Below are 56,919 nucleotides of genomic sequence, written 5' to 3' on the forward strand. Positions count from 1 at the left end.
CGCCCAGGGGTGCCTCACGGCCACTGAGACACCCCCCACCACCAGCCCACGACTCGCGGCTGGCGCCCAGGGGTGCCTCACGGCCACTGAGACACCCCCGACCTCCCGGCTGGCGCCCGTAGAAGAGGTGGGTGGCTCGGGGCGTACACAAAAGGAGCGCAACCAGAAGGTTGCGCTCCTTTTCGCCTGGCCGAGGGCCGTCTCGCCCCCGGGCCGCGGCCGGTGTCATTCGCTGTCGGCGAGGATGGCGTACAGCTTGCGCTTCGTGTCGTTCAGGACCTCGAGCGCCTTGTCCCGCTGCTCCGGCGTGCCGGAGAAACCGACCTGCTTGAGCGCGCTGAAGATGCCTACCGCGGCGTCGCGGAAATCCTGCACCTGGTCCTTGGTGTCCTCGCCGAAGCGGTTCCACGGCGGGTTCTCCGCGGCGGTCTCGGCCTCGGGGCGGCCGTCCGCGGTGAGGCGGTAGCTCTTGCGGCCGCCGTCGGCGGTCGCCTCGATCAGGCCCTCGTCCTCCAGCAGCTGGAGGGTCGGGTAGATCGAGCCGGGGCTCGGGCGCCAGATGCCGTTGGTGCGGGCGTCCAGCTCCTGGATCATCTCGTAGCCGTGCATCGGGCGCTCCACCAGCAGCGCCAGGACGGCAGGCCGAACGTTGGGCCGGCCGCGGCCACCGCGACGGCCACCGCCGCCGCGCCCGCCGAACTCGCCCGGGCCGAAACCGCCGCCAGGGCCGCCGAAGCCACCGCCGGGGCCGCCAGGGCCGCCGAAGGGGAATCCGGGCGGGAAGCCGAACCCACGCATGCGATGTCCGCGATGTCCCTCATGTTGGAACCTCATGTCCTTCTCCGTTCTGTTGTCGATAGTTAGACGATATATCGGCAACGTGTCGGGCGCAAGGGTTTCTGAACTGATGGGGTTGCCGTGCGTGTCGGACGGCCCCGATCTGGCAATGTGGTAGCTGTGTTGACGGTGCCCATTCGCCAGCTCGGTGAGCCGGAGCGCGCGGCAGTCCAGCGGATCCTGGACGCCGACCCCTACGCGGGCGCGCAGATCGCCGAACGGGTCGCCGCCCACGGGCTGAACTGGTGGCGCTCGGACGGCCGGATCTACGGGTACGACCCCGGCCGCCGGGTCGAGTCGATCATCTGGTCCGGCGCGCACCTGGTCCCGGTGGGTGCCACGCCGCCGGCCGTCGCGGCGTTCGCCGACCTGCTCGGCTCCGAACCCCGGATCTGTTCGTCGATCATCGGGCGGGCCGAGGCGGTGCTCGACCTGTGGGACCGGCTGAGCGCGACCTGGGGTCCGGCCCGTGACGTGCGGCCGCATCAGCCGCTCCTGGTCACCGACCGGTCGCCGCTGGTGCCGGGTGATCCCGCGGTGCGCCTGGTCCGGCCGGGCGAGGTGGATCAGCTGTTCCCGGCCGCGGTGGCGATGTACACCGAGGAGGTCGGGGTGTCGCCGCTGCAGGACGACGGCGGGCGGGGCTACCGGCGGCGGATCTCCGAGCTGGTCAAGGGCAAGCGGGCGTACGCACGGTTCGTCGGCGACCAGGTGATCTTCAAGGCCGAGCTGGCGATCATCACGCGGCGGACCACGCAGGTGCAGGGCGTGTGGGTCCATCCGGAATACCGCGGGCGGGGCATCGCGACCGCGGCCATGACGGCGGTGGTGAACGACGCGCTGCGCCGGGTCGCTCCGACGGTGAGCCTCTACGTGAACGACTACAACACCGCGGCCCAGCGGGTCTACCAGCGCTGCGGCTTCGTCTCCGCGGGAGCGTTCGCGACAGTGCTCTTCTAAGTCCTCCAGCGGAGCGAGAAAGACGCCGCGAAAAGGAAGCAAGACGGGGCCAGACACCGCGAAACCAGAAGCACGGCCGAGACGACACCGCGAAGCAAGAGCAGAAGGCCCCGGGAATCCCGGGGCCTTCTCACAACAGAGCAAAAAGCCGACTCAGTGCACCGTGACAACCGGCCCCGGGAGCAGCTCGCGCAGCTCCTCCGGCAGCTCGGCGCCCATCTCGTCGGCGAGGCGCAGCGCCTCCTCGACCAGCGTCTCCACGATGATCCCCTCGGGCACGGTCTTGATGACCTTGCCCTTGACGAAGATCTGGCCCTTGCCGTTGCCGGACGCCACCCCGAGGTCGGCCTCCCGAGCCTCGCCCGGCCCGTTCACCACGCAGCCCATCACGGCCACCCGCAGCGGCACCGGGAACCCCTCGAGCGCTGCGGTGACCTGCTCGGCGAGGGTGTAGACGTCGACCTGGGCGCGGCCGCAGGACGGGCAGGAGACGATCTCCAGGCCGCGCTCGCGCAGGCCCAGCGACTCCAGGATCTGGTTGCCGACCTTGATCTCCTCGACCGGCGGGGCGGAGAGCGAGACCCGGATGGTGTCGCCGATGCCCTCGGCGAGCAGGGCACCGAACGCCACGGCCGACTTGATCGTGCCCTGGAACGACGGGCCGGCCTCGGTCACACCCAGGTGCAGCGGGTAGTCGCACTGCTCGGCGAGCTGCCGGTATGCCCGGATCATGACGACCGGGTCGTTGTGCTTGACCGAGATCTTGATGTCCCGGAAGCCGTGCTCCTCGAACAACGAGCACTCCCAGAGCGCCGACTCGACCAGCGCCTCGGCGGTGGCCTTGCCGTACTTCTCCAGCAGCCGCTTGTCCAGCGATCCGGCGTTGACGCCGATCCGGATCGGGATGCCGGCGTCGCCGGCCGCCTTCGCGATCTCCTTGACCTTGTCGTCGAACTGCCGGATGTTGCCCGGGTTGACCCGGACCGCCGCGCAGCCCGCGTCGATCGCGGCGAACACGTACTTCGGCTGGAAGTGGATGTCGGCGATCACCGGGATCTGTGACTTCCTGGCGATCGCGGGCAGCGCCTCGACGTCGTCCTGGGACGGCACCGCGACCCGGACGATCTGGCAGCCGGACGCGGTCAGCTCGGCGATCTGCTGCAGCGTCGCGTTGATGTCGGAGGTGAGCGTGGTGGTCATCGACTGGACGCTGACCGGGGCGCCGCCACCGACCAGGACGCCACCGACGTTGATCTGCCGGCTCTTCCGGCGCGGGGCCAGCGGCGGCGGGGGCAGGGCCGGCATTCCGAGACTGATCGCAGTCATCTCACTACTCACTTGAAGATCGTAATCGGGTTGATGATGTCGGCGGTCGCGGTCAACAGGGTGAACGCGCCGCCTATCAGGATGACCGCGTAGGTCAACGGCATCAGCTTGTAGTAGTCGACACGCCCGGGATCGGGACGGCGAAGTCGCTGGTAGAGCCAGGAGCGGACCTTCTCGTACCAGGCGATGGCGATGTGGCCACCGTCCAGCGGGAGCAGGGGCAGCAGGTTGAACAGGCCGATGAAGACGTTGAGCGAGATGAAGATCTGCCAGAAGATCTCCGGTACGCCCTTCTCGATCGCCTCGCCACCGAGCCGGCTCGCCCCGATCACACTGATCGGGGTGTCCGGGTCACGCTCGTCGCCGACGATCGAATTCCACAGGGCGGGGATCTTCTGCGGGATCCGGGCCATCGCCTTGAACGAGTTCTCGACGAGGTACCACCCGTACTCGCCGGACGCCTTGACGCCGCCGGCCGGGCTCGACTTGATCACGTACGGCTGGTCGGTGTCCCAGCTCAGGCCGGCGACCGAGACGGTGGAGGTCTTGCCCTTCGGGTCGTCGAGGGGCGCCCGCTCGTCGCTGATCAGCTTGACCGTGGTGGTGCGGGTCTGGCCGTCGCGCACGTACTCGAAAGGGGTGTCGCCGGGCTGGGACGCCCGGATCGTGGAGGTGAGCTCACCCCACGTGGAGACCGGGGTGGTGCCGACCTTGGTGATCCGGTCCAGGCTCTGCAGGCCGGCGGCGGCGGCCGGTGCCGGCACCGCGCCGTTCACGCCGGGCACGCAGTTCTGGCTCGCGGCGGTCTGTGTCGCCTTGTCCAGGGTGGTGAACACCGACTGCAGCTGGTAGCAGTCGCCGACCCCGATGATCGCCGGGGAGGCGGCCCGCTGCGCGTCGGTCTGCGGGATGTCGATGTTGGGCAGGCCGACCGAGATGGCCATCACCCACGCGCCGGCCAGGGCCAGCATGAAGTGGGTGATCGAGCCGGCGGACATCACGATCGTCCGCTTCCAGACCGGGAACCGCCACATCGCGCGGTGCTGGTCCTCCGGCGCCACGTCGTCGTCCTGCGGCGTCATCCCGACGATCTTGCAGAAGCCGCCGAGCGGGATGGCCTTGAGGCCGTACTCGGTCTCGCCGCGCTTGAACGAGAAGATCGTCGGCCCGAAGCCGACGAAATACTGGGTCACCTTCATGCCCAGGCGTTTGCCAGTGATCATGTGACCCAGCTCGTGCAGGCTCACCGAGATCAGGATGGTCAGCGCGAACGCCGCCGCACCAAGCCAGAACAGCATCAGGCTCCTTCAGCCACAGTCGCGATCGTCCGCTGCGCTTGGGCGCGCGCCCATGCCTCCGCGGCCAGCACGTCATCGACGGTACCCGGCTCCGCGAAATCCGGGGCCGCGCCGAGTACCCGCTCCAGGGTGTCGACGATGCCCAGAAAAGGTAGCCGACCGGCGACGAAAGCGGCCACACACTCTTCGTTCGCGGCGTTGAAGATCGCCGGACGGCAGCGCCCGGTCCGGCCGGCCTCCTTGGCCAGCTCGACCGCCGGGAACGCCTCGTTGTCCAGCGGGCGCAGCTCCCAGTTGTGCGCGAGGGTCCAGTCCACCCCGGCGGCCGCCGCCGGCACCCGGTCCGGCCAGGCCAGCGCGAGCGCGATCGGCAGCCGCATGTCCGGCGGGCTGGCCTGCGCCAGCGTCGACCCGTCGGTGAACTCGACGAGCGAGTGCAGCACCGACTGCGGGTGGACCATCACCTCGATGTCGTCGTACGACACCCCGAACAGCTCATGCGCCTCGATCACCTCGAGCGCCTTGTTCACCATCGTCGCCGAGTTGATCGTCACGACCGGGCCCATGTCCCAGGTCGGGTGCTTGAGCGCCTCCTCCGGGGTGACGTTCGTCAACTCCTGCCGCCGGCGGTCCCGGAACGCGCCCCCGCTGGCGGTCAGCACCAGCCGGCGCACCTCGTCGGCCCGTCCGCCGCGCAGGCACTGGGCCAGCGCGGAGTGCTCGGAGTCGACCGGGACGATCTGCCCTTCCTTGGCGATCCTCCGGACCAGCGGCCCGCCCGCGACGAGGGACTCCTTGTTGGCCAGGGCGAGGATCCGGCCGGACTCCAGCGCGGCCAGCGTCGGCGCCAGCCCGAGACTGCCGACCACCCCGTTGAGCACCACGTCACCGGGCCAGCGGGCCAGCTCGGTCATCGCGTCCGGACCGGCCACGATCTTGGGGAGTTTGAAGTCGCCGGACGACCAGCCACGCTTCTGCGCCTCGGCATAAAAAGCCAACTGCAGATCTTGTACGACCGAGGAGCGGGCGACCCCGACCACCTCGACGCCGAACTCCAGCGCCTGGGCGGCGAGCAGCCCGACGTTGCCGCCACCGGCACCGAGAGCGACCACCCGGAAGCGCTCCGGGTTGCGCCGCACGATGTCGAGGGCCTGGGTGCCGATGGATCCGGTGGAGCCGAGCAGGACGAGGTCTCGCATGCCGCCCATCTTCCTAGACGCCCGATCCACGGGTGAGCGCGGGACGCCGTCTGGGTACCAGGAGCGCGTGCCGATCAAGCTGTTCCGACTGTTGCGTGGGCGCGACCTCGCCCTGCACGCCGCCGCGGTGACCTTCTACAGCGGGATCGCGGTCGTCCCGGTCGCCCTGCTCGCCATCTGGCTGACCGGGCTGGTGGCCGGGGCCGACCGGGTCCGGCGGCTGACCGGCCGGACCATCGCGGCCCTGCCCGACCAGATCGGGGCGCCCCACGCGCTGTCCGTGCTGATCGAGGCGGGCCTGCACCTGACACCGCTGTTCGCGCTGGCCAGCCTGCTCCCGGCCACCCTGTACGGCGAGGGCCTGCGCCGGGCGTTCGTCTCGCTGCGCCGCCCCGGCGAGTCGCTGGTCGGCTGGCGCGGCCGGGTGCTCTGGCTGCCGCTGCTGGCCGCCGCGCCGGCGCTGCTGCTCTCGCTGTTCCTGGCCCTGCCCACCACCAGCGCCCTGTGGATCCGCGGCGGCTGGTGGTCGGTGCTGGGCGTGGTGCTGTCCTTCCTGGCCGCCTGGCTGGTGCTCACCCCGGTGGTGATCTGGGTGTTCCGCTACGTCGCGCCGGGCCGGCCGCCGTGGCTGCCGACCGTGCTGATCGGCTCGTTCACCGCCGCCAACCTGTCCGGCTTCCTGCACGGGTTCGTGCTGTTCTGCTCGCTGCCGCTGAACCTGGGCGCGCCGTTCGGCGGATTCGACATGATCGGCGGGGTGGTGGCGGTCGGCCTGTGGCTCTACCTGTTCCACACGATCGTCCTGGTCGGCTTCGCCGTGACGCACGCCGTCAAGCCGGACGCAACCGACGTTTCGCCCGACAGCAGGTGACCGGAACGCGAGGTAGCGTCGATCCACATGACCCCCCTTCCCGACCGCGCTGACGTGGTGATCATCGGAGCCGGTCACAACGGCCTGGTCTCCGCGATCATGCTGGCCCGCGCCGGGCTCGACGTCGTCGTGCTCGAGGCGGCCGGAGTGCTCGGCGGCGCGACCCGCACCGAGCACCCGTTCGCCGAGGTCCCCGGACTCGGCCAGTCCACCGGTTCGTACCTGCTCGGCCTGATGCCGCCGGAGCTGCTGCGCACGCTCGACGTCGACATCCCGATGCTGCGCCGCGATCCGCACTACTTCCTGCCGACGCCCGGCCCGGCCGGCTCGCCGTACCTGCTGTTCGGCCGGGACCGGCAGGCCACCCGGCAGCAGCTGGAGACGTTCTTCTCGGCCCGGGACGCGGCCGCCGACGAGGCCCTGGCCGTGGAGATCGGCGCGTTGCGCGCCGACCTGGCCCCGGCCTGGCTGGAGGAGCCGGCGTCGGTCGAGGCGATCGCCGACCGGCACATCCGCCCGCAGCTGCAGAGCACGTTCCTCGACCTGGTGCGCGGCTCGGTCACCGACTACCTGGCCCGGTTCGGCTTCAAGAGCGAGCTGCTGACCAGCATGTACGCGGTCACCGACGGCCTGTCCGGGCTGACCGCGGGCCCGGACGACCCGGGCACCGGGCACAACTTCCTGGTGCACAACATGTGCCGGCTGCCCGGCGCGGACGGCACCTGGCTGATCGCCGAGGGCGGGATGGGCACGGTCTCCCGGGTCTTCGCCGACGCGGCGCGGGCGGCCGGCGCGAAGCTGTTCACCGATGCCGAGGTGACCTCGGTGACGATCGACGGCGGCGCGGCCAGCGGGGTGGTGCTGGCCGACGGGCGGACGATCGGCGCCCGGGTGGTGCTCGGCAGCTGCGATCCGTACCGGCTGATGTCGCTGGTGCCGGACGGCACGCTACCCGCCGCGCTGACCTCGCGGATGGCCGCGGTGAAACGGCCCGGCAGCACCCTCAAGATCAACCTCGCGCTGCGGGACCTGCCCACGTTCAGCTGCCTGCCGGCCGGGGCACCGTCGCCGTTCGGGTCGACGATCCACCTGCTGCCCAGCGCCGGCGACTCGCCGATGGCCGCGCTGCGCGCCATGTGGGCCGACGTACAGGCCGGGAAGCTGCCCGACGAGCCGACCATCGAGTGGTATGTGCACACCACTGTCGACCCGTCGCTGCGGGACGCCGCGGGCCACCACTCGTCCGCGCTGTTCGTGCAGTCGGTGCCGTTCCAGCCGGCCGGCTCGTCCTGGGACGCGGAACTCCCGGCGTACGTGGACCGTCTGCTGGCGATCTGCGACCGCTACGCGCCGGGCACGTCCGACCTGGTCGCGGACGTGTTCGCGCTCACCCCGCCGGGCATCGAGGAGCACTTCGGGATCACCGGCGGGCACATCCACCACGTGGACAACACGGTCGCCTTCGACCAGCGGATGCCGTATTTCACCGGCGTCGACGGGCTCTACGCGGGCTCGGCCGGCACCCACCCGGCGGGCAGTGTGATCGGCGCCGCCGGCCACAACGTCGCGGTGCGCATCCTCAAAGACCTTTAAGACCCTTTTTGTGTACGACGGGGAGCCCCGATCCGGAGCTCCCCGCCGTACCAAAAAAGGTCTTAGGGGTTGTCGGTCTTGTTGGCGCGGATCTTGTGACCGACACCGGTCAGGCAGCGGCCGCTCGGCAGGTCGAACTTCCAGCCGTGCAGCTGGCAGGTCAGCACGTTGCCGTCGAGCACACCGAAGCGGGACAGGTCGGCCTTGAGGTGCGGGCATCGGCGCTGCACGGTCCAGTCGCCGAACTGGATGTCCTCGGCGTCGACCGACTTCTCGTGCTCGTCGTACCAGCCCTCCGCGTACTGCAGACGCTCCTCGGAGAGGCACTTGAAGAACGCGTAGACGAACTCGTTGTACTGACCGATCCGGGCCGCGGCGAAGCGGCAGGACAGGAACAGCGAGTTGACCCAGTCACCCTCGTCGATGAAGATCAGGTGCTCGATCAGCGCGCGCCCGGTCTTGAAGCGGTAGCGGACCTTCTCGTCGGCATACGCCCGGACCTGCTTGCCCGGGAAGTCCACGACGATCGACTCGACGACCTCGCCGTCCGGCCCGAACGAGTCGGTCAGGTCGAAGCGGACCGGGCCGCCGACCCCGTTCGCCATGTAGATCGACTCTTCGAGCAGCGGCTCGATCCGCTTCTTCATGGCGCCCAGCACGTCGATCTCCGGGTGCCGCCAGGACGCCTTCTCGGCGGCGATGACCGGCGCCTTGCGCTCCCGCATCTCCTCGAGGTGGGCGGCCTTGTTGGCGAAGAACTCGTCGACCGGCATCGGGTGCGTGGTGGTCTGCGTCGCGCCGCCGTCGGAGAGCGTCGTCACGCTGCCGGGCAGCTGCACGACGGCGTTGGTGCCGCCGACCTTCGCGTACTCGGTCAGGAACACCGACTGGTCCGGGAAGATGTTGCCCTCGTCACCGTGGATGTCGTTGAACTGCCACAGCGAGTCGTCGAGGAAACACGGCGGGCCGGCGATCGGGAAGACGAAGTCGGCCTTCAGGTCGTCGATGTAGCGCCAGGTGCGGTCGAACTGCCGCTCCCGCTTCTGCTTGCCGAACGCGGTCTTCGCGTTCTCCGGCAGCTCGTAGACCATCGGGTACCAGATCGCGCCGGAGAACTGCAGCAGGTGCGCGTGCACCCGGCCCAGCTCGTTGAAGCGGACCAGGTCGGTCGGACGGGCGTCGTTCTGGTTCAGCACCCGGATGCCGTCGTGCTCCACCCAGAGCGACGAGTCGCCGATCGGGCCGTCGGTCGGGCTGATCAGCGCCTGGATCATCACCTTGAGCCCGCCGTCGAGCTCGTGCACCTCGTCGGACTTCGTCCGGAAGAAGCTGGTGAAGCCCAGGTCGCGCAGCTCGTCCTCGAGCTGGCTGGTCGGGTACTCCGGCAGCAGGACGGTGGCCTTCTTGCTGATGAAGCGCTTCAGGTGCTCCGCGTCGAAGTGGTCCCGGTGCAGGTGGGAGACGTAGAGGTAGTCGACGTCACCGAGGGTCTCCCAGTCGAGCTGGGAGTTGTCCGGGAACGGGAACCAGGAGGCGAAGTACGCCGGGTTCACCCACGGATCGCACAGAATGCTGCCCGCGGCGGTGTCGATCCGCATGCTCGCATGACCGGTGCCGGTGATCCGCACTTTGTCGCTCCTTCGTTCGGCGCCGTTGTGACCGCCTCGAAAGTACAGCCGGGTTGCCGGGTTCCGCCCGGCGACCCCGTGACAGACTGAGTGCCGACGTACCGAGCATCGACGAGGAGGACCGACGTGTCCGCGGAAGAACACCACGAGGTCTACGCTCCGGACCAGCTGAAGCCGACGAACCGTCGTCGGGCCCAGCGTGGCGCGATCATCTCGGCCGTGGTCCTGCTGATGTTTTTCTGGGGCAACCAGTCCGGCAACACCGAGAAGGTGTGGCTCGTCGTGATCGCGGTCCTGCTCGTCGCCACCGTGATCGGCGACGTGGTGCTGCGCAAGGCCGGCCTGCGGCCCAACGACTGACCCGTTCTCCACAGCACGAAAAAGGGGCCCCGCTCAGCGGGACCCCTTTTTTGACACGTGTTACCGGTGGCGCAGCAGGATGTCCTTGACCTGGCGCAGCGCCGCGTCGACCTCGGCCTCGAAATACCCGTTCGGCACCAGGCCGAACTGCAGCATGTCCAGGTCGTTCTCGTTCACCGGCATCGGGCCACGCCCGGTCATCGCCTGCAGGATGCCCTCGAACAGCCGGTCGACCTGCATCGGGTCGTACCCGCTGCCGAACCGTCGCGGCTGGAACGTGCGACGCAACTGGTCCACCAGGTAGAGCTCGCCGCCCGGCTCGCCGATCGGCGGGCCCAGGTGCGACTGCTGCTGCGGCGGCGGGGGCTGCTGCTGGCCGTACCCGGCGGGCGGGCCGCTCATCGGAGCGCCCTGCGGCGGCCCGGGCGGCTGCATCGGGCCACCCATCGGGGGACCGGGCGGCATCTGCTGGCCGCCGTACCCCCGCGGGTCACGCTCGCGCTCCGGCATCCGGATCTCGGCGGTCATGTCGGTCCGGCCGTGCCGGCCCGGCTCGAAGCCGCCGAACGAGGTGGGCTCGTCGTACGCGCTCTGGTCGTACTGCGCGTTGCGCTGCGGCAACTGGGGCTGCTGCGGCTGCGGAGGCAGCTGCTGCTGCTGCTGACCGCCGTACGAGGTGGGCTCGTCGTACCGGCCGTACTGGTCGGGCGGGGGCATCTGGGGGCGCTGCGGCATCTGCGGCGGCATGCCCCGGTCGTCCCGGACCGGGGCGGGGATCCGCTCGGTCTGCGCCATACCGGGGTTGCTCATGCCGGGGTTGCCGAACTGCTGACCCTGACCGCCGAACTGCTGGCCCTGGCCCTGACCGGGGCCCGGACCGCCGAACTGCTGACCCTGGCCCGGACCGCCGAACTGCTGGCCCTGACCGGGACCGCCGCCCGGAACGCCCATGCCGGCGCCGGCCATCCCGTTGCGCGGCATGCCGCTGCCCGGGCCGCCGGAGAGCGCGGGCGGGCCGCTCGGCTGCCCGATCGGACCGGACCGGTCGAGGGAGCCACGGTCGATCGCACCGGACCGGTCGGCCGACAGGCCACCACGCATCGAGTCACGCATCGGGTCGACCGGACGGCCGCCCCGCTCCTCGAACTCGGCGAGCTGACGCTCGACCCGGTCGAGGTGCAGGTCCACCTGCCACTCGTCGTAGCCGCCGAAGCGCACCCGGAAGACGACGTCGTGCACTTCCTGAGCGGCGACCGGCGGACCGGCCTGCTCGCCGGCCAGGGTCGCCTCGACCCGGTCCAGGAAGGCGTCGACCTCGTCGACCTTGTAGCCCCGGCGCAGCGCACGCCGCCGGAAACGCTGTCCCTGACTCGTCACAACGTCTCCCACTCCGCTCGCTGGGACCTACGCCCAGTCACTGTGCCACCTCCGCGTCGGCTGCGACGCCGTCTGCGCCTGCCTGCGTCAACTCCCCCGCGGCCAGCTGGCCGCAGGCGCCGTCGATCTCCCGGCCGCGGGTGTCGCGCACCGTTGTCTCCACACCGGCCGCGAGCAGCCGCCGGACGAACTCCCGCTCGACCGGCTTCGGGCTGGCATCCCACTTGCTGCCCGGGGTCGGGTTCAGCGGGATGAGGTTCACATGGGCCAGCTTGCCGTGCAGTAGGCGGCCAAGCAGGTCGGCACGCCAGGGCTGATCGTTTACGTCCCTGATCAGGGCGTATTCGATGGAGACCCGACGGCCGGTCTGCGCCGCGTAGTCGAACGCGGCATCGAGCACCTCGGCCACCTTCCAACGCTGGTTGACGGGCACAAGCTCATCGCGCAGATCATCATCGGGGGCGTGCAGTGACAACGCAAGAGTCACTGAGAGCTGTTCGGCGATCAACCGGCGCATTGCGGGCACCAAACCCACCGTGGACACCGTGATGTGCCGTTGTGAAAGTCCGAGACCCTCCGGAGCAGGGGTTGTCAGGCGGCGGACCGCCTCGATCACCCGGGGATAGTTGGCCAGCGGCTCACCCATCCCCATGAAGACCACCCGGGACAACCGGGGCGGTGAACCGGTGACCACACCGGAGGCGGCCACCCCGGCCAGATAGACGCACTGGTCGACGATCTCGGCCACCGAGAGGTTGCGGGTCAGGCCCTGCTGGCCGGTCGCGCAGAACGGGCAGGCCATCCCGCAGCCGGCCTGGCTGGAGACACAGGCCGTCACCCGGTTCGAATACCCCATCAGCACGCTCTCGACCAGAGCGCCGTCGTGCAGCTTCCACAGCGTCTTACGGGTCGCGCCGTCGTCGCAGTCCTGCTCCCGGATCGGGGTCAGCAGGGTGGGCAGCAGATCGGCGGTGATCCGGTCACGCGAGGCGGCGGGGAGATCCGTCATCGCCGAGGCGTCGCGGACGAACCTGCCGAAGTAGTGGGTGGAGAGCTGCTTGGCCCGGAACGTCGGCTCGCCCAGGGCGGCGACGGCCGCCTTGCGCGCGTCGAGGTCGAGATCCGCCAGGTGGCGCGGGGGCATGCTGGGACGGCGGCGAGTGATGACCGCGTCGGGCTTGTCGGGACTGATCGGGATGACCGGAAGAATCGTCATGGCGTATCCAGTCTCCCACGCTCGCTGAGTACGTCGCCCATAGCTAGTTCGGCGCGATGATCGCGAAGAGCAGGTAGGCCGTGGGGACCGCGAAGAGGATGGAGTCCAACCGGTCCATCAGCCCACCATGGCCGGGCAGCAGGTTGCTCATGTCCTTCACGCGGAGGTCCCGCTTCAGCATCGACTCGAACAGGTCGCCGAGAACCGCGACCACCGAGATCACCGCGCCGAACAGGAGGCCGTAGTAGACCGGCACCTCCATCAGGAAGAACAGCAACGCGCCGCTGCCGATCGCGGCCGCCGTGACCGAGCCGGCGAAGCCCTCCCAGGACTTCTTCGGGCTGATCTTCGGGGCCATCGGGGTCTTGCCGAAGAAGACGCCGGCCGCGTAACCACCGGTGTCCGAGAGCACCACGGCGACGACGGTGGCGAGCACCCGCCACTGCCCGTCGTCCTCCGGCCGGACCAGCATCGCGGCGAAGCTGAGCAGGAACGGCACGTAGACGGCGATCAGCGTGATCGCGGTGAAGTCGCGGCGCACCGCCTGCACACCGTCGGCGAGACGCCAGAGGGCCGCGGCGCCGATCGTGGCGACCAGGCCGAGGGTGAGCGCGTCGGTGCCCTCGTACCAGGCCAGGCCGGTCATCACCACGGTGCCGGCGATCAGCGGGACCAGCGGCGGGCGGGCGCCGGTCACGGTCAGCGCGCGGGCGGTCTCCCAGACCCCGACGGCTGCCGCCACGACCACCACGCCCAGCAGGGCCGGCGGCCAGACCAGCAGCGACGCCAGGACGACCAGGCCCAGGCTGAGCCCGACCGCGATGGCGGCGGGCAGGTTGCGCCCGGCCCGGCTCTTGCCCTGCTCACCCTGGCCACGGCCGGCACGACGCCGGCCCTTGACCCGTTTGCCGGCCGGCGGCTCGAGCGGGCCGTCCGGCGCGGTCATCGGAGCGGGCCGCTCGTCCACGTGCCGGACCGGGTCCGGGTAGGCCTGCGCGGCGGGACTGCGCCGGTGCTCGGCATACGGATCCTCCGGGGTGGCGGGGGTGCGATGGGCGTACGACGCCGGCACGCTGGTGTCGTCGCCGGAGGCCTGCCCGGCACGCGGATCGAGGTAGGACATCAGACTTCGAGCAGCTCGGCTTCCTTGTGCTTGAGAAGCTCGTCGATCACCGCGACGTACCGGTGGGTGACGTCGTCGAGCTCCTTCTCGCCGCGACGGCCGTCATCTTCCCCGGCCTCGCCGTCCTTGACCAGCTTGTCGATCTGATCCTTGGCCTTGCGGCGCACGTTGCGGATCGCGACCCGGCTCTCCTCGGACTTGCCGCGCGCCACCTTGATCATCTCGCGACGACGTTCCTCGGTCATCTGCGGGAGGTGGATGCGCAGCTGGGTGCCCTCGTTGTTCGGGTTGACCCCGAGGTCCGAGTCGCGGATGGCCCGCTCGATCGGGCCGAGCTGGGTACCGTCGTACGGCTTGACGATGACCATGCGCGGCTCCGGAACACCGACCGAGGCCATCTGGGTCACCGGGGTGGGCGCGCCGTAGTAGTCCACCATGATCTTCGAGAACATCGCCGGAGTCGCCCGGCCGGTACGGATGGCGGCGAACTCCTCCTTGGCGTGCTCGACCGCGCTTTCCATCTTCTCTTCGGCCTCGAAGAGGGTTTCCTCGATCACCGGCTCTTCTCGCCTCCTTGCTGGCTTCGGTGGTGCGGGATGTGGGGACGTCCGCGGGTCAGCGAGCTCACGCGGTGATCAGGGTGCCGATCTTCTCGCCGGCACACGCGCGCACGATGGTGTCGTCACCGTCGGCGCCGAACACCAGCATCGGGAGCTTGTTCTCCTCGCAGAGGCTGAACGCGGCCTGGTCGGCCACCCGCAGCCCGCGCTGGAGGATCTCCTGGAAGGTGATGTTGTCCAGCTTGCGCGCGTCCGGGTCGACCCGCGGGTCGGCGGTGTACACCCCGTCGACGCCGTTCTTGCTCATCAGCACCATGTCCGCGTGGATCTCCAGCGCACGCTGAGCGGTCACCGTGTCGGTGGAGAAGTACGGCATGCCGGCCCCGGCGCCGAAGATCACGACGCGGCCCTTCTCCAGGTGCCGGATCGCCCGGAGCGGGATGTACGGCTCGGCGACCTGTGCCATGTGAATGGCCGTCTGCACCCGGGTCTCGATGCCCTCCTTCTCCAGGAAGTCCTGGAGAGCGAGGCAGTTCATCACCGTCCCGAGCATGCCCATGTAATCCGCGCGGTTCCGGTCCATGCCACGCTTCTGCAGCTCGGCGCCCCGGAAGAAGTTGCCGCCACCGACGACCACGGCCACCTGGATACCCCGCTGGTTGACCGTGGCGATCTGCCTGGCCAGCGCGGACACCACGTCGGGGTCGACGCCGACGGCGCCGCCACCGAAAACCTCGCCGGACAGCTTCAGCACCACCCGGCGCGGCCGCATGGTCGGCGGGTTCGGATCGTCCACCGCGGCGGACTGTTCGGTCACCATCGTCATGAGACCCGCCTTCCCTTCACTTTCTGCAGGAGACCTTATGCGACCGGGAGGCCGGACGCTCAATCGCGTGACCGACCTCCCGTGCCATAACTTGTGGTGCCTTACTCCTGGCCGACCTCGTACCGGACGAACCGGGTGATCTCGATACCGGCCTCGGAGGCGATCTGCTTGACCGTCTTCTTGTTGTCGACGACCGAAGCCTGCTCGAGCAGGACGTAGTCCTTGAAGAAGGAGTTCACCCGGCCGTCAACGATCTTCGTGATGGCCTGCTCGGGCTTGCCCTCCTCGCGAGCGGTCTGCTCGGCGATCCGGCGCTCCGACTCGACGACCTCGGCGGGGACGTCCTCGCGGGTCAGGTACTTCGGCCGCATCGCGGCGGCCTGCATGCCGATGCCACGGGCGTCCGCGTCGGCAGCCTCGTCGTTCTTGCCCGAGTACTCGACCAGAACGCCGACCTGCGGCGGCAGGTCCTGCGCCTTGCGGTGCAGGTAGATCGCCACGGTGCCGTCGAGGATCGTGAAGCGGTTCACCACGATCTTCTCACCGATCTTGGCGGCGTACTCCTGAACGGTGTCGGCGACGGTCTTGCCGTCCTCCAGCGTCGCAGCGAGCAGCGCGGCGGCGTCGGCGATCTTGTTGGCCGCGCCGAACTCGACGAAGCGCTGACCCAGCGCGACGAAGTCCGGGGTCTTGGCGACGAAGTCGGTCTCACAGTTCAGCTCGAGCAGAGCCCCACCGGAGTGGCTGACGATGCCGTTGGCCGCGGTCCGACCGGCACGCTTACCGACGTCCTTGGCACCCTTGATGCGCAGGAACTCGACGGCCTTGTCGAAGTCGCCCTCGGACTCCTCGAGCGCCTTCTTGCAGTCCATCATGCCGGCACCGGTGAGTTCGCGGAGCTTCTTCACGTCCGCGGCGGTGTAGTTAGCCATGACTCTTCTCTCGATGTCAGTCGGGATTCGGCCGCCGTCACCGGCAAGTGACGGCGGCCGGAAGCACGTCGGTTGACTTACTCGGCGGGGACGGCGGCCGGAGCAGCGGCGACCGGCTCAGCGGCCGGCTCGGCAGCAGCGGGCTCGGCGGCAACCGGCTCAGCAGCGGCGACGGCGGCGACAGCAGCGGCCGGCTCAGCGGCGGCGGGCTCGTCGGCCTTCTTCTCGGCACCCTCGTAGAGGTCCCGCTCCCACTCGGGCAGCGGCTCTCCGGCGGCGACGGCGCCGGCCTCGGGCTTGGCGTCCGCGTCACCGCGGTTGCGGCCGGAGCGCTGGATCAGACCGTCGGCGACCGCGGTCGCGATGACCCGGGTCAGCAGCTCGGCCGAGCGGATCGCGTCGTCGTTGCCCGGGATCGGGAAGTCGACCTCGTCCGGGTCACAGTTGGTGTCCAGCACCGCGATGACCGGGATGCCCAGCTTGCGGGCCTCGTCGACGGCGATGTGCTCCTTCTTGGTGTCCACGACCCAGATCGCCGACGGCGTCTTGGTCATGTCACGGAGGCCACCGAGCGTCTTGGTGAGCTTGGTCTTCTCGCGGAAGAGCTGGAGGGTCTCCTTCTTGGTGTAACCCGCGGCAGTGCCGGTCAGGTCACCCAGAGCCTCAAGCTCCTTCATGCGCTGCAGACGCTTGTACACCGTCTGGAAGTTGGTCAGCATGCCGCCGAGCCAGCGGTGGTTCACGTACGGCTGGCCGACCCGCGTCGCCTGCTCGGCGATGGCCTCCTGAGCCTGCTTCTTGGTGCCGACGAAGAGGATGTGACCACCCTCGGCGACGGTGCCCCGCACGAAGGCGTACGCCTTCTCGATGTACTCGAGAGTCTGGCGCAGGTCGATGATGTAGATACCGTTGCGCTCGGTGAAGATGAAGCGCTTCATCTTCGGGTTCCAGCGGCGGGTCTGGTGCCCGAAGTGGACACCGCTCTCCAGCAGCTGACGCATGGTCACTACGGCCATGGTGGTGCTCCCTGATCTACCCTGGTTGTCACGCCCACCGGCGATGGGCGTCCTGGCGCCCGGTCAGCAGCCACAGTCGGACCCGAAAGATCTTCAGGACCAGGGAGGGCCGTCGCCGTCGGTCTTCGCTGAAGAAACAGCATGCAGACCTTCGGAGGGCGCGCGAGGTCGACCGCGTGGGCGGTCGCCGTCGTCCAGCATACGCCAACCCGCCGGGCGCTCTTCTGCTGGCCTTTCGCAGGGTCGCGTCGTCCCTTATCAGAGGGCTGTGTCGGCTTTCGTCAGGGCGCCGGGGCCGCTGCTGCCGGGCCGGCCGCTCATCCCCGCCAGGCTCACGGCCAAGCCGGCCGCTCAGCCCTTGTCAGGCCACGGCCAGGCCGGCGGCGAGCAGCAGGAGCACGCCGGCCGGGAGGTAGATCAGCGGCGCGCGCAGCCAGACGTCCCGGGTCGCCGGGCCACTGCCGGCCGCCGCGTTGCCGGCCGAGAACAGGCCGAACCCGGTGAGCGCCAGGCCCAGCGCCAACAGCACGGCGGGCACGATGCCCCGAGCGGTGGCATCGGCGGCGAAAGTCACTGTCATCAGCAATCGCAACACCGGGACGAACAGGACGAGCACCGCGACCGCGACGATCACCGAGGAGAGCGGACGGCGGACCGACGCCTTGCCGGGCTGCGGTACCGGTTGCTGGATCGGCTGCGGGACCGGCTGCGGCGCCGGCGGCAGCGCGGGCGGCGGGATCGTCGGATACTCCGGGCCGCGGATCGGGATGCGACCTGATTCGTACGGGCCACGCGGCTCCGGACCGGCCGGACGCTGCTCGGGCAGCCGCACGGCGCCGGTGTCGTGCCGTCCCTCGCCGAGCGCGTGCGCGCCTGTCGACTCCGCCTCGGGGTATCCCGGCGGGCCGCTGTACCGGCTTCCGGAATACCAGCTCGGGCCGGACTCGTCGGCGTATCGATGCTCCACGAATTCGCACCGTAGGCGACCCGGGCCGCCGATGCCACCGGTGAGCACTTATCACACCTGATCGGTGACCGTACGGGAATCCACAGTCACGCTGTGTCCACAGGCGGGTCCACTCCGGGTGGCCGGCCCTGCCACCGTCCGGCCTCATGACGACACAGCGACAGGCGATCGGGGCGTACGGCGAACGACTCGCCGCCCGGCACCTGGAGAACCGCGGGCTTCGGGTGCTGGCCCGCAACTGGCGGTGCTCCGACGGCGAGGTCGACCTGATCCTGCGGGACGGCGACGACGTGGTGTTCTGCGAGGTCAAAACGCGGCGGACGGCGACGTTCGGGCCACCGGCCGCCGCTGTCGACCCGCGCAAGGTGCGCAAACTACGGCTGCTCGCCGTCCGCTGGCTGGACGAGTCCGGGACACACGCCCGGCAGATCCGGTTCGACGTGGTCGAGGTGCTCCCGCAGCGACGCGGCGCCAGCCGGGTCGTGCACATCCGGGCGGCGTTCTGATGAGCTACGCCCGCGTGCTCTGTGTCGGCCTGGTCGGCGTGGCCGGCCGCCTGGTCGAGGTGGAGGCCGATCTCTCCGTCGGCCTGCCCGCCGTGGTGCTGACCGGCCTGCCGGACACCGCGCTGCACGAGGCCCGCGACCGGGTCCGGGCCGCCGTGGTCAACAGCGGGCGGGAGTGGCCGAACCGCCGGATCACCGTCAACCTGCTGCCGGCCGCGCTGCCCAAGCAGGGCAGCAGCTTCGACCTGGCGATCGCGGCGGCGCTGCTGGCCGGTGCCGGCGATCTGCCGGCCACCCCGCTGGAGGGCGTGGTGCTGCTCGGCGAGCTCGGGCTCGACGGTGCGGTCCGCCCGGTCCGCGGCGTGCTCCCGATGGTGGCCGCCGCCGCGCAGGCCGGGATCACCCGGGTGATCGTCCCGCTGGCCAACGCCCGGGAGGCGACGGTGGTGCCCGGCGTCACGGTCCGCGCCGTCGACTCGCTGCGCCGGCTCGTCGACTTCGTCCACGGCGCCGGTCGCCTGCTCGACCCGCCGCCGGAGTCACCGCACGCGCCCCGCTCCGGCCCCGACCTCGCCGACGTCTCCGGCCAGCAGCTCGGCCGGTACGCCCTGGAGATCGCCGCCGCCGGCGGTCACCACCTGGCGCTGCTCGGCCCGCCGGGCGCGGGCAAGACGATGCTCGCCGAACGCCTGCCGTCGATCCTCCCCGAGCTCGGCGACGAGGCCGCACTCGAGGTGACCGCGCTGCAGTCGATCGCCGGCGTCCTCCCGCCGGACAGCGGCCTGATCCGGCGCCCGCCGTTCCAGGCGCCGCACCACAGCTCCAGCCTGGCCTCCTTGATCGGAGGAGGGAGCGGGCTGGCCCGGCCGGGTGCGCTCTCCCTGGCTCACCAGGGGGTCTTGTTTCTCGACGAGGCACCGGAGATAGGACGAGCCACCCTGCAGGCGCTGCGCCAGCCGCTGGAGAACGGCCGGGTGGTGCTCGGCCGTGCCCGCGGCACCACCGAGTACCCGGCCCGGGTCCAGCTGGTGCTGGCGGCGAACCCGTGCCCGTGCGCCTCGACCGCCGGCGACACGAGCTGCACCTGCAGCCCGCTGGTCCGGCGGCGCTACCTGGGCCGGCTGTCCGGCCCGCTGCTGGACCGGATCGACATCCGGATCGACCTGCTGCCGATGCGGGCCGCGCAGCTGATGGCCACGGCGGGCCCGGCCGAGTCGTCGGCCGTCGTCGCCGCCCGGGTGGCCCGGGCCCGGACGGCGGCCGCACAGCGGTGGGCGGCGGACGGGTGGCGGCTCAACGCCGAGGTGCCGGGTCCGCAGTTGCGGCGTCCGCCGTGGTTGCTGCCGGGCCAGGACACCGCCGTGCTCCGGGAGGCCCTGGACCGGGGAAGGCTGTCGGCGCGGGGCTTCGACCGCGTGATCCGGCTGGCCTGGACGATCGCAGACCTGGACGGCCGTGAGCGCCCGGGCCGCGACGACGTCGCCGAAGCCCTGCAACTACGAACCGGCCGAGCCGGCCCCACAGCCGGACCACCTCGCTCCACCGCTGCCGCCCCTGCCGCGGCCTCGCCGGTTCACGACCGCTCACCCCGACCCGCCACCGCCCCCGCCGCGGCCTCGCCGGTGCAAGACAGCTCACCCCGACCCGCCACCACCGCGGCCTCGCCGGATCAAGACAGCTCACCCCGACCCGCCACCACCGCAGCCTCGCCGGATCGGGACGGCTCGCCCCGGGCCGCCGCCGGGTCCGCCGAGGTCATCGTGCCTGCTGGCAGCGCGTCCGCGTCCGGTTCCGGTTCCGGTTCTCCGGACGGCTCCGCGGCCGCCGGATCGGCGGTGCCGCGATGAACGGGCCGGGCAGCGACGCCGACCGGGCCGCCCGGGTCGCCCTCACCTGGCTGGCCGAACCCGGCAACCGGGCGGTCTGGACGATGGTCCAGCGAGGCGGCGCGGAGGCCACCCTGGACCGCCTGATCGCCGGGGACATCCCGGACGGTCCACTGCGGTCCGCGGTAGCCGCCCGCTCCCGGGCCGACGACCCGCGCCGGGCGGCCGAGATCGCGCTACGGCTCGGCGACGAGGTCGGCGCCCGGCTGGTCGTCCCGGCCGACCCGGAGTGGCCGGCCCGGGTGAGCGCGCTGGCCACGCTGGAGACCGACACCGCCGGGCGGGTCAATCAGGACACCCGGCCGCCGCTCTGCTTCTGGGTCCTCGGGTCGCTGCCGCTCGGCGCGACGCTGGATCGATCGGTCGCGATCGTCGGGGCGAGGGCCGCTACCGGGTACGGCGTGCACGTGACCAGCACCCTGGCCTACGACCTGGCCGAACGGGGCTGGACGGTGGTATCCGGCGGGGCGTTCGGCATCGACGCGGCGGCACACCACGGTGCACTCGCCGCGGACGGACTGACCGTGTCGGTGCTGGCCTGCGGGGTGGACCGGCCGTACCCGGTGAGCAACGCGGCACTGTTCGCGCGGATCGCCGAGCGGGGGCTGCTGATCAGCGAGTGGCCGCCGGCCGCCGAGCCGTTCCGGCACCGGTTCCTGATCCGGAACCGGGTGATCGCGGCGGCCACCGCGGGCACCGTCGTGGTGGAGGCCGCAGCCCGCAGCGGCGCCACCCAGACGATGAGCCGGGTGCTGGCCCTGAACCGGCCCGCCATGGTGGTGCCCGGGCCGGTGACCTCGGCGATGTCGGTCGGCTGCCACGAGCTGTTGCGAGCCCACCCGGCCACCCGGCCGGTCTGTTCGGCCCACGACGTACTGCAGGAGGTCGGCCGGATCGGCGAATATCTGGAACCGCCGCCGCGCGGCCAGGAACGCGTCCGGGACCGCCTCGACGAGGAGTCCGCGCTGATCCTGGAGGCATTCCCCCGGCGCGGCCCGGCCACACCGGAGGAACTGGCGGCAACGGCAAGGCTCGATTTGCGTACGGTCCTACGCCGCCTGACCCTGCTGGAAGCCACCGGACTGGTCATCCGCACGGAGTCAGGAATAACGCTGGCCCCCCGAAAACCCTGACCCCCAGCCCCGCCCCGCGCAGCCCCACCCTCCCAAACTCCCCACACAAAGCCGCCTCAAGCATTGCGTGGGGACTTTGGGTGCGCATCGCGCCGAATCTCCACACGCAAGACCGCCTCAAGCGTTACGTGGGGAATTTAGGCGCGGAGCGCACCAAAACTCCACACACAAAGCCGCTCCAAGCGTTACGTGGGGACTTTGGGTGCGCATCGCGCCGAAACTCCACACGCAAGACCGCCTCAAGCGTTACGTGGGGAATTTGGGCGCGGAACGCACCGAAACTCCACACACAAAACCGCCTCAAGCGTTACGTGGGGACTTTGGGTGCGGAGCGCACCGTTACTTCACACGCGCGATAGGACTGACGCGCGGATGCCCCGGCTCGCTCGGATGCCGATGGCATTGGGTGCGTTCGGGGTGGCGGTGGGCAGCGCCGGGGCCGGGCCGGGCAACGGTGCCGCGTTGACGCTGCGGCACGGTGACCCGGTCCGGTCGGCACGCTTCCGCCGGACCGCTCGGCGCGGAGCCGGTCAGTCCTCGGATTCGTCCAGGTCACGGCGATGGACCTTCATCCATGCCTCGACGTCCTCGGTCAACCACACCTTGCCCTGCGCAAGGTCGGCGGCCGGCTTCGGAAAGTCCGCGCGGCTGGTGATCTGGTACGCCCGCTGGCGGCTCACTCCACCGAGGCGGATACGGATCTCGTGTGCGCCCATGAGGCGGATCGGCTTCACTCCCACATGATCGACCGTAGGCGCGGGACTATTAGGCATTCAGCAGGTTGTCAGGAGACATCTAGTCGTGAAGACAGTACTATCGCCGCATGTCCAGATGTCGCGCGACTACCTATCAGGTACCCGTTTCGCCAAGTCATCGTCGTGATTGGCGAACCCTGTGGCGCCGGTGCCGGTGCGGTTTACCGGCTCCCTGCGTCGATCGACTGGTTCCCCCGACGACGATGCCGTACCCGGCACGGGGTTCCCTCCCCTCCGGGGATCCGATGGCTGCACAACACGACAACCCCTCACCGGACCGGCAAAAGCCCCGTCTCCCCATCCCGCCCGACCATCGCGTCCCCCACCCGCGCGGTCGCGGCCGCCACGAAGCCGTCGACCCGCACGAGCCCCCGGCCGAATCACCCCACACCCCGGAGTGGCCGCAACCCGGAAGATCCACCACCCAGCCGGACTGGCCCGCCGCGACCGATCAACCCGCACCGCCCACTCCCGGCCAGCCGGCCCCGCCCATCCCCGCACCGCCCAGGCCAGCTGCTCCCGCACCGCCCAGGCCGCCCGTCCCCGCGCCACCGACTCCGCCGGTCCCAAGCCAGCGCGGACGGTCCGGTTCCGAGCAGCGGGTGCCGACCAGCCCCGAGTCACCTGCACCACCGATTCTGGAGCACCACCGACTGTCCGGTTCCGATCAGTCGGGAGAGACCATTCCCCCACCACCGGCTCCGAGACAGCACGGGCCGTCCGGCTATGAGCAGCCACGACCGACCGATCACGCACGACTGACACCACCGGCTCCCGCACCGAGACCACCGATTCCGGGACAGCGCGGACCTTCTGGCCATGAGCAGCTGGGGCCAGCTCATCACGCGGCGCCGGAGCCGCCCTTTCCCGGGCGACCGGAGCCGCCCGTTCCTGCGCCGCCGGGGTCTGGCTCAGGACGGGCCACGGTTCCGCGGCCGAGGAATCCGGACGACAACGTGGGGCGAGCCGGGAATCTGACGCCCGGGCAGCAGCTGCGGGCGGCCGGCAACGAACCGTTCACGCATCACGCGCATCGGCGCCGCGACCACCACTGAGACCGGATCGAACGGCGCGCCGCCGATGCCGGTGGCGCCCGGCTCGCGGGTGACCACCACGCCTTGAAAGGAAACGAGCTGTTGGGGAACACCGTCGCGCAGCGGGCCCGCCGGGCCGGGCCCGGGCGTGACGGCCCTGGTCGGATTTCGGGGGCACCGTTGACCACCACACAAGAGACCGAACACCTGCACGACCGGCCGGACTGGACCTGCCGCGTCTGCGGCACACCCTGGCCGTGCTCCACGGCCCGCGCCACGCTGATGCACGAATACCGCGCCTTCCCATCGTTGCTGCGGATCTACCTGTCCGCGCAGATGTACGAGGCCCTCGACGACTTGACCATCGAGGGCAAGACACCGCCGATGAACCTGTACGAGCGGTTCCTCTCCTGGGTCCAAACCCACCCACCGTCCCCATGAAAAGAACAGCGGCGTAGGCGGTCAGGGCCACAGCAAGAGGCAGCCGGAGCGCGAGGGGCCGAGGGGAGTGGGCCTGGGGCGCATGTGTGGGGAACGGGCGACGGCCGCGCCCAGCAGTCTTTCGACCGGCCTGGCAAAGCCGCCGCCCGCCCTGTCGCCCGGTCCGGCGGGGCCTTCTCGGGGCGACGGGTTTATTGTAGTTAGATTGGCCTGTAGGTACAACGTGACGGCACATTGTGGTTGCGTAAAATAGTTGCCATGATCGATCACTCGGCGGACCGTGCGGTCTTCCGGCAGCTTGCTGATTTGCTGCGGAACAGCATCGCCTCCGGTGAGCTGGGGCCGGGTGAGCCGCTGCCCAGTGAGCTGCGGTTGGCTCAGGATTATGGGATCAGCCGCACCACGGTGCGGCAGGCGATCGGGCAACTGCGGACCGAAGGTCTGGTCACGGTGGATCGGCCACGAGGGACTTTCGTACGGGTGCCGGAGGCGGTGCAGACCGTGACACTGGGCCGGGGCGAGCGGGTCGGCGCCCGGATGCCGACTGACGCCGAGCGACGCAAGCACCGGCTCGCCGAGGGTGTGCCGGTGCTGGTGGTGACCGCGGCGGACGGTGCCGAGACGGTGCACCCCGCAGACCGCGTGCAGCTCGCCCGCCCCTGACCCGCGACCGTCGCGGGCCGGGCGGGCCGGCTCCGGAAGCGACTTCGAGCGGCGCGCCATGGGTCCACGCTAGGGGCGGGGTACGACAGGAATCGCGGCACACTGGACGCCGTGGATGTCTATCGGCGGCGGCCGCAGCGGCGCAAGAGTGTGCGGGAGCAGCACGAGGCGCTTCCGCCCGGGCTGCGCGAGGCGGTGGACCGGTTCGGACATCACCTGGCCGTGGTGGAGGGGCGTTCCGAGCACACCGTCCGCGCCTATCTCGGTGACGTCGTCTCGCTCCTGACGCACGCCGCTGACCAGGGCGTTCCGTCCGTCGACGAGCTCGACATCGCGGTGCTGCGCGGGTGGCTCGCGGCGCGGCTCGAGGAGGGCTCCGCGCGGACGTCGCAGGCTCGCCGGGCCGCAGCGGTCCGCACCTTCACCGGATGGGCGCACCGGGTCGGCCTCTCCCCCGGCGATCCGGGCGCCGGGCTGGCCAGCCCGCGCGGCCACCGCGACCTCCCGCACGTGCTGCGCGCCGACCAGGCCGCCGCCCTGGTCACCGCCCCCGGTTCCGGCCGGGCCGCCACCACGGGCCGAAAGCCGGCCGCACCCAGCGGATCGTCAGCCGCCGAAAAAGACAAAACCGGAAGCGACCGGGCCGGAAAAATCCCCGCCAGAGCAGGCAACACCGGAGCAAGCGAGGCCGGGGACGGCGGAGCTGATGGGGACGCCGCTGTGCTCCGGGACCGGGCTGTTCTGGAGATGCTCTATGCCACCGGTATTCGGGTCAGCGAGCTCTGTGGCCTCGACCAGGCCGATGTCGACCACGGTCGCCAGGTGGTCCGGGTCTTCGGCAAGGGCGGCAAGGAGCGTGCCGTCCCCTACGGTCACCCGGCCCGCGACGCCCTCGCCGCCTGGCTCACCCTCGGCCGACCAGCGATAGCCAGCGGGCAACTGATGACCGGCGGGCAGGCAATGTCCAGCGGGCAAGCAATCACCGGCGGACAGGCAATGACCGGCGGGCAAGCGATCACCGGCGGGCAGGCCATGTCGCACCAGCAAGGGATGAGCGGTGGCCGGAGGACGAGAGGGAAGAAGGGCAAGGGGGACGGTGACGCGCTGTTCCTCGGGTTCAAGGGTGGGCGGCTGCAACCCACCGTCGTGCGCCGGATCGTCGCCGCCGCGGCGCGAGCGGCCGGGCTGCCGCACACCAAGCCGCACGATCTGCGGCACTCCGCCGCCACCCACCTGCTGGACGGCGGCGCCGACCTGCGGGCCGTCCAGGAGCTGCTCGGCCACAGTTCGCTGGCGAGCACCCAGATCTACACCCAGGTCTCCACCGAGCGGCTCCGGGCCGCGTTCGAACAGGCCCATCCACGAGCCTGAGCAGGGCCTGCGCCGGAAGCGGGCCGAGTCCGGGACGAGGTCAGGCGCCGGGCACGTACGATCCTGACCATGAGCGCCGCAGCCCCGCCCCGCCCGATTCCCGGCGCCCGGCTCCTGTTCTCGCTGGACCCGGCGGTGTCCTATCTCAACCACGGGTCGTTCGGCGCGGTGCCGATCAGCGTGCAGCGCGCCCAGCAGCGGCTACGCGACGAGACCGAGGCGAACCCGATGCGGTTCTTCGGCGACGGGCTGCTGGATCGGATCGTCCACACCCGACGGCACCTGGCCGAGTTCCTCGGCGCCGACCCGGAGGGCTCCGCGCTGACCGGGAACACCACCTCGGTGGTCAGCCTGGTGCTGCAGTCGGCCGGGCTGGGCCGGTCCGACGAGGTGCTGCTGACCGATCACGCCTACGGCGCGGTCGCGATGGCGGTACGCCGGGAGTGCCGCCGCACCGGAGCCACCGCGCGGACGGTCGCGCTGCCACTGGGCGCACCGAGCGCGGAGGTCGTCGCCCGGGTCCGGGCAGCGCTGCGGCCCGGGCGTACCCGGCTGCTGATCGTCGACCAGCTGACGTCGGCCACCGCCACCCTGTTCCCGGTGGATCAGATCACCGCCGCGGCCCGTGACCTGGACATCCCGGTGATGGTGGACGCCGCGCACGTGCCCGGGATGCTGCCGGTGGACGTGTCCGCGATCGGTGCCGACTTCTGGGTGGGCAACCTGCACAAGTGGGCGTGGGCGCCCCGCGGCACATCGGTGCTGGCGGTGTCCCCCGAGTGGCGGCGGCGGATCGAGCCGCTGATCGTGTCCTGGGAGCAGGATCAGGGCTTCCCGCTGTCGGTCGAGTTCCAGGGGACGCTCGACTACACGGCCTGGCTGGCCGCCCCGGCCGGCGTCTACGCCATGCGCACGATCGGGCTCGACGCGATCCGGGAGCACAACGCGGCGCTGGTGTCGTACGGACAAAGGGTTGTCGGCGAAGCCCTCGGTCTGGGACCGGCGGACCTCCCGCAGCCCGGCGGACCCGGGGTTTCGATGCGGATCGTCCCGTTGCCGGCCGGCCTGGCCACCACCTACCCCGAGGCACACGCGCTGCGCCAGCACATCGCCGACAAGCTGGGCGTGGAGACCGCGGTGAACGCGTGGGGCGGGCGCGGCCTGCTCCGGCTGAGCGCGCAGATCTACAACCGCCCCGAGGAGTACGACCGGCTGGCCGAGCGGCTACCCGCGCTGCTCAACGGTTGGCAACACGGGTAGCAGGCGGACCCGGCCGAGGCCGAGCAGGACGAGCGGGTCGAGATAACCCTCGCCGGTGCGCACGCCCCAGTGCAGGCAGGCCCGCACCGGGCAACCCGGGTGGCCCGCGTCGAGCGTGCCCAGCGGATCACCGGCGGCCAGCACGTCACCGGGCGCGACGGCGGGTGTAACCGGCTCGTAGGTGAGCCGCAACCCGCCCACGTGCGCCACGCTGACCACCCCGCGCCCGGCGAGCACCCGCGCGTGGACCACGATGCCGGCGCCGGCGGACCGGACCACCGATCCGGCCGGCGCGGCCAGGTCGACCCCGCGGTGCCCGGCCAGCCACGGCTGCGGCGGGGCCTCGAACCGCCGCACCACCGCGGGCGGAGTCACCGGCCACGACCAGGGGACCGGGCTGACGCCCAGAAAAAATGCCCAGAAGAAGTACATGCGGGCGAGTCTGGCCAGCCGTCAGCCGGCCGGCGACCCGACCTGTGGACAACCGCCTCCTGTGCAGAAGGCGGGTTATCCGCCGAAGCCACCGTCCTCCGGCAACGAGATGTCCGGCTTCTCCAGCTCCTCGACGTTCACGTCCTTGAACGTCATCACCCGCACGTTCTTGACGAACCGGGCCGGACGGTACATGTCCCAGACCCAGGCGTCGTGCATCTCGACCTCGAAATACACCTCGCCGTCGGAGTTACGCACGTGCAGGTCCACCTGGTTGGCCAGGTAGAACCGACGCTCGGTCTCCACCACGTAGGAGAACTGGCGGACGATGTCGCGGTACTCCCGGTAGAGCTGCAGCTCCATCTCGGTCTCGTACTTCTCGAGATCCTCTGCGCTCATCGTGTCTCGCCCTCCATGGCCTCATCTTCCCCCACCGACGGCGACGGCTGAGGCTGCTCGCCCGACGCCACGCCGACGGTACCCTCAGCCGCCATCGGAAGCAGCAGCGGCTCGGTAACGGATGCATCGAACAACGACGGGATCGGCTCCGCCGTGGTATTAGCCGGGCGGCGGGCTCGGGGCGGCACATTGCCCCGGCCCGAGGCCGCGGCCACGTTCACGTACGAGAACCGGTGCTCGGCACAGGGACCGTGCCTGAGCAGCGCGGAACTGTGCTCGTCCGTTATATAACCTTTGTGTACGGCAAAGCCGTACTCCGGGAACTTGTCGTGAAGTTCCACCATCAGCCGGTCCCGGGTGACCTTGGCCAGCACGCTGGCCGCCGCGACACACGCCGCCACCCGGTCGCCCTTCCACACCGCCAGCCCGGGCACACCAAGGCCGTCGACCGGGAAGCCGTCGGTCAGCACGTAGTCCGGCCGGACGGTCAGCAGGGCGAGCGAGCGCCGCATCGCCGCCAGGTTGCAGACGTGCAGGCCCCGGGCGTCCACCTCGGTGGGCGGGATGATCATCACGGACCAGGCCAGGGCCCGGTCGACCACCTCGGCGTAGACCCGTTCCCGGGCCGCCGCGGTGAGCAGCTTGGAATCGGCCAGCCCCGGCACCTCGCCGCGCTTGCCGGCCGGCAGGATCGCCGCGGCCGCGACCAGCGGGCCCGCGCAGGCGCCCCGACCGGCCTCGTCGGCGCCGGCCACGTGCTCGAAGCCGCGCCGCTGCAACGCCTGCTCCAGGGCGTAGAGACCGGCCTCCCGGCGCACCACGGTGCGCGGCGGGGACAGCATCAGGGCTCCTGGGACCGCAGCAGGGCGGCCAGGTCGGCGGGGTAGATCAGCTCGTCGCTGGCCTCGATCTCGGCCGCCGACCACCAGCGGTGCTCGGTGATGGTGAGCTGCTCCTCGGCGTCCATCCCGGCCGTGTCGACCTGCCAGTCGGCGACCCGGAACAGGAAGAAGTCCTGGGTCTGCACATACGCCCGGCCGTTGTAGGAGAACTCGGCCTGCTCGTGCCGGATCGACGCGCTCAGCTCGGCCGGATCGACCCGGAGCCCGGTCTCCTCGAACAGCTCGCGGGCGGCCGCCTGGGTCGGGCTCTCGCCGGCCTCCAGCCCGCCGCCCGGAGTGAACCACCAGTGCATGCCGGGCCGGGCCGGATCGCCGCCGTGCAGCAGCAGGGCACGCCCGGCCAGATCGACCAGGAGCACCCGTCCGGCGCGGCGGGACACCACGGGCTGGTTCGACTCGGTCACCGGACCAGCCTAAGCGCCCGAGGTGGATCTTCCGAACCGCCCTCGGGCGCCGCGGTCATTTGGACGCGGAGTCCGGAATGTCGTCGTACGAGTCCGGCACGGTCAGCCAGGTCGCCCGGCCCACCGGCCAGAAGATGGTGAAGGCCCGGCCGACCACCGAGTCGATGGTGACGGTCGAGTCCAGCATCTTGCCCGCCTCGTCGGCCGCCGTGCTCGTCTCGTAGTGCTCGAGCGAGTCGCCCGACTCGGCGCGGTGGTCACCCATCACCCAGAGCCGGCCGGCCGGAACGACGATCTTGAACTTCTCGTCCGCGACCTCGTTCCGCTTGCCGTCCGCGTCGGTGTAGATGTACGGCTCGTCGAGCGGCTTGCCGTTGACGATCAGACGGTTCTGGTCGTCGCAGCACTCCACGGTGTCACCAGGGGTGCCGATGACCCGCTTGATGAAGTCTTCGCCCTCGGCGCCGGCCTGCCACTCCGTCGGCGCCTTAAAGACGATGATCTCGCCGCGCTTGGGGTCACGGAAGTCGTAGACGAGCTTGTTGACGAGCACCCGGTCCCAGACGTTCAGGGTGTGTTCCATCGAGGGGGACGGAATGTAGAACGTCTGCAGCACGAACGCGCGGACCAGGACAGCGACCAGGATCGCCACGCCCAGCAGGATGGGCAGCTCGCGCCAGAACGATCCGCTGCGCTTTTCGGTGTGCTCGTCAATCACGCTCGGAGCCTACGTCGTCGAGTCACGAACGACATGCCGGAACGCGCGGACAACGCCGCACTCAGCAGCAACGGGAACAGGCCCATGGCCACCTGCGGATCACGCCGGGGCTCCGGCGGGGCCGGACCGATCGCCGCCGTCGGATGGTCCTGGGCGAACTGTTTCCAGACGTCCGGCACGTCGAGACTCTTGAATCGGTCGCTCGGCCAGACGATCACGAAGGCCCGGCCGATGATGTTCTCGATCGGCACCGGACCCTGGCATCGCGCGTCCTGGGAGACCGCCCGGTGGTCACCCATCACGAACATCTGCCCGGCCGGGATGGTGATCTCGGCGAATCTCCGGCTGGTGCACTGCCCCGCGATCGGCGGCTGGCTCAGGTCGGAGTTGAAGCCCTCGGCGATGTACGACTCGTCGATGGCCACACCGTTCACGGTGATCCGGCCCTGTGCGTCGCAGCAGGCGACCTTGTCACCCGGAAGGCCGATCACCCGTTTGATGAAGTCCCGCTCACCGGGACGGCTCACCCCGACCAGGTCGCCGATCGTGCGACCGAGTTTGGACATGAACGCGTCGCTCACCGGCTCGCTGACCTCGGGCGCCCAGTTGTCGGTGCCGCGGAACACCACGATCTCGCCGCGCAGCGGGTCGCGCATGTCGTAGACGACCTTGTTGACCAGCACCCGGTCCTTGAGCTCCAGGGTCTTCTGCATCGACCCACTGGGGATGTAGAAGGCCTGGACCAGGAACGTCCGGATGAGTACGGCCAGGCAGAACGCCACCACGAGCAACAGCGGCAGCTCCTGCCAGAGGGGCATCTCCTTGCGCCGCATAATCGAACGCCGTCGAGGCGGTCGATAGCCTTCCATCGGATCCACGCTTCGCATCTCCTGACGCCTACCGGCCGATCCGCCCCCGGATACAGCACTACCGCCCGAGTTTCCCGGCTAGGGGAAGTTACGAGCGGTAGGACTGGAATGGTTCATCATCCGGCACAGGCGCCAGCTTAGTGCGCTCGCGCCTGCGACTGCCGGAGCGGAAGATCAGACCGTCTGCTTCTCCCGCAGCTCCTTGATCTTGGCCTTCTTGCCACGGAGCTCACGCAGGTAGTAGAGCTTGGCGCGGCGGACGTCACCACGGGTGACGACCTCGAGCTTGTCGATCACCGGGCTGTTGATCGGGTAGGTCCGCTCGACGCCGACGCCGAAGCTGATCTTCCGGATCTTGAAGGTCTCGCGCAGACCGGCGCCCTGACGACCGATGACCACGCCCTGGAAGACCTGGACACGGGAACGGTTACCCTCGACGACCCGGGCGAACACCTTGAGGGTGTCGCCGGCGCGGAAGTCCGGAAGGTCGGTGCGCTGCGACTGGGCGTCGAGTTCATCCAGCGTGTTCATCGCTGCATCCTTGAATAACTAGAGCGCATCGGAACTCGATGCGCGGGGTGACTCTGATCCCCCACCGATCCGAGGGATCCTCGTCGTCCCGCACGGTGTGCGAGAAAACGGCAACCTCCCTACTTTGCCACACCGGGTGGCGGGAGCTCCAATCCGGCCTCGGCCAGAGCCTTGCGGTCCTGCTTGTCGAGGTGCTCCGGCGGATAGGCCGCGAACAGGTCCGGCCGCCGGGCCGCGGTCCGCAACAGGCTTTCGGTACGGCGCCAGCGGGCGATCCGGCCGTGGTCACCGGAGCGCAGTACGTCAGGCACCTCGCGGTCGCGCCACGCGGCGGGCTTGGTGTAGACCGGGGCCTCCAGCAGGCCGGCCGCGTGCGACTCCTCGGTCAGCGAGTCGGCGTTGCCGAGCACACCGGGCAGTAGCCGGGTGATCGCCTCCATGATGACGATGACCGCGACCTCGCCACCGAACAGCACGTAGTCGCCGAGCGAGACCTCGCGCACCGGCATCCGGTCCGCGGCGTCGTCGATCACCCGCTGGTCGATGCCCTCGTACCGCCCGCACGCGAAGACCAGGTGGTCCAGGGCGGCCAGTTCGTACGCGTCGGCCTGGGTGAACGGCTTGCCGACCGGGGACGGGACGACGAGCGTCGCGCCCGGGCCGGCCACCGCCTCGAGGGCCTGACCCCACGGCTCCGGGCGCATCACCATGCCCGGGCCCCCGCCGTACGGACTGTCGTCCACCGTCCGGTGCACGTCGTGGGTCCACGTGCGCAGGTCGTGCACGGCGAGGTCAAGCGTCCCGGTGGTACGCGCCTTGCCGACCAGTGAGAGGCCGAGCGGGGCGAAGTAGTCCGGAAAGATCGAGATGATGTCGACCTTCACAGATCCAGCAGGCCTTCCGGTAGGTCGACGACGATCCGGCCGCCGGCGATGTCCACGGTCGGGACCATCGCGGTGACGAACGGGATCAGGGCCGTGCCGCCGCCGGCCTTCTTCAGCACGATCAGATCGGACGACGGAGCGTGGTCGATCCGGTCCACCGTGCCGAGTTCGGTACCGTCCGCCGACACCACGCGCAGACCGACCAACTGGTGGTCGTGGAACTCGTCCGGGTCGGCCGGCGCGGCCATCCCGGCGCTGTCCACCTTCAGGTACACCCCGCGCATCGCCTCGGCGACGTTGCGGTCGGGGATGCCCTCGAACACCGCGATACCGCGGCCCTGATGCCAGCGGATCGACTCGAGAGTGAGTTGCTGGGGAACTTCGAACGGAACGCCGAGAGCGGCAGCGCCCGCCGGGCCGGTGCTCACCCGGCGGTCCCGGGGGACCTCCGTGATGAACACCGAACCGGCGGTGAAGCGTGCCTCGGGTTCGTCGGTCCGCACGACCACCGAGACTTCGCCCCGGATGCCGTGCGGTTTACCGATCTGGCCGACGACGAGGAGCATCGCGATCAGTACGCGTCGACGATGTCGACGCGGATGCCGCGCCCACCGATCGACCCGATCACCTGACGCAGCGCCTTGGCCGTCCGCCCGCCGCGCCCGATGACCGTTCCCAGGTCATCGGGGTGCACGCGAACCTCGAGCCGCTTGCCGCGGCGCGAGTCGACAAGGCGAACCCGGACGTCGTCCGGGCTGTCGACGATGCCCTTGACGAGGTGCTCCAGCGCGGGCCGGAGCGCCCCGTCAGCTCGCGTCGGCGCCGGCACCGGCCGGGTCCTCAGCCTTCTCGGCGACAACCTCGCGCGTCGGCTCAGCAGCAGCCTCAGCCGGCTTCGCCTCAGCAGCAGCCTCGACCGGCTTCTCAGCGGCGGCCTCGGCCGGCTTCTCAGCCTTCTCGGTCTTGTCGGCCTTCTCCGCCTTCGCCTTCTTCGGCGTGGCGGCCGGCTTCGTGACCTCGGTCAGACCGGCGGCGGCCTTGGCCTCAGCCTCGTACACCTCGGTCTTGCTGAGCTTGGCTTCCTTGACCAGCAGCGGCGGCGGGGCCGGCAGGCCCTTGAACTTCTGCCAGTCGCCGGTCTTCTCGAGGATGCGCTGCACCGGCTCGCTCGGCTGGGCGCCGACCGACAGCCAGTACTGCACGCGCTCGGACTTGACCACGATCACCGAGGGGTGTTCCTTCGGCTGGTAGATGCCGATGTACTCGATCGCGCGACCGTCGCGCTTGGTGCGCGAGTCGGCGATGACGATGCGGTACTGCGGGTTGCGGATCTTGCCCATCCGCAGGAGCCGGATCTTGACGGCCACGGTTAATTCGCTCCTGATGACTGCGAGGGTGAGCCGAACGGTAACCCACGTGGGGATGCGGGACCGATGCCTCGTGGATTGGCCTGTCGCGCGGGGTTAGAGGGCGCCTCGCGACATGCCGGATACCAACAAGCCATTCTGCCAGACCGGAGACCGGAAATCCCAACCGGGTGTCAGCGGGCGCCGGGCCGGTCCCAGCCGGCCGGCATCGAGGCGGGAACCGGCCAGGCCGGGTCCGGCCGGAAGTCCGTCCAGGTCCCGTCGAAGGGGAACTCACCGGCCTCGATCTGCTTGATCACCCGGCGGCCCTCGGCCCGGACCGCGTCCGGGTCGGGCACCCAGTAGTGCTCCGGGGCGGCGAGCCGCTCGGCGAACTCGTCCTCGTCCTTCCACCGCCAGGTGCGGTCCGGCGCGATCACCACGTCCAGGTCCTGGTCGATCACGTCGACCCCGGCCAGCGCGCCGTCGTCCCAGCGGACCGCGTGCTCCTCGAGGTTGACGTACCACCCGTCGAAGACGCCCTCCGCGGTGCGGAAGAACCACACCGAGTGGTCGGCGCCGGGCGGGAGGAACTTCAGCACACCCGGGCCGGACCAGGTGGACGGAACCAGCTCGCGCGGAGTCGTCGCCCACTCGGCGAACGGCATGTCCCGCACGCCACGGCCGTCCACGGCGACGTCGACCGTCACGGCGGCACCGCGGGCCAGCCAGATCAGCAGCCCACGGTCGTCGTCGGCGATCACCCGGCAGAGCCGGACGGTGACCAGCCGGTCCCCCGAGAAGTTCCGGTAGAGGACCGGCCGGCCGGTGTCGAAGGGCACGATCAGTACGAGCGGCCCAGGTAGGCGATCAGGTCCGGCTCCTCGTCCGACTCCGGCATCGTGCCGTCCTCGCGGACCAGGCAGCGCACCGTGACGGCCTTGCCGTTGGCTTCCTTCTCGCCGGCCTCGCCGACCACCGACCACGGCACCCGGGCCCAGCCGGTCTGCGACGCCTCGATCGCCTCACCCAGCGTCTTCACCTCGACGGTGCGCTCGGCGCGGAAGGCCAGCGCGTCGTCGTACATCCGCTGCTGGTCGGCCTTGAGCGCGGCCACCACCGCGTTCGTCACCTCGGCCAGCGCGATCGGCGACTTCGTGCCGTCCACCCGGCGGGCCACCACGGCGTTGCCGTTGGCCAGGTCGCGGGGGCCGACCTCCACGCGGATCGGGATGCCCTGCAGCTCGGCGTCGACCGCCCGGCGACCGAACGGGATGTCCGAGCGTTCGTCGAGCTTCACGCGTACACCTGCGGTTTTGAGCTCGTCGCGGAGCTGAGTGGCAGCCTCCGTGACGCCCTCGCCCGCCTTGACCACCATGATCTGCACCTGGATCGGCGCGAGCCGCGGCGGCAGCCGCAGGCCGTTGTCGTCGCCGTGCACCATGATCAGGCCACCGAGCATCCGGGTCGAGGTGCCCCAGGACGTGGTCCAGGCGTGCTCGACGGTGCGCTCGGCGGAGGAATACGTGATGTCGAACGCCTTGGCGAAATTCTGCCCGAGCTCGTGCGAGGTGCCCATCTGCAGCGCCTTGCCGTCGCCCATCATGGCCTCGACGGTCATCGTGTTGGTCGCACCGGCGAACCGCTCGCCCTTGGTCTTGCGGCCGGGCACCACCGGGATGGCCAGCACGTCCTCCATGAACGACTGGTACACGTTGTGGTGGATGTCGCGCGCGTGGTCCCGGGCGTCCTGCTCGGTGGCGTGCGCGGTGTGCCCCTCCTGCCAGAGGAACTCGGTGGTCCGCAGGAACGTGCGCGGACGCAGCTCCCAGCGCACCACGTTGGCCCACTGGTTCAGCAGCAGCGGCAGGTCCCGGTACGAGTCGACCCACTTGGCCATGAACTCGCCGATCACGGTCTCGCTGGTCGGACGGACCACCAGCGGCTCGGCGAGCTCCTTGCCGCCGGCGTGGGTGACCACGGCCAGCTCCGGCGAGAAGCCCTCCACGTGGTCGGCCTCACGGCGCAGGTAGCTCTCCGGGATGAAGAGCGGGAAGTACGCGTTCTGGACGCCCTGTTCCTTGATCCGGGCGTCCATGTCGGCCTGCATGCGCTCCCAGATCGCGTAGCCGACCGGCCGGATCACCATCGTGCCGCGCACCGGGCCGTTGTCGGCGAGTTGCGCCTTGGCGATGAGGTCCTGGTACCAGCGGGGAAAATCCTCCGCACGGGGAGTGAGCACACGAGCCATGAGGCAGCATCCTAGTCGCGTCCCGAGTGCAACCGGCCGGGTGGGCATCCCGTGTCCCTCATCGGAGAAGGACGGGGTGACGGATGGATTTCGACGGCTTCTACCGGGACACCTCCCGGCGGCTGTTGCGGTACGCCTACGGACTGACCGGTGATCCGGGTGAGGCGCAGGACCTGGTCCAGGAGGCGTACGCCCGGGCCTGGCAGCGCCGGCGCCGGCTCGCCGGGTACGACGACCCGGAGGCGTGGCTGCGGCTGGTGGTGACCCGGTTGTCCGCGGACCGGTGGCGGCGGCTCGGTGTCCGCCGGGCGCGGGCCGCCGCCGAACCGCCACCCGGACCGGTACCGGCACCGTCCGAGGACGTGGTGCTGCTGGTCCGCGCGATGCGGGAGCTGCCGGACGCGCATCGGCGGGCGCTGGCCCTGCACTACCTGCTGGACCGTTCGATCGCAGAGATAGCCACCGAGACCGGTGCCTCGCCCGGCACCGTCAAGTCCTGGCTGTCCCGGGGCCGCGCCGCGCTCGCGGTGACCCTCGGCTCGCTGGAGGGAGCTCGCCGTGTCCATTGATCTGGACGAACTGTTCACCGAGCTGGGCCGTCAGGCCGACGCGCTCTCCCTCCCGGAGGTCTCGGTGGCCCGGCGGCTCGGCGAGCGCCGCCGCCGGCGGAACCGGGCCGTCGTCGCGGTGGCCGCCGCGACGCTGCTGGTCGTGGCGGGTCTGGGCGCCGCGACGCTGCGGCGCGACCGCGCCCCGGAGCCGATCCTGCCGGTGAGCACCAGCGTGCGCGGGCTCGCCCCGATCGGTACGCCGCTGACCGTCTTCGGGTCGACCGGCGACGGCATCTTCAGCAACGCCGTCACCGCCGGTGACCGGCTCTACTTCGGCTCGGGCAACGTCGGCAACAGCACCGAGGTGATCGCGGTCGACGGGACGACCGGCGCCAAGCTGTGGAGCGCCGGGAAGATCAAAGGGGCCGAGACGAACGGGCCGATCGCGGTCGGCGACACCCTGCTGATCGCCGACGGCGCCACGCTGAGCGTCCGCGACCCGGCGACCGGCGCGGAACGCTGGACCGTCCCGGACGCGCCCAACGGCGACGTGGTGATCGGGGCCGGCATGCTGGTCCGGGTCAACGAGGCCGGCCTGTCCGAGGGGTACGACGCGGTCACCGGACGCAAGGTCTGGTCCGTCCCGCCCGCCTCCCCGGCGGACCGGCCCCGGCACTCGGTCGGCATGCTCACCGGCCCGGACCCGATGGAGGACTACGGCCGCCGGATCCACGCCTCGGACGGCCAGCTCGCGCAGATCACGCTCGGTGGTGCGGTGCTGCTCCGGGACATGCGTACCGGAAAGGTGGTGACGTCGGTGGCGACGCCGGTCCGACCGAAGGTGATCACCGACTTCGTCGCGTACCAGGGCACCGTCGTCATCGGTGACAAGACCGACCGCAGCAGCGAGCCGTTCCGGGTCCTGGCCGTCGACGCGGCCGGCGGGCCGGCCCGGACGCTCTACGCGGCCGCGAGCGGAACCCTGCGCACGGTCTTCGCGTGCGGGACCGGCCGGCTCTGCGTCGACGCCGAGGAAGGTGCGCTACCGCCCGGCAAGAACGAGTCGATCAAGGCGATCAACATGGCGGACGGGCGGATCCTCTGGTCCGTGCGTCCCACCCGGTTCTCGTTCCCCCTCGGGTCCCGCCGCGGCCGGATCCTGCTCGGCGGCACGAACGGCACCACCCTGCTCGACGCGGACGGCCGGACGCTCTACGACCACCGCTCGGAGTACTCCGGCAGCGGCGCCGAGTGGATCGACGACGACAACCTGCTGTGGGTGCTCAAGGACCCGGTGAAGAACGTCTACCAGCTCCTGGTGATCGCGGCCGCGGACGGGCGGCAGACCGTGCTCGGCGAGCTGCCCGACAAGGATTTCGGCGGGTGCACGTGGACGAGCGAGTTCCTGGCCTGCCGGTCCGGCACCCAGCTCACCGTGTCGCGGTTCGTCCGCTAAGGGCGGTTCACTTGATGACGGCGCCCCGCAGCACGATCCGGCGGGGCGCCCGCACCACCCGCAGGTCCTTGCGCGGGTCGGCGTCGTAGACCACCAGGTCGGCCAGCCCGCCCTCGACCAGGCCCGGGAAGCCCAGCCACTCCCGGGCCCGCCAGGACGCGGCGGCCAGCACGTCGACGGCCGGGATGCCGGCCTCGTGCAGGTAGAGCATCTCCTCGGCGGCCAGCCCGTGCCGGATCCCGCCGCCCGCGTCGGTGCCCACGTAGATCGGCACGCCGGCCTCGTGCGCGGCGAGCACCACCTCGGGGAAGTTGTCCCGCAGGGCGATCATGTGGTCGGCGTACCCGGCGAACTTGTCCCGGGCCTGCTCGGCGATCTTCCCGAACGTCCGGATGTTGATCATCGTGGGCACCAGGGCGGTGCCCCGCCGGGCCATCTCGTCGATCAGCTCCAGGGACAGGCCGGTGCCGTGCTCCACCGAGTCGACCCCGGCCTTGACCATGACCTCCACGCCCTCCTCGGAGAACGTGTGCACCGCGGCCCGCGCGCCGGCCGCGTGCGCCGCCTCGACCGCCGCCGTCATGGTCGCCGCGTCCCAGCTCGGGGCCAGGTCACCGACCTCCCGGTCGATCCAGTCGCCGATCAGCTTCACCCAGCCGGTGCCCGCCTTGGCCTGCGCGGTCACCGCGGCCGCGACCTCCTCGGCGGCCACCTCCACGCCGATGTCCCGCAGATAGCGGCGCGGGGCCGCGACGTGCCGCCCGGCGCGGGCGAGGCGGGGCACTCCGGGTTCGTCATCAAGTTCGGGGTACGGGTACGGCGAGCCGGCGTCCCGCAGCGCCAGCACCCCGGCGTCCCGGTCGGTGTGGGCGAGGTCGCGCGCCTGGTCGAGGGAGGTGATGGGCTTGGCGCCGTACGCGATCCCGAGGTGGCAGTGCGCGTCGACGAGTCCCGGCACGATCCACCCGCCGTCGCTGATCGTCTCGGCCTCGGCCACCGGCTCGAAGGTGACCCGGTCCCCGACCAGCCACAGATCCCGGACCTCGCCGTCGGGCAGGACAGTCCCACGCACATGCAACGCCATGGGAACAGTCCTACCGGATCACGACTCTTTCCGCGCAGTCAGGTACTTGTCGCGCAGCCTGGTCAGCGCCAGCAGATCGATCTTGATCGGGTATGGCACCTCGGTCTCGAAGACCTGGCTGGTGCTCGTGATGATCTCGTAGTCGCCACGCTCACTGGCGCGGAACTCAGTCAGCACGATGCCGTGATCGAAGCTCACCGGGTCGACCACCAGATAGGAGCCGATGCCCGCCTCGGAATAGACACGCACCTTGGCGATCGTGTCCCGCGAATGGGAACTCGGCGAAACGATTTCAACCGCGAGGATCGCTCGCTCGATCGGCGCCGGGCTGCGCATCAGGACACTGTCGTGCATCACCACAACGTCCGGACGAGGCTCGTTGCGGTGGTTCACCTCCAGCGAGCAGTCAGGCGCTGCCGAAAAGCCCTCCGGGCAGTTCTCTTCGAGCGCGGTCGTAAGGCGGACGCAAAGAATCTGATGGAAAGGAGTAAGGGACGGCAAAATCAGCCTTCCGTCGATCAACTCATAGCGAAGATCCGGCGGAAGGAGTTTCAAGTCGTCGACGGTCCAGTCCTGCTTGTCAGGCAGTCGCAGGGCAGCAGTCACAGTGTCCTCCTCATGGGGATCGACACTCATGCTACTTGCCCCGCGACTACTAGCGCCATGCCAACCTCAGCTGTCCTTGCCCTTCGGCTTGTTCAGCTTGTTGAAGTCGAGTTTCGGCAGCTTGAAGCCCGGCGGCATCCCGCCACCGGCCAGCGCGCCCGGGTCCATCCCCGGCGGCAGCTGCGGCATCCCGCCCGGGAAACCACCGGGCAGCCCGGCCGGCATCCCGCCGCCACGCGGCCGGTTGTTCTTGCCCTTGCGCTTGTTCTTCGAGGACTTCGTGGCGCTGCGGCGACCGCCCGGCAGGCCCATCATGCCGCTCATCTGCTTCATCATCTTCTGCGCGTCGGTGAACCTGTTGAGCAGCTGGTTCACGTCCATCACCGTCACGCCCGAGCCGTTCGCGATGCGCAGCCGGCGGGACGCGTTGATGATTTTCGGCTCGGTGCGCTCCTTCGGCGTCATCGAGCGGATGATCGCGGTGACCCGGTCGAAGTGGCTGTCGTCCAGCTCGGCCAGCTGGTCCTTCATCTGGCCCATGCCCGGCATCATGCCGAGGATGTTGGCGATCGGGCCCATCCGGCGGACCGCGATCAGCTGGTCCAGGAAGTCCTCCAGCGTGAACTGCTCGCCACCGAGCAGCTTGTTGGTCATCTTCTCTTTTTGATCGTCATCGAAGGCCGCCTCGGCCTGCTCGATGAGGGTCAGCACGTCACCCATGCCGAGGATCCGGCTGGCCATCCGGTCCGGGTGGAAGACGTCGAAGTCCTCGAGCTTCTCACCGGTGGAGGCGAACAGGATCGGCTGGCCGGTGACGTGCCGGACGGAGAGCGCCGCGCCACCGCGGGCGTCACCGTCGAGCTTGGAGAGCACCACGCCGGTGACGCCGACGCCGTCGCGGAAGGCCTCCGCGGTCTGCACCGCGTCCTGGCCGACCATGGCGTCGATGACGAAGATGACCTCGTCCGGGTTGACCGCGTCCCGGATGTCGCGGGCCTGCTGCATCATGTCCTCGTCGATGCCGAGACGTCCGGCGGTGTCGACGATGACGATGTCCTTGGCGGTGCGCTTGGCGTGCTCGATCGAGTCGCGGGCGACCTTGACCGGGTCGCCGACGCCGCTGCCGGGCTCCGGCGCGTAGACGTCGACACCGGCCCGGGTGCCGACCACCTGCAGCTGGTTGACCGCGTTCGGTCGCTGCAGGTCGGCGGCGACCAGCAGCGGCTGGTGGCCCTGGCCCTTGAGCCAGCGGGACAGCTTGCCGGCCAGCGTGGTCTTGCCAGCGCCCTGCAGGCCGGCCAGCATGATCACGGTCGGCGGCTGCTTGGCGAACGTCAGCCGCCGCCCCTCGCCGCCGAGCACGGTGATCAGCTCTTCGTGCACGATCTTGATGATCTGCTGGGCCGGGTTGAGCGCCTGGGAGACCTCGGCGCCGCGCGCCCGCTCCTTCAGGTTGGCGATGAACGCCTTGACCACCGGCAGCGCAACGTCGGCCTCCAGCAGCGCGAGACGGATCTCGCGAGCGGTGGCGTCGATGTCGGCATCGGTGAGCTTGCCCTTGCCGCGGAGCTTGGTGAAGATCCCGGACAGGCGGTCACTCAGGGTGTCAAACACAGTGCGACTTCCCGTTGGTCGTTAGTGATGGCGTCGCCGCAAGCCTAGCCGTAGCGGACGACGCTCACCGGTTCCGCATCCGGTACGTCTTCGTCGCCGCCTCGATGCGCCGCTGAGTGCGGGTGCCCGGGGCGATCTCGCGCTTGATCCGGCCGTACAGCCAGAGGCCGCCGCCGACCACCAGCGCCGCCACGATCAGGTAGAAGAACGCGCCGAACAGCAGGTGGGCCACCCAGCTCACCACGACCACGCCGCCGATCACCGCGAGCAGGTACATCACTGCCTTGCCCATAACCGTTCCTCCAGGTCTCGACTACCTACCACCATGCCGGGTCCACGCAACGCCCCGCATCGGCCGACCCCCTGAGACGGTCCCCTAGGGGTGGGTGATCCGGAATAAACCCCAAAGAGGTTCATCGAGCCGTATACCACTGTTAAAGGGCATAGACCGCAACTTCCGTCTCAGGCGCGCCGTTAAGGGTCGCGTGGCCGGTTGGCTGACGTGCGGCGAAAGGACGACGGCGTGACTCTGCGGCGGATTCTGCGGCAGACGCCCTGGCCGATCCGGCGACGGATCTTCCAGGCCGCCGAGAACCGGGTCCTGCCCCGGATCGCGCCGGAACGACGGCTCCGGGTCGCCCGGGCGCTGATGCCGCTCGGCCCGGTACGCCGGGACCGCGCCGCGGCGGCCGGCCGGATCATCCGGGTACGCACCCCGCACGGCCGGCTGGGCGCCCGCGTGGTCGTCACCGGCAGCCCGGTCGAGGTGCGCCGGGCCAACCTGGACCGGGTCGTCGAGGCCCTCGAGCTGGCCGGGGTGACCTGGTTCCGGGTGCCGTCGGTCGACCCCGGGAAGACTGCTGTGGGCGTACCGGAAAAGGACAGCGACCTGGTGGCCGGACTCCTGGCCGGAATCGTCCGCCGGGACCACGGGATGGTGCGCCCGAGTGGCCCGAAGGGCCGGGAGAGTCGGGTGCTGGCGGTCTGCTGGCCGGTCACCGACCCGGACGGCAACGTGGTCCTGGGGCCGGAACACGCCTGCGAGGTGGAGTTCTGGCGGGCCGAGGAGCGCGGCCTGGTCGCGCCCCGCCCCAACCCGGTGGCCTGGAGCATCCCGGCCGGCGAGCCCTCGGTGATCGCCGCGGAGCCGGTGTTCGGCCCGTTCAGCGCGCCGGACGACACCACCGCCTACCGGACCCGGCGGACCTTCACCACCGTCGACCCGGACCGGATCGGCTTCCCGATCGACGTGGTCTACACCTGGGTGGACGGCGGCGATCCGGCCTGGCAGCGGCGCAAGAACCGGGCCCGCGCCGAGAACGCCTGGGTCGGCGACGTGAACGGGCAGGCCGCCAACGACTCCCGCTGGATCAGCCGGGACGAGCTGCGTTACTCGATGCGCGCGCTGCACAGCTTCGCGCCCTGGGTACGCCACGTCTACCTGGTCACCGACGACCAGGTGCCGGCCTGGCTGAACCTGAACCACCCGCGGCTGACCCTGGTCACGCACCGGGAGATCTTCGGCGACGCGGGCCGGCTGCCGACCTTCAACTCCCAGGCGATCGAGTCGAAGCTGCACCGGATCCCGGGGCTGGCCGAGCACTTCCTCTACCTCAACGACGACGTGATCCTGGGCCGCCCGGTCACCCCGGACATGTTCTTCACCCCCGGCGGGCTGACCAAGTTCTTCCCGTCCGCGTCACTGGTCGACCCGGCGCCGCGCGGGCCCGGCGACCGGCCGGCCGACTCGGCGGCGAAGAACAACCGGCGGCTGATCAGGGAGACGTTCGGCCGGGTGCTGACCCGCAAGATGATGCACACCCCGCACCCGTCCCGGCGCAGCGTGCTCCGGGAGATCGAGGAACGGTTCGCCGAGCAGGTACGCAGCACCGCGGAACACCAGTTCCGGCACCCGGACGACGTGTCGATGCTCTCCTCGCTGCAGCAGTACTACGCGTACCTGACCGGACAGGCCACCCCCGGGGAGATCCGCTACCGGTACACCGACCTGGCCGACCCGGTCACCCCGTACCGGCTGGCCCGGCTGCTGCGCTCGCGGAACGTGGACGCGTTCTGCCTCAACGACGTCGACGACGGGCACGCCACCCGGGCCGAGCAGGAGGCCCTGCTGGCCGACTTCCTGCCGGCGTACCTGCCGTTCCCCTCCCCCTTCGAGCTGCGCCGGCCGCGCGGCGCCACGGCGTCGCCGGCCGCGCTGGCCGCCCTTTCCCGCCTGCCCGCCGGTCCCCGCCGGCCGGTCGGCGAGGTCGCACTCCCCCCGGTCGCCTAACCCATCCGCTACACGCAAGGAGACTCCCTTGAGTTACGACGTGGTCATCCTCGGCCTGGGGTATGTCGGACTGCCGCTGGCCCAGCAGGCGATCCGGGCCGGCCTGTCGGTGCTCGGCTTCGACGTGGACGAGACCGTGGTCAAGTCGCTCGCCGACGGCCGGTCGCACGTCGACGACCTCAGCGACGACGACATCGCCGCGATGCTGGCCGGCGGCTTCCGGCCCACCTGCGACGAGACCGAGATCGCCCAGGCGCGCACCGCGGTGATCTGCGTGCCCACCCCGCTCTCCGAGGGCGACGGCCCGGACCTGCGGGCGGTCACCGGCGCGACCGGGTCGGTGGGCCGCAACCTGCGCCCCGACATGCTCGTCGTGCTGGAGTCGACCACCTACCCGGGCACCACCGACGACGTGGTCCGGCCGCTGCTCGAGCAGCTCTCCGGGCTGACCGCCGGGATCGACTTCAAGCTGGCGTTCTCCCCGGAGCGGATCGACCCCGGCAACCCGGTCTACGGCGCGCACAACACCCCGAAGGTGGTCGGCGGCTACACCGCGGACTGCACCACGGCCGCCGCCGAGTTCTACGGCCGGTTCGTCGAGACCGTCGTGCGGGCCCGCGGCACCCGCGAGGCGGAGACCGCGAAACTGCTCGAGAACACGTACCGGCACGTCAACATCGCGCTGGTCAACGAGATGGCCCGGTTCTGCCACGAACTCGACATCGACCTCTGGGACGTGATCCGCGCGGCGTCCACCAAACCGTTCGGCTTCCAGGCGTTCTACCCCGGCCCGGGCGTCGGCGGCCACTGCATCCCGATCGACCCGAACTACCTCTCGCACAACGTGCGCAGCAAGCTCGGCTACCCGTTCCGCTTCGTCGAGCTGGCCCAGGAGATCAACGCGACGATGCCGGCCTACGTCGCCCGTCGCGCCCAGAACCTGCTCAACGCGGACGGCCAGGCGGTCCGCGGCGCGACCGTGCTGCTGCTCGGCATCACCTACAAAGCCAACATCGCCGACCAGCGCGAGTCACCGGCCACCCCGCTGGCCCGGCAGCTCACCGCCCTGGGCGCCACGGTCGCCTACCACGACCCGCACGTGCAGACCTGGGACGTCGGCGGCGTACCGGTCTCCCGCACCGACGACCTGGAGGGCGCGGTCACCTCCGCCGACCTGGTCATCCTGGTCCAGAATCACCGCGAATACGACGTCGACCACCTGGCCAGGCTCGCCAAACGCTTCTTCGACACCCGCGGCGCCACCACGATCCGCGAAGCTCACCGCCTCTGATTTCCCTTTTCGGTACGGGCTGCCCCTCCCCAACCGCACCAGCGAAGTCCCGTGGCGGCGCCCGCGAGGCAGTCCGTGCTCCCGACCGACACCGCGCGCGCCGGGGCGGTGCAGGTGGTCCCGGCCCCTGCTTCCACGCCGCCGCCACCTCCGGCACGTCCGGGGCTTTCGGCACGTCCGGGGCTTCCGGCACGTCCGGGGCTTCCGGCACGTCCGGGGCTTCCGGCACGTCCGGGGCTCCAGTGCGTGGCCGGTCGTCGGTGGTCCCGGATCTCCGGAACGTGACCGGTCCTCCGTGGTCCCGGAGATCCGGAACGTGACCGGTCGTCCGTGGTCCCGGAGATCCGGGACGTGGCGGGTCGGCGATGGCTGAGGCTGGCTAGCCAGGCGGGGGCGCTGTTGTGTCACGGTCCGGCACGCCGCCCCGGTCACCGCTGGGCACGGCCGTCCCACAAGGTAGGCGCTCCATCCCGGCAGCTGGTCCGGTCCCGGCCCGGCTGGCCCTCACGGCCCTATCGCGCCCACCATAACGACCACCAGGCCCAGCCGAGCGAGCTCGGCTGGGCCTCAGCGGTGCCTCAGCAGCCTTGAGACACCCCTGTGCGCCAGCCCGAGCCGACCGGCTGGTGCTCAGGGCTGTATCAACGGCCTCGAGGCAACCCTCAGCACCAGCCGAGCCCGTGCGGCTGGCACTCACGGCTGTATCGACGGGCTTGAGGCAGCCATGGGCACCAGCCGGGGCCGTGCGGCTGGTGCTGACGGCCGTGTCGGCGGCCTTGAGGCGACCATCAGCGCCAGCCGGGCCCGCGGTTGGGCCCTCAGCGCCAGCCGAGCCTGTACGGCTGGCGCTCAGGGGTGTCTCGACGGCCTTGAGACACCCCTGCGCGCCAGCCAGGGCCGTGCGGCTGGCCCTCAGGGGTGTGTCGAGGGCCTTGAGGCACCCCTGAGGGCCAGCCGAGGTCGCTCGACGCGCGCTGTCGTTGCGGCGGGGTGAGACGGTGCGGGGGCTGCGTCGTGTTGGAGGGTGGCGCGGAGCACAGCGGGGCGGATCTGACCGATTGCCGGGACCGGACGCTCACCTTGTGGGACCGCCGTGACCAGCGGAGATCGCGAGTGGCGCGGCGGACCGGGACCCGACGGCTCCCCCCGCCTGGCTAGCCAGCACCAGCCAGCGATCCACCGGAAGCGCGGCCGGTCAAGGAGCGGGCAGGTCCGAGCCGGCGCCAGCCTGCGATCTACCGGGAGCGGGAGGGCCTGCCGGGCCGACGCCAGCGATCAACCGGGCGTGGGATGGCAGGCTGGGCCACCGCCAGCGGTCGACCGGGAGCGGGGGCCGGTCAAGGAGTGGGCAGGCTCGGGTCGGCGCCAGTCTGCGGTCCACCGGGAGTGGGCCGGGTGGGGGTGGCGAAGGTCCAGCGGGAGTTGAGGGAGTAGTTGATCAGCGGGATCAGGGTGAGGGCGATCGGCTGGACGATCGGGTAGGGGGTGGAGAGGAGTTCCGTGCCGGTCCAGAGGACTGCGGTGTTGATGGTGAAGGCGACCGCGGTGACGGTCAGGAACTTCGCGCCGGCCAGGGCGTGGCCGGCGGTGGAGCGGAAGACCCAGGCGCGTTGCAGCAGGTAGGAGACCGCGATGCTGGCGAGGAAGCCGGCCGTGGAGGCGAGTACCGGGCGGAGGTGGAGCAGGTGTACCCCGACCAGGCCTATGGCGAAATGGGTGAGTGCGCTGGCTCCGCCGCTCAGGGCATATCGGACCAGCCGTGCCACTTTCGGGCGCCGCAGCACAGCGGCAAAGAATCGGGCCACGCCGCCGGGCAAACGCCCAAGATCAGACACCGCGCGGGCCAAGACCGCGCGGGACAAGACCGCGCGAGACAAGACCGCCCGGGACAAGACCGCCCGGGACAAGACCGCGCGGGAGGGCAGTGCTCCGGTGGGGTCAGTGGTGGTCGGCATGTTCGGTCCACTGTTCAGGGACATCGAGTGACCGTAGCCGCCTCGGGCCGGTCGTCTCCGTGACCCGGTGGCCGCCGGCGTGTTCCTGGATCAGGTAGCGGGGGCGGCCCCGGACCTCCTCGTGGATCCTGGCCAGGTATTCGCCGATCACGCCGAGGCCCAGCAGCACGAACGTGCCGGTGATCAGCAGCAGCAGGATGACCGTGGGGAAGCCGGCCACCGAGTGGCCCTGCATCCAGCGGACCAGGGTCTGCACGCCCAGCACCAGCGAGAACGCGGCGAAGGTCAGACCGACGCCGGTGACCAGGTGCAGCGGTGCCGAGGTGAACGAGGTCAGGCCGTTGACCGCCAGGCGGAACAGCGAGCGGGCGGTCCACCGGGACGTGCCGCCCTCCCGGTGGTCGATGTCGATCTCGACGGTCTCCCGGGTGAAGCCGATCCAGCTGCTGGTGCCGCGGAAGAACGACGAGTGTTCGGGCATCCGGAGCAGCGCGTCCAGCGCGGGGCGGCCGAGCAGCCGGAAGTCGGTGGCGTCGACCAGGTCGACCTGGGTGAGGCGGGTGAACGCGCCGTTGAAGACCCGGGCGCCGAGCCGGCTGCTCAGGGACTGGCCGGTGCGGTTGCGTTTGACTGCCTCGACCACCTGGGCGCCGGACCGCCAGCGGCGGATCATCTCGGGGATCGCGGACGGCGGGTGCTGCAGGTCGGCGTCGATCACCACGGTGGCGTCGCCGGTGGCGTGTTCCAGCCCGGCCAGCAGGGCGGCTTCCTTGCCGAAGTTGCGGGAGAGCCGCACCCCGTGGATCCGCGGGTCGAGGACCGCGCAGGCGGCGATCCGGTTCCACGAGTCGTCGCGGGAGCCGTCGTCGACCAGGATCAGCTCGTACTCGTAGCCGGCGAGCACCTCGTCCATCCGGCGGAGGAACCGGTCGACGCCGGCGCCCTCGTTGTAGACAGGAGCGACCACAGAGATCATCACGGCGCCTCCGTACAGAAGGGTCGGCCGGCCAGTTTCCCGGCGGCCGTGTCGACGGCCTGGTCGAAGCGCCGCATCTCGGGCGGATAGCCGGACCGGCGGGCGGGCGGCAGCGTCGCGCGGAACTGGTCGCGCAGCGTGCAGCGGCGGGCGTCGCCGGCCGCGGACCGGTCGAAGTCGACGACCTCCTGCGCCACCCGATCGTGCAGGTAGGCAGCTTTCTCCGACGCGCCGGCCGCCCGGAAGTCACGGTTCGCCGAGGTCGAGACCGCTGCGATCAACACCAGCATGAGTACGCCGGTGAGCACCCCGATCCGGTGCCCCCGAGCGCTCCGGTGCCCGCGGGCGAACACTCCGGTCAGCACCGCCACGGTGAGCAGCGCGCCCCCGGCCCCGGCCAGCGCGCTGTCCCGCCAGCCCAGCCCCCACCAGCCGGCCGTGGCGAGCCGCTGCACCTGCTCGTTGAGCGCGCCCATGCCTGCGGCCAGGATCAGCGCGGACAGCCCGATGCCGGCGAGTGCCCAGGCCTGCCGCCGGTCCGGGGTGTCGCAGCGGGGCAGGTCGACCCAGAACCGGCGGACCAGCAGGAGCAGCACCAGCAGCGCGAGCAGCAGGGCCGGGCCGAGGGTGTGGCCGTACGGGCCTTCGGTGGCGCGCTGCCACATCAGCGGGGGCAGCCACGAGGTCAGCCGGTTGGGCATCGCACCGAGCGCGCCGGCCGGTGCCACGTCCGAACCGGAGTAGCAGCTCCCGTCCGCGCACTTGTCCGCGATCAGGGCCCGGACCGGCACCGCCACCGGCAGGAACCCGGCCCAGAGCAGCCCGGTGAAGCGGGCCCCGGCACCCCGGAACGTCTCCCGCCAGGTCAGCCCGAGCACGGTGCGGGCCCGGATCACCGCGGCGGCGGTGGCCAGCGGCAGGGCCAGGTAGGCCATCTCGTTGAAGGCGGCAAGCACCGCGCCGAGCAGCACGGCGAGCACGCCGAGCCGGGTGCCGAGCCGGATCCGGCCGACCGTCCGGGCGGCGAGCGCGGCGACCAGCAGCACCATCGCGGCGGTCAGGAAGTAGAGGCCGCCGAAGAGGACCGTGGTGCTGGTCCGGCCGGCCGCCACGAACCCACCGCCGAGCGCGAACGGCAGCACCGCGGTGATCAGCGACGGCGGCCCGGCGAACGGGCGGCCGCGGGACACCACGCACTCGGCCAGCACCAGCGTGGCCAGGGTCAGCAGGATCGCGGTGGCGAACGAGACCAGCCGCAGCGCGACGTTGGCCGGCAGCCCGAACAGGTCGACGAGCCCGAACGTGACGGCGTCCAGCGCCCACTCCACCATCCGGCCGAGCGGGCGGAAGTTGCCCAGGTTCAGGTATTGCGGGACGGACCGGATCGCCTCGCCGAACAGCTCCCACGGGCGGAACAGGTAGCGGGCGCCGTTGGCGTACACGTTGAACCGGTGGTCGGCGCTGGGGGCGACCGCGACCAGCGGGGACATCACGATCAGCGGGACCAGGGCGGCGCGCAGCACGATGCCCCGCCACACCGGCCGCCAGGACGGGCTCGCGGCGAGCGTGGGACGCGGCCCGGCGCCGGCGTCCGGCCGGGGGGTGGCGATCGACGTCTCGGCTGTCACACCAGACGCAACGACGGCCCGGTGGCGAGGATGCGACACGGACGACAGGCCGACACCTGTGCCCGGGGCGGCGCGTTAGAGGGCGATGAGCCACTCGCCGACCACCCCGGACCGCCCAGGTTTCCGTCCCGACATCGAGGGCCTGCGCGCGGTCGCGGTGCTCCTGGTCGTGCTCGGGCACGCCGGGGTGCCGCTGGCCGCGGGCGGCTACGTGGGGGTGGACGTCTTCTTCGTCATCTCCGGTTTCCTGATCACGTCGTTGCTGCTGCGCGAGGCGGCGACCGGACGGGTGTCGATCCGCCGGTTCTATGCCCGGCGGGCCATGCGGCTGCTGCCGGCCGCCGCGCTGGTGCTGGTCACCACGCTGGTGGCGGCCCGGCTGTGGCTGCCGGCGATCCGGATGGGCGAGCTGGCCCGGGACGCGCTGTCGGCCGCCGGCTACGTCGCCAACCTGCGCTTCGCGGTCACCGGTACGGACTACCTGAACGCCGACGCCCCGCCCTCGCCGTTCCAGCACTTCTGGTCGCTCGCCGTCGAGGAGCAGTTCTACCTGGTCTGGCCGCTGCTCTTGCTGCTTCCTAAAAAAAAGCCGCTGCTGGTGGCGCTGGTGCTGGCGTCGTTCACCGCCGGGGTGCTGGAGACCGCGCGCTCGGCGCCCTGGGGCTATTTCGGGCCGCATGCGCGGGCCTGGGAGCTCGGCGTCGGCGCGCTGCTCGCGGCGTTCCTGAAGAACCCGAGGCCGAACACATGGCTGGGCGGGGCCGGGCTGGCCGGGATCCTGGTCGCGGCGCTCTGGTTCGACGACGGCACGGCGTACCCCGGTGGGTTTGCTCTTCTCCCGGTGGCGGGCGCGGCGGCCGTGCTGGCCGGTGGTTTCCGCCCCCTGGCGGCCCGGCCGTTGCAGGTCGTCGGCCGGCTCTCCTACGGCTGGTACCTCTGGCACTGGCCACTGCTGCTGATCGGGCCGGCCGCGCTCGGGGTGGAGCCGTCGTTGCCGCTCGCGCTGCTGCTCGCGGCGGTCGCGCTGGGCCTGGCCTGGATGACGTATCACCTGGTGGAGAACCCGCTGCGGCAGCACGCGCAGCTGCGCCGGCGGCCGATCCGGGCGCTCGGGCTGGGCGCCGGGCTGTCCGGCGCGGTGGCCGCCGTCGCGGTCACCATCGCGCTGCTGCCGCACCCGGTGCCGGCCGGCGCGGCGATCCGGGACCTGCCGGCCGCGGCGGCCCGGGCCACCGACCCGTACGCGGTGATCACCCGAGCGGTCCGGAGCAGTCGCACCACCCGGGAGCTGCCGGCGAACCTGACCCCGTCGCTGACCACGGTGAACGCCGACAAGGCCCGGGTGTGGGCGGACCAGTGCCACGTGGAGGTGCCGGTGCTCGTCGCGCCGGCCGGGTGCGTCTACGGCGACCCGGCCTCGGCCACCACGATCGTGCTCTACGGCGACTCGCACGCCGCCCAGTGGTTCCCGGCGCTGGAACAGCTCGCCACCCGGCGCCACTGGAAGCTGGTCTCGCTCAGCAAGTCCTCCTGCTCGGCGGCCGACCTGCGGCTCTGGCACGACGGGCTGAAGCGGGAGTACACCGAGTGCGGCGCGTTCCACACCTCGGCGGTGGCCCGGATCCGGGCGCTGCGACCGGCGCTCGTGGTGATCGGGTCGAGTTTCAACTACCGGCCGGTCGACACCCGTACGGATGAGGCCACCCAGTGGCAGGCGGCCTGGCAGCGCACGGTCACCTCGGTGCGGGCACCGGTCGCGCTGATCGCCGACACCCCCTACCTGGGTGGCGAGCGGGTGCCGATCTGCGTCGCCCGGCAGGCCCGCCTGAAGCGGATCAACCGGTGCGGGAAGAGCGCCGCGACGGCCCTGCGTGGGCCGGCGCAGCGCTCGGTGCTGCACCGGCTCACCGGGGTCACGGTGATCGACCCGGTGCCGTGGCTGTGCACGGACTTCTGCCCGCCGGTGATCGGCAACGTGCTCGCCTACCGGGACTCCAACCACCTGACCAGCACGTACGCCAGAACGGTGGCACCGCTGCTGGAGCAGGCGCTACCGCAGCTGAAGTAGGTCGGCGAGGACCGGCGGGCGCAGCCGGTCCACCACCACGGTCCGGTCCAGCGCGTGGTCCCGGGACAGCTGGGCGAGCCGCTCGGCGAGCAGGTCGTCCCAGGCCCGGTCGGGCCGGTGCTTCTCCCAGGTGGCCCGGTCCGGCAGGTACTCCAGCAGCACCCCGAGCTTGCGCAGCAGGGAGAACGCCGGATCGTCGGTGAGCACCACCGGCCGGTGGTCCGGCGTCACCAGCAGCCGCTGGTTGACCGTGACCAGGAAGTCGCGCAGCGTGTCGTGGTCCAGGCCGATCGCCACGTACAGGCAGGCGGGCCGCCGCTTCGCGGCCGGCGTCCGGGAAACCTGCTCGGGTACGACCGGAACACCCTCCCCCTGGGGCCGCAACCGCCGGGCCAGTCCCCGGACCAGCTGCGGCGAGGTGTGCCACGGGTCCCGGGCGAACGACACCAGCGCCCGTCCCAGCCGGTACGACCCGCTGGTCCGCAACCGCTGGCTCTTCTCCCGTTCCCGGTCCCGCTGCTCGGCGAGCCGATCGCAGCGGGCCCGCCACGAGTCCCGTTCCAGCTCGACCGAGCGCATCCGCCCGGTCAGTGCGGCGATCTCCCAGCGCAGTCTCTCGAGTTCGGGCCCGGCCGGGGCCATCGTGGATGAGTCGGACATGTTCACGCTCCGCTTCGTACGTTCTCTGCGGCCAACCCGGCCAGCCACCGGGCCGCGGCCGCCGCGCCGTTGCCGAATCCGACTTCCGCGCACCGCCGGGCGAGCTGTTCCCGCACCTCGGGCCGCACCGCCTCGGCGAGCACCCGGTCCAATTCACCACTTTCCGGGTCTTCTACGCACAACGCCGCGCCGGTGGCCGCCGCGAACCGGGCCCGCGCCACCTGATCGTCGAGCGAAGTGGCCCGGTTCGGCACGAACACGGCCGGCACCCCGAACGCCAGCAGCTCGTGGAACGAGTTGTATCCGGACGCGCTGACCACCAGGTCCAGTCCGCGCAGATACCGGCTGATCGGGTACACCTTCACCACCCGCGCGCCGGGCACCACCGGCATCGGGTCGGTGGCGATCATCGACTCGGCGAGCAGCACCTGGAAGCCGGCCTCGCGCAGGTGCCGGGCGATCCGGCCGACCGGCGACGCGATGTCGTTGATGTTGCCGGCGCCCAGTTGCAGCAGCGCGGCCGGCCGGCCCGGTTCGATGCCGAGCGCGGCCCGGGCCTCGTCCGGCTCGGCCAGGTCGTCCCGGTCCAGCAGCATGATCGGCTCGACCTGGTGCACCCGGGCCCGGTCGGCGACGGTCGGTCCCGCGTCGACCGACGAGGCGAACTCGCCGGGCTCCAGGATGCCGTCGAAGACCGCGCCCCGGGTGATCCACTCGGCGCCGGTGTCGCGCCGCCACATCGGCCGGCGCACCCACACCCAGGTGACGTCCGGCCGGGCCGCCGCGGCGGCCACGATGCCCTCGTGCGGGACGCTGTCCACCGCGACCACGGCCGGGCGGTGCAGGTCGACCAGGTGTTCCAGCCGGGACTGCAGGAAGCCGGCCCAGCGCTGTTTGGGCAGGCCGAGCACGGCGCGCGACGGCAGGTACTCGGTGAGGAAACCCTCCCGGTGCGCGACCGACGCGCCGTACGACTGGGTCGCGATCACCGCGGGGTGACCGGCCGGCAGCCGGCGGCCGATCGCCATCAGCCGGGACAGGTGCCCGAGCCCGGCCCCGTTGTCGCTGAGCATCAGCACCGGGCGGGGCGCCGGCGGGCGCGCCCGGCGTGTCGCCGCCCGATGGGCGGCCGCTCGTCCGACGACTCCCCTGTCGGCGAGCCGGGCCAGGTGCGAGGCGGTGCCGTACCGGGTGTCGACGAACTCCCGGGCCCGGGTGACCACCGCGCGGTACCGGTCGCGGTCCGCCCACAGCTCCCGGACCAGCGGTTCCACCCCGGCCGGCGTGGTGTAGAGCGCGGCGTCGCCGAAGATCGGCCGGAAGTGCTCACCGACGATCGCCGGCACCCCGGCGGCCATCGCCTCCAGGATGGTCCGGCCGAACGCCTCGACCAGGTCCGGATCGTGGAAGTAGACGAAGAAGTCGACGGTGCGCAGGAACGCGGCGGGGTCCTCGGCGCCGAACGGGACCACGTCCCAGCCGGCCGGCCGGCGGCCGAGCAGCCGGGTCGCGATCTCACCGCCGCCCAGCACCCGGACCCGCAGGTCGTCCCGGTCCGGGTAGGCCCGCAGCAGCTCACCGGCGGTCCGCGGCCACTTCACCGGGTCGGCCCGCCCGTGCCGGCCGATCACCGGTACGGCGGCGACCGGCCCGTGCCGATCGACCCACCACTGCCCCGAATCGATGATCTCGTGCCAGTCGCCGGCGGCCAGCGGCACACCCGGCATGGTGTCCCGCACCTGCGGGCTGATCGGCATCCACTCGATCGCCGGGCCGAAGTACAGCTCGACCCGGTCCCGGACCTCGTCGACGTCGTAGTACCGCTTCGGGTCCGCGGCGTCGCCGGGCGCCTGGTTGAACACCATCACGGTGTGCTCGGCCTGCACCCGCGGCACCACGGCCAGGTCGGCCGTGAAGATCCGGGGCTGGCGGACCACCAGCAGCCGGGTGTTGACCGCGGCGTCCGGCGTGGCCAGCTCGGCCAGGCCGTCCCGGATCAGGTCGGCGATCCGCGGGCTGAACGGCAGCCCGTCCCGATTGTGCGGGGACGGTACGTGCACCAGGATCGTGCGCAACCCGGCTTCGGCCTGGGCGCGCACCTCGGCCGCGATGGCCGCCGAGTTCCCGCCCGGGTATCGGAAATCGGAGAGGATCGCCACGTCATGGACGGTCACGGTCATGCTCGTGTACTCCGTTGCTAGAACCGGACTTTCCCCCGGCGGGCACAACGAACCGCGGCCCGGTCACGTCACGCCGGGCCCGGCCGGGGCGTTGGGCAGACCATGCGCACGCACATCACCCCGGATTCGTACGGATCAGCCCTGTTGGACCGGCATCTGCGGACGCTGCGCAAGGCCGGTCCGGAGGGACCCGCGACGGCCGCGCTGCAGGCCCGCTCGGTGGACGCGCGAGCGCTGCTGGCACACGCCGCGGGTGTCACCGACCTGGACGCGCTGATCGCCACGGCCCGGGCCGGCCGCCCGCTGCCCGGCGGCGCCGACCCGTGGGCGCTCGGCGAGCTGGCCCGGGTGATCGCCTGCCAGGACCTCGAGCCGGAGGACCGGCCGGACGGGCTGGCGCTGTTCGACGCGCTGCTGCGCGAGCACGGGCCGGCCGCGATCGCCCCGGAGCACCAGGGCCTGCACGCCCAGCTCGCGTTCCCGGTCGGGCGGGCCGCCGACCTGCTGGCCCGGTACTCGGCGATCCCGAGGACGGTCCGCGAGGCGCTCGCCGTCGACCTGGCCGAGCCGGGCGACTGGCTGGCCCGGTTCACCGCGCTGCTGCCCGCGCCGGGGCTGACCGTCGCCGACGGGACCGGGCCGCGGTTCGACCGGCTGGTGCCCGGCGCGGTGGCCGCGGTGGACGACCCGCGGACGATCACGACGGTGGTCACCACGTACCGGCCCGGGCCGGCGCTGCTGGTGACGGTGCGCTCGCTGATCGCGCAGAGCTGGACGAACCACGAGATCCTGATCGTCGACGACGGGTCCGAGGACACCACGGCCCTGGACGCGGCGGCCGCGCTGGACCCGCGGGTCCGGGTGCTGCGGCTGCCGGTGAACGGCGGCACGTACCTGGCCCGCAACGCCGGGCTGGACGCGGCGGCCGGCGAGTTCGTGACGTTCCAGGACTCCGACGACTGGTCCCACCCGCTGCGGCTGGAACGGCAGGTGGCGCCGCTGATCGCGGAGAAGCAGGTGTTCGCGACCACGTCGGCCGGGATGCGGGTGACCGGGGATCTCGTGGTGACCCGGCCGGGGTATCCCGGGCACCGGTCGTACAACCTGTCGTCGCTGATGCTGCGCCGCGAGCCGGCCCTCAAGGAGCTCGGCTACCTGGACACCGTCCGCAAGGGCGCGGACGCCGAATACGTGGAGCGGGCCCGGGCGGTGTTCGGGCGGCCGGCCGTACCGCACCTGGGCGGCGAGACCCTGGCCCTGATCCGGCTCTCCGGCGGCTCACTGTCCAGCGCGGACATGGCGGCCGGCTGGATGCACCCGGCGCGGCACGCGTACCTCTCCGCGTTCCAGGCCTGGCACACCCGGGTGATCGCCGGTCGGGAGGCGGCCTTCCGGCCGCGGACACCGCTGCGGCGGACGTTCGCCGCGCCGCACCGGCTGGCCGGGACCACGGTCAACCCTGAGGGGTACGACCTGGTGCTGGCCGGCGACTTCACCGCGCCGGAGAGCGCCGGCCCGCTGCGCGCGCTGCTGGCCGAGAACGTGCCGGTGACCGTGCTGCACCTGCCGACGCTCGACGCCGCCACCCGCAACCTCGACCCGGACGTCCAACGCATGATCAACGTGGGTTCGGTGGCGCAGGTGCTGCTCGCCGACCGGGTGCACGCCAGGCTGCTCGTCGTCCGCGGCCCGGCGCCGCTGGCGTTCGCGTCCGGACTGCCCAGCGGGGTGCGCGCCGACCGCGTGGTGATCGAGGACGATCCGGCGTGGGCGCCGGCCACCGACGCGTGCCTGGCCGCGGCCCGGCGGCTGTTCGGCACCGAGCCGGCGCTGGTGACGCTGCCGGCCACGGTGGATCCGCGCCGGTGGCGGGCGACCCGCGGGGAACCGGACTCGGAACGCCCGATCCTGGGCCGGGCCGTCGCCGGCGACGAGTTCCGGTCGCTGCGCCAGACGCTGCGGGACTCACCCGACTTCGACGTACGCCTGCTGGACCGCTCCGACGGCTCCCCCGCGGCGTTCGGCGCCCGCCCGCCGCTGCACTGGCTGATCTACCAGGAGCGCGACGTCACCCCACGGTCGTTCCTGCACCAGCTCGACTACTACCTGGGCGGCGACGACGGCCCGGCCGACCTGCTGGCCCCGCTGGCGGCCGGCTGCGTCCTGCTGCTCCCCCCGGACCGCGAACCGGACTACGGCGAAGCCGCCGTCTACTGCACCCCCGACGACCTGCACCGCACCGTCCGTCGCCTGCACCGCTCCCCGGCCCGCTACGCCGCACAGAGCGCCCGCGGCCGCGACTACGCCCGCCGCCACCACCACGGCCGCTACGCCGAAGCCCTCCGCTCCCTCCTCCACCCCATCCCCCGTCCCCGCTGACCCGCACGCGAGGCGGGTGGCCGCACCCGCAGGCAGGCGCGGCTCCCGGTTGGTGGCTGGCTCTCAGGGGTGTCTCCGCGGCGCGGAGACACCCCTGAGGCCCAGCCGGGACCCGGGGGCGCGCCGCGGTCCGGAGCGGGCCGCGGCGTCGCGGCGCCTCACGGGCGGGACGTGGCTCGTAGCCTGCGGCGGGGCGCTCGGTATTCGTACCAAATGGGGTTTGTCGGTCGGCAACCGAACAGCGACGCAGCTACGCCCGGTTGGCATTCGAGTCGGCCGGCCCGGGGCCGAAGAGAACGGTGAACCT

General features: G+C 71.2%; 53 protein-coding genes and 2 pseudogenes. 17 read left to right on the forward strand and 38 right to left on the reverse strand.

The window, feature by feature from the left end; genetic code table 11:
• Positions 1–225: 225 nt before the first annotated feature.
• Entirely contained in the window at positions 226–834 is a 609-nt protein-coding gene (locus ADL15_RS31135) for a PadR family transcriptional regulator (RefSeq protein WP_067698626.1), read from the reverse strand.
• Positions 835–957: 123 nt separating this feature from the next.
• On the opposite strand from ADL15_RS31135, the gene ADL15_RS31140 reads away from it, so the two are divergent.
• Complete coding sequence (locus ADL15_RS31140) at positions 958–1,797, forward strand: GNAT family N-acetyltransferase (RefSeq protein WP_067698628.1); 840 nt, start codon at positions 958–960, stop codon at positions 1,795–1,797.
• 153 nt (positions 1,798–1,950) lie between these two features.
• Here ADL15_RS31140 and ispG read toward each other — a convergent pair whose 3' ends face one another.
• From ispG to dxr, 3 genes are read right to left on the reverse strand one after another with little or no spacing between them, the layout of a single operon-like run.
• Complete coding sequence (gene ispG / locus ADL15_RS31145) at positions 1,951–3,123, reverse strand: flavodoxin-dependent (E)-4-hydroxy-3-methylbut-2-enyl-diphosphate synthase (RefSeq protein WP_067698630.1); 1,173 nt, start codon at positions 3,121–3,123, stop codon at positions 1,951–1,953.
• A gap of 8 nt (positions 3,124–3,131) precedes the next feature.
• Complete coding sequence (locus ADL15_RS31150; RefSeq protein ID WP_067698632.1) at positions 3,132–4,421, reverse strand: M50 family metallopeptidase; 1,290 nt, start codon at positions 4,419–4,421, stop codon at positions 3,132–3,134.
• Positions 4,421–5,629 carry a 1-deoxy-D-xylulose-5-phosphate reductoisomerase gene (gene dxr, locus ADL15_RS31155; protein ID WP_067698634.1) on the reverse strand — a complete coding sequence of 403 codons (1,209 nt, stop codon included), beginning with the start codon at positions 5,627–5,629 and terminating at the stop codon, positions 4,421–4,423. Before dxr ends, ADL15_RS31150 begins: the two co-directional genes overlap by 1 nt.
• On the opposite strand from dxr, the gene ADL15_RS31160 reads away from it, so the two are divergent.
• Positions 5,619–6,491, forward strand: a complete 873-nt coding sequence (locus ADL15_RS31160; protein ID WP_067698742.1) for a YhjD/YihY/BrkB family envelope integrity protein — start codon at positions 5,619–5,621, stop codon at positions 6,489–6,491. The genes dxr and ADL15_RS31160 overlap by 11 nt on opposite strands.
• Positions 6,492–6,518: 27 nt before the next feature.
• On the forward strand, positions 6,519–8,084 hold the full coding sequence (locus ADL15_RS31165) for a phytoene desaturase family protein (protein WP_067698636.1): 1,566 nt from the start codon (positions 6,519–6,521) through the stop codon (positions 8,082–8,084).
• Between the two features lie 62 nt (positions 8,085–8,146).
• Here ADL15_RS31165 and ADL15_RS31170 read toward each other — a convergent pair whose 3' ends face one another.
• On the reverse strand, positions 8,147–9,712 hold the full coding sequence (locus ADL15_RS31170) for a Rieske 2Fe-2S domain-containing protein (protein ID WP_067698638.1): 1,566 nt from the start codon (positions 9,710–9,712) through the stop codon (positions 8,147–8,149).
• Positions 9,713–9,838: 126 nt separating this feature from the next.
• Between ADL15_RS31170 and ADL15_RS31175 the strand changes: the two genes are divergently transcribed.
• Entirely contained in the window at positions 9,839–10,072 is a 234-nt protein-coding gene (locus ADL15_RS31175; RefSeq protein ID WP_067698640.1) for a DUF2631 domain-containing protein, read from the forward strand.
• Positions 10,073–10,132: 60 nt separating this feature from the next.
• Here the strand turns inward: ADL15_RS31175 and ADL15_RS31180 are convergent, their stop codons facing one another.
• The 8 genes from ADL15_RS31180 to ADL15_RS31215 all read right to left on the reverse strand — a co-directional run bounded on the left by ADL15_RS31180 (position 10,133) and on the right by ADL15_RS31215 (position 18,089).
• Positions 10,133–11,449 carry a DivIVA domain-containing protein gene (locus ADL15_RS31180; protein ID WP_067698642.1) on the reverse strand — a complete coding sequence of 439 codons (1,317 nt, stop codon included), beginning with the start codon at positions 11,447–11,449 and terminating at the stop codon, positions 10,133–10,135.
• A 37-nt stretch (positions 11,450–11,486) separates the two neighbouring features.
• Positions 11,487–12,665 (reverse strand): 23S rRNA (adenine(2503)-C(2))-methyltransferase RlmN, encoded by a 1,179-nt coding sequence (rlmN, locus tag ADL15_RS31185; protein ID WP_067698644.1) that lies wholly within the window; start codon positions 12,663–12,665, stop codon positions 11,487–11,489.
• 43 nt (positions 12,666–12,708) lie between these two features.
• A complete protein-coding gene (locus tag ADL15_RS31190; protein WP_067698646.1) occupies positions 12,709–13,788 on the reverse strand; it encodes a phosphatidate cytidylyltransferase in 1,080 nt (359 codons plus the stop codon).
• Positions 13,788–14,345 carry a ribosome recycling factor gene (frr, locus tag ADL15_RS31195; protein ID WP_067698648.1) on the reverse strand — a complete coding sequence of 186 codons (558 nt, stop codon included), beginning with the start codon at positions 14,343–14,345 and terminating at the stop codon, positions 13,788–13,790. Before frr ends, ADL15_RS31190 begins: the two co-directional genes overlap by 1 nt.
• 67 nt (positions 14,346–14,412) lie before the next feature.
• Positions 14,413–15,120, reverse strand: a complete 708-nt coding sequence (gene pyrH, locus ADL15_RS31200; RefSeq protein WP_232344577.1) for a UMP kinase — start codon at positions 15,118–15,120, stop codon at positions 14,413–14,415.
• Between the two features lie 155 nt (positions 15,121–15,275).
• Positions 15,276–16,106 carry a translation elongation factor Ts gene (tsf, locus tag ADL15_RS31205; RefSeq protein WP_067698653.1) on the reverse strand — a complete coding sequence of 277 codons (831 nt, stop codon included), beginning with the start codon at positions 16,104–16,106 and terminating at the stop codon, positions 15,276–15,278.
• A 77-nt stretch (positions 16,107–16,183) separates the two neighbouring features.
• A complete protein-coding gene (gene rpsB, locus ADL15_RS31210) occupies positions 16,184–17,122 on the reverse strand; it encodes a 30S ribosomal protein S2 (RefSeq protein WP_067698655.1) in 939 nt (312 codons plus the stop codon).
• Between the two features lie 361 nt (positions 17,123–17,483).
• Positions 17,484–18,089, reverse strand: a complete 606-nt coding sequence (locus ADL15_RS31215) for a hypothetical protein (protein WP_157441715.1) — start codon at positions 18,087–18,089, stop codon at positions 17,484–17,486.
• Between the two features lie 146 nt (positions 18,090–18,235).
• On the opposite strand from ADL15_RS31215, the gene ADL15_RS31220 reads away from it, so the two are divergent.
• The 3 genes and pseudogenes from ADL15_RS31220 (at position 18,236) to dprA (ending at position 21,614) form a co-directional block, all read left to right on the forward strand.
• Positions 18,236–18,595, forward strand: a complete 360-nt coding sequence (locus ADL15_RS31220) for a YraN family protein (protein ID WP_067698658.1) — start codon at positions 18,236–18,238, stop codon at positions 18,593–18,595.
• Positions 18,595–20,109 (forward strand): annotated as a pseudogene (locus tag ADL15_RS31225) (YifB family Mg chelatase-like AAA ATPase); the annotation flags it as partial. The gene ADL15_RS31220 and the pseudogene ADL15_RS31225, both read left to right, overlap by 1 nt.
• A 329-nt stretch (positions 20,110–20,438) precedes the next feature.
• Positions 20,439–21,614: a DNA-processing protein DprA gene (dprA, locus tag ADL15_RS31230; RefSeq protein WP_067698660.1), complete on the forward strand. Its 1,176-nt coding sequence runs from the start codon at positions 20,439–20,441 to the stop codon at positions 21,612–21,614.
• Between the two features lie 530 nt (positions 21,615–22,144).
• Here the strand turns inward: dprA and ADL15_RS31235 are convergent.
• Positions 22,145–22,330 (reverse strand): regulator, encoded by a 186-nt coding sequence (locus ADL15_RS31235; protein WP_067698744.1) that lies wholly within the window; start codon positions 22,328–22,330, stop codon positions 22,145–22,147.
• Positions 22,331–23,280: 950 nt separating this feature from the next.
• On the reverse strand, positions 23,281–23,484 hold the full coding sequence (locus ADL15_RS31240) for a hypothetical protein (protein ID WP_067698662.1): 204 nt from the start codon (positions 23,482–23,484) through the stop codon (positions 23,281–23,283).
• 99 nt (positions 23,485–23,583) lie between these two features.
• Between ADL15_RS31240 and ADL15_RS31245 the strand changes: the two genes are divergently transcribed.
• From ADL15_RS31245 to ADL15_RS31260, 4 genes are all read left to right on the forward strand, one after another.
• A complete protein-coding gene (locus ADL15_RS31245; protein WP_198171094.1) occupies positions 23,584–23,844 on the forward strand; it encodes a hypothetical protein in 261 nt (86 codons plus the stop codon).
• Positions 23,845–24,102: 258 nt separating this feature from the next.
• A complete protein-coding gene (locus ADL15_RS31250) occupies positions 24,103–24,507 on the forward strand; it encodes a winged helix-turn-helix domain-containing protein (RefSeq protein ID WP_067698664.1) in 405 nt (134 codons plus the stop codon).
• A 111-nt stretch (positions 24,508–24,618) separates the two neighbouring features.
• On the forward strand, positions 24,619–25,878 hold the full coding sequence (locus ADL15_RS31255) for a tyrosine recombinase XerC (RefSeq protein WP_232344559.1): 1,260 nt from the start codon (positions 24,619–24,621) through the stop codon (positions 25,876–25,878).
• A 69-nt stretch (positions 25,879–25,947) separates the two neighbouring features.
• Positions 25,948–27,138 carry an aminotransferase class V-fold PLP-dependent enzyme gene (locus tag ADL15_RS31260; protein WP_067698668.1) on the forward strand — a complete coding sequence of 397 codons (1,191 nt, stop codon included), beginning with the start codon at positions 25,948–25,950 and terminating at the stop codon, positions 27,136–27,138.
• Here ADL15_RS31260 and ADL15_RS31265 read toward each other — a convergent pair.
• The 13 genes from ADL15_RS31265 to proS form a co-directional block, all read right to left on the reverse strand.
• Positions 27,103–27,570 carry a murein hydrolase activator EnvC family protein gene (locus tag ADL15_RS31265; RefSeq protein WP_067698671.1) on the reverse strand — a complete coding sequence of 156 codons (468 nt, stop codon included), beginning with the start codon at positions 27,568–27,570 and terminating at the stop codon, positions 27,103–27,105. The two genes, ADL15_RS31260 and ADL15_RS31265, sit on opposite strands and share 36 nt — an antisense overlap.
• A 75-nt stretch (positions 27,571–27,645) precedes the next feature.
• Positions 27,646–27,969: a DUF2469 domain-containing protein gene (locus tag ADL15_RS31270; protein ID WP_067698673.1), complete on the reverse strand. Its 324-nt coding sequence runs from the start codon at positions 27,967–27,969 to the stop codon at positions 27,646–27,648.
• Positions 27,966–28,811: a ribonuclease HII gene (locus ADL15_RS31275; RefSeq protein ID WP_067698674.1), complete on the reverse strand. Its 846-nt coding sequence runs from the start codon at positions 28,809–28,811 to the stop codon at positions 27,966–27,968. The genes ADL15_RS31270 and ADL15_RS31275 overlap by 4 nt, the downstream gene beginning before the upstream one ends.
• The gene (locus tag ADL15_RS31280; protein WP_232344561.1) at positions 28,811–29,275 is read right to left on the reverse strand and encodes an NUDIX hydrolase; all 465 of its coding nucleotides are present in this window, start codon (positions 29,273–29,275) and stop codon (positions 28,811–28,813) included. Before ADL15_RS31280 ends, ADL15_RS31275 begins: the two co-directional genes overlap by 1 nt.
• 55 nt (positions 29,276–29,330) lie before the next feature.
• Positions 29,331–29,993 carry a signal peptidase I gene (lepB, locus tag ADL15_RS31285; RefSeq protein WP_067698676.1) on the reverse strand — a complete coding sequence of 221 codons (663 nt, stop codon included), beginning with the start codon at positions 29,991–29,993 and terminating at the stop codon, positions 29,331–29,333.
• Positions 29,990–30,880: a signal peptidase I gene (lepB, locus tag ADL15_RS31290; protein ID WP_067698678.1), complete on the reverse strand. Its 891-nt coding sequence runs from the start codon at positions 30,878–30,880 to the stop codon at positions 29,990–29,992. Before lepB (ADL15_RS31290) ends, lepB (ADL15_RS31285) begins: the two co-directional genes overlap by 4 nt.
• A 156-nt stretch (positions 30,881–31,036) precedes the next feature.
• Positions 31,037–31,393, reverse strand: a complete 357-nt coding sequence (gene rplS, locus ADL15_RS31295; RefSeq protein ID WP_067698680.1) for a 50S ribosomal protein L19 — start codon at positions 31,391–31,393, stop codon at positions 31,037–31,039.
• A 119-nt stretch (positions 31,394–31,512) separates the two neighbouring features.
• A complete protein-coding gene (gene trmD / locus ADL15_RS31300; RefSeq protein ID WP_067698683.1) occupies positions 31,513–32,277 on the reverse strand; it encodes a tRNA (guanosine(37)-N1)-methyltransferase TrmD in 765 nt (254 codons plus the stop codon).
• Positions 32,274–32,843 (reverse strand): ribosome maturation factor RimM, encoded by a 570-nt coding sequence (rimM, locus tag ADL15_RS31305; RefSeq protein WP_067698685.1) that lies wholly within the window; start codon positions 32,841–32,843, stop codon positions 32,274–32,276. Before rimM ends, trmD begins: the two co-directional genes overlap by 4 nt.
• Positions 32,844–32,848: 5 nt before the next feature.
• On the reverse strand, positions 32,849–33,106 hold the full coding sequence (locus ADL15_RS31310; protein WP_067698687.1) for an RNA-binding protein: 258 nt from the start codon (positions 33,104–33,106) through the stop codon (positions 32,849–32,851).
• Positions 33,084–33,644: a 30S ribosomal protein S16 gene (rpsP, locus tag ADL15_RS31315; RefSeq protein WP_067698689.1), complete on the reverse strand. Its 561-nt coding sequence runs from the start codon at positions 33,642–33,644 to the stop codon at positions 33,084–33,086. Before rpsP ends, ADL15_RS31310 begins: the two co-directional genes overlap by 23 nt.
• Positions 33,645–33,817: 173 nt before the next feature.
• A complete protein-coding gene (locus ADL15_RS31320; protein ID WP_067698691.1) occupies positions 33,818–34,465 on the reverse strand; it encodes a DUF402 domain-containing protein in 648 nt (215 codons plus the stop codon).
• Between the two features lie 2 nt (positions 34,466–34,467).
• A complete protein-coding gene (gene proS, locus ADL15_RS31325; protein WP_067698693.1) occupies positions 34,468–35,874 on the reverse strand; it encodes a proline--tRNA ligase in 1,407 nt (468 codons plus the stop codon).
• A gap of 83 nt (positions 35,875–35,957) precedes the next feature.
• Here proS and ADL15_RS31330 point away from each other — a divergent pair, with 83 nt between their 5' ends.
• Positions 35,958–36,443: a SigE family RNA polymerase sigma factor gene (locus tag ADL15_RS31330; RefSeq protein WP_067698695.1), complete on the forward strand. Its 486-nt coding sequence runs from the start codon at positions 35,958–35,960 to the stop codon at positions 36,441–36,443.
• Entirely contained in the window at positions 36,433–37,881 is a 1,449-nt protein-coding gene (locus ADL15_RS31335; RefSeq protein WP_067698697.1) for an outer membrane protein assembly factor BamB family protein, read from the forward strand. Before ADL15_RS31330 ends, ADL15_RS31335 begins: the two co-directional genes overlap by 11 nt.
• 7 nt (positions 37,882–37,888) lie before the next feature.
• Here ADL15_RS31335 and ADL15_RS31340 read toward each other — a convergent pair whose 3' ends face one another.
• The 4 genes from ADL15_RS31340 to ADL15_RS31355 form a co-directional block, all read right to left on the reverse strand.
• Entirely contained in the window at positions 37,889–38,965 is a 1,077-nt protein-coding gene (locus ADL15_RS31340; RefSeq protein WP_067698699.1) for an amidohydrolase family protein, read from the reverse strand.
• An 18-nt stretch (positions 38,966–38,983) separates the two neighbouring features.
• Positions 38,984–39,571 (reverse strand): Uma2 family endonuclease, encoded by a 588-nt coding sequence (locus ADL15_RS31345; RefSeq protein ID WP_067698750.1) that lies wholly within the window; start codon positions 39,569–39,571, stop codon positions 38,984–38,986.
• A 66-nt stretch (positions 39,572–39,637) separates the two neighbouring features.
• Positions 39,638–41,185: a signal recognition particle protein gene (gene ffh, locus ADL15_RS31350; protein WP_067698701.1), complete on the reverse strand. Its 1,548-nt coding sequence runs from the start codon at positions 41,183–41,185 to the stop codon at positions 39,638–39,640.
• A 64-nt stretch (positions 41,186–41,249) separates the two neighbouring features.
• Positions 41,250–41,477, reverse strand: coding sequence for a hypothetical protein (locus ADL15_RS31355; RefSeq protein ID WP_067698703.1), 228 nt, complete (start codon positions 41,475–41,477; stop codon positions 41,250–41,252).
• A gap of 231 nt (positions 41,478–41,708) precedes the next feature.
• Between ADL15_RS31355 and ADL15_RS31360 the strand changes: the two genes are divergently transcribed.
• On the forward strand, positions 41,709–43,475 hold the full coding sequence (locus tag ADL15_RS31360; RefSeq protein WP_083971975.1) for a stealth family protein: 1,767 nt from the start codon (positions 41,709–41,711) through the stop codon (positions 43,473–43,475).
• A gap of 28 nt (positions 43,476–43,503) precedes the next feature.
• Positions 43,504–44,766, forward strand: coding sequence for a nucleotide sugar dehydrogenase (locus ADL15_RS31365; RefSeq protein WP_067698707.1), 1,263 nt, complete (start codon positions 43,504–43,506; stop codon positions 44,764–44,766).
• A 1,337-nt stretch (positions 44,767–46,103) separates the two neighbouring features.
• On the opposite strand, the gene ADL15_RS31370 is transcribed toward ADL15_RS31365, so the two are convergent.
• The 4 genes and pseudogenes from ADL15_RS31370 to ADL15_RS31380 form a co-directional block, all read right to left on the reverse strand.
• Positions 46,104–46,532, reverse strand: a complete 429-nt coding sequence (locus ADL15_RS31370) for a GtrA family protein (protein WP_232344563.1) — start codon at positions 46,530–46,532, stop codon at positions 46,104–46,106.
• 84 nt (positions 46,533–46,616) lie between these two features.
• A pseudogene (locus tag ADL15_RS57145) lies at positions 46,617–46,745 on the reverse strand (pentapeptide repeat-containing protein); the annotation flags it as partial.
• Positions 46,705–47,697 carry a glycosyltransferase family 2 protein gene (locus ADL15_RS31375; RefSeq protein ID WP_067698711.1) on the reverse strand — a complete coding sequence of 331 codons (993 nt, stop codon included), beginning with the start codon at positions 47,695–47,697 and terminating at the stop codon, positions 46,705–46,707. The pseudogene ADL15_RS57145 and the gene ADL15_RS31375, both read right to left, overlap by 41 nt.
• On the reverse strand, positions 47,697–49,325 hold the full coding sequence (locus tag ADL15_RS31380) for a hypothetical protein (RefSeq protein ID WP_067698713.1): 1,629 nt from the start codon (positions 49,323–49,325) through the stop codon (positions 47,697–47,699). Before ADL15_RS31380 ends, ADL15_RS31375 begins: the two co-directional genes overlap by 1 nt.
• An 85-nt stretch (positions 49,326–49,410) precedes the next feature.
• Here ADL15_RS31380 and ADL15_RS31385 point away from each other — a divergent pair, with 85 nt between their 5' ends.
• On the forward strand, positions 49,411–51,393 hold the full coding sequence (locus ADL15_RS31385; RefSeq protein WP_067698715.1) for an acyltransferase family protein: 1,983 nt from the start codon (positions 49,411–49,413) through the stop codon (positions 51,391–51,393).
• Here ADL15_RS31385 and ADL15_RS31390 read toward each other — a convergent pair.
• Together ADL15_RS31390 and ADL15_RS56600 are read right to left on the reverse strand one after the other, a co-directional pair.
• Positions 51,376–52,053: a hypothetical protein gene (locus tag ADL15_RS31390; RefSeq protein ID WP_067698717.1), complete on the reverse strand. Its 678-nt coding sequence runs from the start codon at positions 52,051–52,053 to the stop codon at positions 51,376–51,378. The genes ADL15_RS31385 and ADL15_RS31390 overlap by 18 nt on opposite strands.
• Before the next feature lie 2 nt (positions 52,054–52,055).
• A complete protein-coding gene (locus ADL15_RS56600) occupies positions 52,056–54,233 on the reverse strand; it encodes a glycosyltransferase (RefSeq protein ID WP_067698719.1) in 2,178 nt (725 codons plus the stop codon).
• A gap of 102 nt (positions 54,234–54,335) precedes the next feature.
• Between ADL15_RS56600 and ADL15_RS31400 the strand changes: the two genes are divergently transcribed.
• Positions 54,336–56,612 carry a glycosyltransferase family A protein gene (locus ADL15_RS31400; RefSeq protein WP_067698721.1) on the forward strand — a complete coding sequence of 759 codons (2,277 nt, stop codon included), beginning with the start codon at positions 54,336–54,338 and terminating at the stop codon, positions 56,610–56,612.
• The last annotated feature ends 307 nt before the right edge of the window (positions 56,613–56,919 follow it).

The organism is Actinoplanes awajinensis subsp. mycoplanecinus (genome assembly GCF_001509495.1).
Classification (GTDB): domain Bacteria; phylum Actinomycetota; class Actinomycetes; order Mycobacteriales; family Micromonosporaceae; genus Actinoplanes; species Actinoplanes palleronii.

Coding starts and splice junctions, on each gene's coding strand:
- ADL15_RS31355 (WP_067698703.1), bottom strand. CDS start 41,477: ATGGGCAAGGCAGTGATGTACCTGCTCGCGGTGATCGGCGGCGTGGTC.
- ADL15_RS31340 (WP_067698699.1), bottom strand. CDS start 38,965: ATGGCGTTGCATGTGCGTGGGACTGTCCTGCCCGACGGCGAGGTCCGG.
- rplS (WP_067698680.1), bottom strand. CDS start 31,393: ATGAACACGCTGGATGAACTCGACGCCCAGTCGCAGCGCACCGACCTT.
- ADL15_RS56600 (WP_067698719.1), bottom strand. CDS start 54,233: ATGACCGTGACCGTCCATGACGTGGCGATCCTCTCCGATTTCCGATAC.
- rimM (WP_067698685.1), bottom strand. CDS start 32,843: ATGCTCCTCGTCGTCGGCCAGATCGGTAAACCGCACGGCATCCGGGGC.
- ADL15_RS31260 (WP_067698668.1), top strand. CDS start 25,948: ATGAGCGCCGCAGCCCCGCCCCGCCCGATTCCCGGCGCCCGGCTCCTG.
- ADL15_RS31150 (WP_067698632.1), bottom strand. CDS start 4,421: ATGCTGTTCTGGCTTGGTGCGGCGGCGTTCGCGCTGACCATCCTGATC.
- ADL15_RS31250 (WP_067698664.1), top strand. CDS start 24,103: ATGATCGATCACTCGGCGGACCGTGCGGTCTTCCGGCAGCTTGCTGAT.
- rpsB (WP_067698655.1), bottom strand. CDS start 17,122: ATGGCCGTAGTGACCATGCGTCAGCTGCTGGAGAGCGGTGTCCACTTC.
- proS (WP_067698693.1), bottom strand. CDS start 35,874: ATGGCTCGTGTGCTCACTCCCCGTGCGGAGGATTTTCCCCGCTGGTAC.
- ADL15_RS31270 (WP_067698673.1), bottom strand. CDS start 27,969: ATGAGCGCAGAGGATCTCGAGAAGTACGAGACCGAGATGGAGCTGCAG.
- ispG (WP_067698630.1), bottom strand. CDS start 3,123: ATGACTGCGATCAGTCTCGGAATGCCGGCCCTGCCCCCGCCGCCGCTG.
- ADL15_RS31400 (WP_067698721.1), top strand. CDS start 54,336: ATGCGCACGCACATCACCCCGGATTCGTACGGATCAGCCCTGTTGGAC.
- ADL15_RS31160 (WP_067698742.1), top strand. CDS start 5,619: ATGCCGCCCATCTTCCTAGACGCCCGATCCACGGGTGAGCGCGGGACG.
- ADL15_RS31330 (WP_067698695.1), top strand. CDS start 35,958: ATGGATTTCGACGGCTTCTACCGGGACACCTCCCGGCGGCTGTTGCGG.
- ADL15_RS31375 (WP_067698711.1), bottom strand. CDS start 47,697: ATGATCTCTGTGGTCGCTCCTGTCTACAACGAGGGCGCCGGCGTCGAC.
- ADL15_RS31190 (WP_067698646.1), bottom strand. CDS start 13,788: ATGTCCTACCTCGATCCGCGTGCCGGGCAGGCCTCCGGCGACGACACC.
- ADL15_RS31265 (WP_067698671.1), bottom strand. CDS start 27,570: ATGTACTTCTTCTGGGCATTTTTTCTGGGCGTCAGCCCGGTCCCCTGG.
- ADL15_RS31385 (WP_067698715.1), top strand. CDS start 49,411: ATGAGCCACTCGCCGACCACCCCGGACCGCCCAGGTTTCCGTCCCGAC.
- ADL15_RS31235 (WP_067698744.1), bottom strand. CDS start 22,330: ATGGGCGCACACGAGATCCGTATCCGCCTCGGTGGAGTGAGCCGCCAG.
- ADL15_RS31165 (WP_067698636.1), top strand. CDS start 6,519: ATGACCCCCCTTCCCGACCGCGCTGACGTGGTGATCATCGGAGCCGGT.
- pyrH (WP_232344577.1), bottom strand. CDS start 15,120: ATGCGGCCGCGCCGGGTGGTGCTGAAGCTGTCCGGCGAGGTTTTCGGT.
- lepB (WP_067698678.1), bottom strand. CDS start 30,880: ATGCGAAGCGTGGATCCGATGGAAGGCTATCGACCGCCTCGACGGCGT.
- dprA (WP_067698660.1), top strand. CDS start 20,439: ATGAACGGGCCGGGCAGCGACGCCGACCGGGCCGCCCGGGTCGCCCTC.
- ADL15_RS31220 (WP_067698658.1), top strand. CDS start 18,236: ATGACGACACAGCGACAGGCGATCGGGGCGTACGGCGAACGACTCGCC.
- ADL15_RS31135 (WP_067698626.1), bottom strand. CDS start 834: ATGAGGTTCCAACATGAGGGACATCGCGGACATCGCATGCGTGGGTTC.
- dxr (WP_067698634.1), bottom strand. CDS start 5,629: ATGGGCGGCATGCGAGACCTCGTCCTGCTCGGCTCCACCGGATCCATC.
- rlmN (WP_067698644.1), bottom strand. CDS start 12,665: ATGACGATTCTTCCGGTCATCCCGATCAGTCCCGACAAGCCCGACGCG.
- ADL15_RS31275 (WP_067698674.1), bottom strand. CDS start 28,811: ATGCTGTCCCCGCCGCGCACCGTGGTGCGCCGGGAGGCCGGTCTCTAC.
- tsf (WP_067698653.1), bottom strand. CDS start 16,106: ATGGCTAACTACACCGCCGCGGACGTGAAGAAGCTCCGCGAACTCACC.
- ADL15_RS31390 (WP_067698717.1), bottom strand. CDS start 52,053: ATGTCCGACTCATCCACGATGGCCCCGGCCGGGCCCGAACTCGAGAGA.